A 57,671-nucleotide genomic window follows, 5' to 3' on the forward strand; every position below is an offset into this window, starting at 1 on the left:
GCTCGGCTACCGGGGACGAACCGGTATCCACGAACTGTTTCTGGTGGACGACACAGTACGCAACCTGATTCACGACGGTGCCGGTGAACAGGCGATTGAAGCAGAAATCCGCAAGCATACCCCGAGCATTCAGCAGGACGGTTTCAGCAAGGTGCTGAAAGGCATTACCTCCATGGAAGAAGTGCTCAGGGTTACCAGAGAGGAGTAAGACATGGCTGTTTTTGCCTATGAAGCTCTGGATGCCAAAGGCCGGAAGAAAAAAGGCGTACTGGAAGCGGATTCTCCCAGACAGTTGCGCCAGCAATTGCGTTCCGACGGCCTGGCACCGGTCTCTATCGAGCCAGCAACTGAGAAAACAGACACCGAGCGTCGTTCATTCTCCATCAACCTGTTTGAAAAGAATGCGACACCGGCTGAAGTGGCGCTACTGACACGTCAACTGGCCACCCTGGTCGCCGCAGCCATTCCGCTGGAAGAGTGCCTGCAGGCACTGGCTAAACAGCTGCAGAAAAACCACCTGAAAGCCATGATCACGGCGATCCGCTCCAGAGTTCTGGAGGGTCAGACACTGGCAGACAGCCTTGCCAGCTACCCGAAAGCCTTCGACCGCCTGTACCGGTCCATGGTCGCTGCCGGTGAGAAGTCTGGTCATCTGGATGTGGTGCTGGAACGCCTTGCTGACTACAGCGAACAGCAACAGCAGATCAAAGGCAAACTGATTCAGGCGATGATCTATCCGGTCATTCTGACGATAGTCGCCATTGGTGTCGTTGCTGCCCTGCTGGCAACGGTGGTTCCAACGGTGGTTGATCAGTTCGCCCATATGGGTCAGGAGCTGCCGGATATGACACTGGCCCTGATCGCTATGAGTGATTTTGTGCGGGACTACGGCCTGCATGTTCTTATCACCCTTATGGTTCTGCTGGTTGTACGACAAAGACTTCTCACAAAACCTAAGCTGCGACTGAAACACGACAAATGGTTTCTGAAAGTCCCCGTGGCAGGCGATGTATCAGCAGGCGTGGATACTGCACGTTTTGCCCGAACCCTCAGCATTCTTACCACCAGTTCGGTACCTTTGCTGGACGGCATGAAGGTCGCCAGCGATGTACTGATTAATGCGCATATTCGTCAGGCACTGAAAGAAGCGTCCGAGCGGGTACGGGAAGGTTCCAGCCTGTGGACGGCACTGGATAAGACACAATTGTTCCCACCCATGATGCTGCATATCATCGCCAGTGGTGAAAAATCCGGTGAGCTGGAACAGATGCTGACGCGTGCTGCCGATGCACAGGACAGACAGTTTGAGTCTCAGGTAAACATTGCCCTGGGTGTTTTCGCCCCGCTTCTGATCCTGATTATGGCAGGCATGGTGCTGTTTATCGTGATGGCCATCCTGACACCCATGCTGGATCTTAACTCGCTTGTCAGTGGTTGATAGATTGAATTAAGGAAAAAAGTTATGCGTTCAAAAATCCAACGACCAAGACCGGTCAATAAAAAACAGTCCGGCTTCACCCTACTGGAAATCATGGTGGTAATCGTGATTCTGGGTGTTCTGGCCAGCCTTGTTGCACCTAATGTCATCGGTAACAAGGAAAGAGCGGACATGCAGAAGGCGGTGAGCGATATTGTTGCTCTGGAAAATGCTCTGGATATGTACCGTCTGGACAACAATCACTATCCAACAACCCAGCAGGGACTGGAGTCACTGATTTCTAAACCAACAGGCTCTCCGGAACCGACAGGCTACCGCGCAAATGGCTACATCCGTCGCCTGCCGAAAGACCCTTGGGGTAACGACTACTTCCTGCAGAACCCTGGTCAGTACGGTGAGATTGATATTTTCTCCGCCGGTCCTGACGGCCAGCCTGGCACCGATACTGACATCGGTAACTGGGACCTGCCTTCCTGACACGGTTATTGAGCATGACGCACCACCACAAAGGCTTCACTCTGCTGGAAATCATGCTGGTTCTGCTGTTGCTGGGACTGGCTACCTCGGTGGTGGTGCCAAATATCACATTCAGCAATGGCAGCGCTGAACTGCAAAGAGCGGCAGAGCGTTTTGCCGTTCTGGTTGAAACCGCCCATGAAGAAGCCATTCTCAGTGGCCGCGACCTGGGCGTTGTGATCAACGACAACGACTATGAATTTGTGCAGTTTGGTGAGGACGGCTGGGAATCCATTACCCACGATCGCCTGCTACGTCAGACCACTCTTGAAGAAAACTTCCGAATGCGTTTTACGCCGGGCGAAACCGTCTGGCACACGTCTCTGCAACAGCAGCAACAGGACACTCTGCTGGAAGACTGGTTTACCAAACCTGAAGAGATGAAAGAGCCACATCTTTATATCTGGTCATCAGGCGATATGACTCCGGCAGAGATTGTTTTCAGCATTCAGTCTTCTAATTCTACGAATCGGCTATCCAGTCGCCTTCCGTCGTTTACCATTCAGGTTGAAGAAACCGGCGACGTGCATTTTTCAGAGGATAGCCCATCGTGATGGCCCGATCGAGACAGACACTACTTAAACAGACGCCAGATAAACAGACACTGCGGAATCAGAAAGGCTTCACCCTGCTGGAAGTGATGATGGCACTGTCGATTCTTGCCATTGTCGGCATTGGTATTACCCAGGCCGTTGGTGCAAACGTCAGCAACACGCTTTACATGCGACAGAAAACCATTGCCCGGTGGGTGGCGGATAACGAATTGACGACGATTCGTTTAGAACAACAGTGGCCAAAGGAGAACTGGGAGTCTTACAGCGTCGATATGGCAAACACTGAATGGCATATCCGCAAACGTAGCGTAAAAACCACCAGCGACGATTTCCGCATGGTTCAGGTAGAAGTCAGGGACCAGGAGGATGACAAGGTCTCGCCTCTGGAAACCCTGCAAACGTATATGGTGCGGCAATGACGCTGTCCTTAAAGAAGCAGCCTGTAAAGCGGCAAAAGGGCTTTACCCTGCTGGAGATGCTGGTCGCCATCGCTATTTTCAGCCTGCTGACCCTGAGTGGTCGCCAGTTATTTATGAGCGTCATCGACGCCAGAGAGATTACCGGTTCACAGCTGAATCGACTGAGGGAAGTGGAATACACCATGCTGGTGCTGGAGCAGGACTTCCGTCAGCTGGTTGACCGTGGTGTCCGTACCGATGGACATGTATCGACGCAAAGCCTGTTTTCTGATGGCAATATGCTGAATACCGATGATCAGGCCATTGCCTTCGTTCGCAGTAACTGGCGCAACCCGACCCAACAACTGCCACGTTCTGAACTACAACGCGTTTCCTATCGTCTGAAAAGCAACCGTCTGGAACGCATGCATCACCATGTGCTCGACCCGTTACAAAACGCCGAGCCTGTGAACCGGGAACTGCTGAGCGGTGTGAACAGCCTGAAGTTTCGCTTTTTCTATAACGGTGACTGGAACAACACATTACAAGACAACGGACAACTGCCTGAAGGTCTGTTGATTGAAATGGACCTGCAGGACCTGGGCATGATTGAACGCCGCTTCCTGCTGCCTGATGAGTGGGAGAGTGCCTGATGACTCCAGCTCTGCGTAATATTCGTCACAAACAACAGGGCGTTGCCCTGTTGAGTATCATGCTGATCCTCACCCTGATGACCCTGATTGTTGCGGAAGTAACCTTTTCCTACCGTAATCAGTTGCGTAAAACCACCGGGCGACAACAGCTGGAACAGGCTCGCTGGTATGCACTGTCGGCAGAAGATTTAGCCGTTCGGGTTCTGAAACAGAGTTTTGACGACGATGATGGTGTGATTCATCTTAGCCAGTACTGGGCGACGGAAGGCATGGTGTTCCCGGTTGAAAATGGCAGCATTGCCGGCGAGATTCGTGATGCGCAGGGGTGTTTTAATGTTAATTCCATGAATGTCTCCGACAACACGGATGGTTCTACGCCTCTGGAAGTCGATATCTTTGCTTACCTGCTGGAAGAGCTGGGAATCAGTACCAGTGAAGCCATGAGCATCAGCTGGGCGACCAGAGACTGGGTTTACAACGGCGAAGACTACACCCAGTACGGTGATGACCACTATATGTCCCGCCCGGTGCCTCATCTTGCCGGACAGACCGCTATGCGTGATATCAGCGTCTGGCGCTCGGTAGCCGGGGTTTCCCAGGGCATCGCCCTGCGAGTACTGCCTTATCTCTGTGCCACACCATCCAGTCGGCTGGAAGTTAATGTTAATACCATTCCTGCTGATCAGCCTGAACTGCTGACAGCACTGTATGAAGGTGATCTGCCCATTGATCAGGCGCGCCGCGTGCTGGAGCAACGCCCTGCCAATGGCTGGGATACGGTCGATGAATTCCTGAACAGCTCTCTGCTGGCCAATTACAACGACAGCAATGTACGATCTTTGATTACCGTTAACAGTTCTTATTTTGAATTACGTGCTAACAGCGAATTTGCCGGAACACGTACAGGCTTACACAGTTTGCTAAGACGCAATGACGACGACAGACTATCGGTTGTACGTCGTAAATTCGGTGCCTTTTTATGACAAGCGACCCTTTGAACAGTAATACGATAAAACAACCGTCAACAAGCGGCACCGCCAAAAACCTGCTGGTTATTCGTCTACCTCTGGAAGCAGACGACGCCGTTTACTGGTCCACAGACAGTGATTGCGGTATGACATCGGTTGCAGATCTTGGTGAACTGCAAAAGCTGACCAGCACCCATCGCTGTAAAGTTCTGGTTCCCGGTGAAGCTGTTGGCCTGCATGCTCTGGAGCATCCGGGCAAGCTGAACCGAACCGTTCTTCAAACCCTGCCCTGGCGCCTGGAAGATGATCTGGCCGCCGAAGTGGAGGATATGCACTTTGCCCTGCTGAGCCACAGCAACGGCAAAGCCTGGATGGCGGTTGTTGCCAGATCCTGCATGGAACAGTGGCAGACATGGCTTCATGATGCGGGCATCAATAGTCGTCAATGGTTGCCTGATACCCTGGCTCTGCCATTTACTGACGGTGAATGTACCGTATTGAAATTAAACGACCAGTATCTTGTTCGTACCGGGGAGTGGCAGGCAGGTGCCTGTGATCCGTCATGGCTGCCTCTTTATCTGGAAAGCCTGCACAGCGAATCCAATGATGTAAAGGTTCGGGCTCTCAGCCCGATGCCGGATGGCGCAGGGATTCAACCCGAAGCTCATCTTTACCACGACAACGCTTTGCAACCTCTGTTGGAGCCCGCAGCACAGAGTTCCCTGAACCTGCTGCAAGGAGACTACCAGCCGGAGTCCATGCTTATCCGCCATCTCAAGCCCTGGCGAACCGCAGCAGCCCTGTTGCTGACCACCGGTGCCTTAATGCTGGGGGTCAACATGGCCAGTACCGCCAGACTCGAAAGTCAGGCAGATGCCCTGAGAGCCGAAGCTAACGCAATTTATAATGATCTGTTCCCCGGCGAGCGGGTGGTTCGCCTGGAATATTCCCTTAACCAGAAACTCAGTGCTTTAAAGCAGCCCGGTGACCAGGAAAAATCGGGATTGCCAGCCTTGCTGAATGAACTGGCTCCGACGTTTAAATCCGAATCGGCGTTAAAGCCTGTGCAAATGGACTACGACCACAGTCGTCAGGAGTTGCGCATGAGTGCAGAGTCAGACTCCTTCAATACCTTTAGCCGTTTCCGTGAAAACGCGCCTGCCTCTGTATCCGTAACCGTTCAAACGGTTGAGCAGCAGGAAGACGTTGTGACCGGTGCGCTGGTGATCAGGAGTAACGACCAATGAGTCAACGAGCCATGAATCAACTGAACCAACTGCAACAGCAGGCAAAAGAGTACTGGCACGGTATTTCAGCCCGGGAACGTCAGCTGATTACCATTGCAGCTCCCTTACTGCTGGTGTGGATTGTCTGGATGGGTATTGTTCAGCCAGTGCTGGACAAGCATGAGCAGGCACAGCAGGAAGTATTGAACCACCAGCAAATGCTGAACCGGGTAAAAAGCACTGCTACTGAAATTCTGCGTTTGCAGGCAAAAGGCGCGGTGATCACTGAACGTCCGAATGGTCCGCTGGATCAGTTAATCAATCGTAGCGCCAGTGATCATGGTTTGCGCGTGACGGGTGTGCGCACACAGCAAAACCGCCTGCAGGTGAGTCTGGCTAACGCCCCGTTTGACCAGCTGATGGGCTGGCTGGTTGAACTGGAACAGGGCAGCAGCGTGGTGATTGAGCAACTGCGTATAGAACAGACCCGAACACCGGGTATTGTCAGCATTGAACGTCTGGAGCTTAGTGAAGGATGAAGATTAAAAAAATTCTTGGGTTAAGCCTCACTGGTCTGCTGGCCTGGGCGTTTTTTCTGCTGGTCAACCTGCCTGCAGCTTTTGTTTATCAGGTGGCTCCGGTACCAGGCAATGTCAGTGCCAGTAATATCAGTGGTACAGTCTGGTCCGGACAGGCTGGGGAAGTCACTGTGAACAACGTTACCCTGACGTCCATTAACTGGGATATCAAGCCATCAGCCCTCCTGAGACGGGCTCTTGAAGCGGATATCAAAGTGGGGGACCTGCAATCGCCGGTGTCGGCGGAAGCCACTGTCCGGGCAACCACCTCTGAAGTCAGCCTGACGGATACCACGGTTGATGTCACTGCACAGTGGTTACAGTCCCAGTTCCCAATGCCCGATTTTGTGATTGTGGATGTACTGGGCAACATCAATCTGGATGTTCAGACAATGAACCTTACCCGACAGGGTTGCCAGAGCCTTGATGGTCTGGTTGCTCTGGAACGCAGCAGCCTCAACAGCCCGTTTGGCGATATTCGTCTGGGCGATGCAGGTGCACGTCTGAACTGTGAAGCCGGCACTCTGACGGCTTCGGTTAATCAGTCTTCCAGCGACATCTCCACAGAAGGGCAGTTTACCCTGCGCCCGAATATGAGTTTTAACCTGGCTGCCACCCTGACTCCGGGTGAAGAAATGCCAAACCAGCTGAAACAGGGACTGGATTTTCTGGGCCAGTCTGAAGGCGACGACTCTTACTCTCTCAGCTTTTCTGGCAGACTGTGATTGCGATTCGCCCCAGCCTGCTCTATAAATAAGAGACGGGGGCGATTCGGATTCGACGACGGTATCAAACCCTGAGGTGCATGCCGAGGACGTAGTGGTTCTCGTTAATCAAAACACTACAACCTAACTAGTTGCCAATAGCGACAAGTTTGAAGTTGCAGCTGACGAACGTAAGTTCGCCTTTGCTGCTTAATCGTAACTAAACACTACGATACTTCCAGTCTGTCCGGTTCGTTCGCTGGCCGGTTTTTCAGACTGTCATCGTAAGCGGACTCGCCACGTTCAGCAGTCCTCTGGCTGACGGGCTAAAACCAGTGAGGATCGCTTTGTAGAACCCCGACCACTGGGTCGTTACAGAGTTAAACTTAAAGGTGGATCTAAGCATGTAGAGCCAAAGGCTGCGAATCGGCGGACGCGGGTTCAAATCCCGCCGCCTCCACCACTTTTCCTCTATGAACAAAGCCTCGCAGATCGTTGATCTGCGAGGCTTTTTAGTACTTTCTCATCTGATTTAAAGAATTCTTAATTGAAATATATTTGTCGTATACATCCAATAGAATAAACGACTCTGTATGTATTTCGTCAATCAGCTCAAACTCAGGTACTGTCAATTGAGAGAGTTCTGGGTAAATTATACTCAAGTTATTTTCAAGTTAATTCCACACTAATAACGACCAACAACAATGACATTAACTGCCTTCCTGCTCATACTCGTCTCTTCATTCCTGCATGCTCTCTGGAACTATCGGGGCAAAAAATTCTCGCCTTCCCCGGCAGCCTTTATGGTGACGTCTTTTCTTGTCTTTTCGGTGGCCTCTCCGATACTGGTGTGGCGACACGACATTTTGTCGGTCATCACTCCGGAAACCTGGCTGCTGCTGGCTCTTAGCTCTGTCTGTCAGGGAATCTATTATACCGGCCTGGGCATTGGCTACCAGAAAGGCGACATGTCCATCATGTACCCCCTTTCCCGGGCTATGCCAGTCTTGCTGGTTCCTCCTATGGTAGCAATGGCGGGAACCGGAGCTGCGTTGTCTAATCAGGCAATAGTCGGAATGATGCTGGTTGTCGCTGGCGGTTTATTGCTGCCACTCAGCAGTTTCCAGCGGGATGCAATTAAGCGCTACCAGAAGCATATCGTTTTCTGGGCATTCCTTGCGGCTCTGGGAACCGCAGGCTACTCCGTGATAGACGACCATGCTATGTCACTCATTCGACAGGAGCTGGATATACCTGGGAAACCTTACTGGGTTGCAATCATTTATATTATTCTGCAAATGGGAGGAACCGGGCTAAGCCTGTTCCTGCTGGTCAGTTGCTGGCCAGCACAAAGGCGACAGGTAAAAGGTCTGCTACAAGACAACACCCGGCTACTGTTCAGCCTACTGTTCAAGAATGGCCTGTTTATTGCCCTTACCTATATTCTTGCGCTGTCCGCTATGGCGTTTGTCGATAATGTGAGCTATGTCGTTGCGCTGCGCCAGGCCAGCATACCCATCGGTGTGTTGATGGGAGTTTTCTGGCTTCACGAAAGCGCCCCGGCACCAAAATGCTGTGGCGTCGTATTGTTGGTGCTCGGGTTGGTCATGATCAGTTTTTGATGAACTGAGCCATGCACATACAAAATAGTTTTTGTCAGACGGGCGGCCAGTGGCTTCAAATATCTATTATCCCCATTATCCCCTGGCTGCCTTCTATGCTGACAGGCAAAACACCTATGCGATTTATGCTGATATTTTCCGGAATATCAATGACCCAGGAGGTGTGATGAGTTTGCCCGATAAACTTTTCAGGTTGTGCATTGTGGTCAAGTGTAAACAGTAAATAGTGATCAGCATTACTGTTCTCTTTCCAGCTCACCCTGATCTGCTGCCTGTTGTTGTATGTTTGCTGCTCTGAAATCCAGACGCCAGGAGGCTCTGCCATCAGTGTTGCCTCCTTAAACAGTTTAAGCTGACCAATATCAAGAACTGATGGCGCAAAACCAGCAGGAATTTTCACCGCTACTGACTGCAGCATTTGTCCCAACAGCTCTCCCAGCCCCAGAGATGCGGTACACCAATTCTTATCACATGTGGGCAGATAAAGCTCCTTACTCAGTCCATAGGACAGCTGAAGCTCTATTATTGGATACACGCCATCATTGCTGTGCTTATAAGTCAGAAATATTTCCTCATCTCCCTGCAAGCGGTAGCTTGCCGAAAATAAATCTATCCTGCTTTCTGATGAGGAAGCTGGCGTCAGTCGAATAGCGCCACTGCCTTGAAATCCTGTTATATCTACACTTTTAACATCCAGCCTGGCGTTTCGATTTTTTTGACCACATGTATCAGGTAAGGGGGTTTGCTGCTGAGGCTGAGTCCAGCCATAACCTGAAGCGGTTAACACTTCGAGAGGTTGCCCCCTGTGGTAATAAAACGAGCCACCCTGCCCCCTGTTGAAGTCAGTCGAAAACGGCATGCTGTGAATCATCGGTTTTGAATCAACAAGCGAACAGACACCAGGCCAGTCTCCCCCATCTGTTCCCCGCCAATAGTTCTGAGCAGTCTCGTAGTTTTGGGACGGTAGCGCATCGTTGTTAAAGTGCCAGTTGCTGGCGAATAGTGCCAGGTTTCGATGTCTGGATGCCAGGCTCTTGAAACGAGGCGTTATATATTTTTCCCAATGAGCATCAATGCCATAAAAAAGATAAGAGTCTTCCCACTGGTATGATTCGTGATGATCGCATAACAGTGAATGTTCGTTCCAACGATAGTCAATCATCATCCTGCCCGTTCCGGGAGAGGGGTTAATAGCCCAGAAAAACAGATGATTTAATGTGTTCAATACTCCCTGATGGTTAATCTTTCCATTTTTCGTCATCGCATCGTACCAGATCAGACTGATATGCTTCGGAGAACGCTCCATAAAATACCGCAGGAACTCAGCCATCCTGAGTGCATATTCACTGCTCCCGCCTTCTGTCTCCTGATTGATAAACCACCCGTCGAAGCCGAGTGTCTCGGCTATAGCAATCAACCGGTCAGCAAGAGGAAATGTTCCATTATCTTCATTTTTGATCAGTAATTTCTGCAGGTTCGAATACTCACCTCCATATTTCAAAGGTTGCAAATTGACTACGCCATAAACAGGCACCCCGTTCTTATGCCCCTGCTCAATCCAGTAAACCGGGGGAGGAACAACAATGCCTTCCTGTTTAGAGCCTGCCCAGTACACAAAAATATCTGCCAACTGCCAGTTTGTAAAAACACTGAACTGCGCATACGGCACTCCCTGTGCCAGCTGCCCGCTAGTAGTTTGCGAATGAAAGATCATTGTTTGACGGCCAAAGCGGAGCGGTCGCTTCTTCAGAGGTACGAAAGAGCGGTTATCATTCAGCCAGTAGGGAGTGAGCGGCAACCATTCAGCCAGATCGTCTATCTGCCAGGCAGGAGAAACCGGCATCAGGCTGATCTCAGATGCTTTTATGAAAAACGGGTTTAACAGCAGACAAACCCAAATTGAAGCGATCCTTTGCCTTGTTTTCATTTTATTTTCCACAGGGATTAAGACACTAAAAGTGACCGGAAGGATCAGGAATAGTTCAATGAAGCCCACAGTATTCTGTTATATACCGGGGCAAACAGCAGTGAATTAATTTAAATAATTACTTATTTATCAGTATGTTAATCAGCAAGACGACAGCTCGAAGCATTTTTGCTCATTTTTTGAACAATAAAACGTTAGTACTAGGTGGAGTGGGGTCTGAAGGACTATCCCAAAAATGATCACAAGGTTATCCACAGAAGCTGTGAATAACCTTGTGCAAGGGAAAGTTATGAACAACTTATACCAATCAAACTTTCAAACCCCGTTATGAGCAAGCCATTTGAGTCCAATAGGCAATACCCTGAAGGGCATAAAGGCGGGGTGAGGAGTCATAGGCTTTATGCCCTTCAGGGTAATAGCTATGGCGACGATCCCCAACGCAGAATATTGGACTCAAATGGCTGCGCAATAGGGGATTTTGAAAGTGCGATTGGTATTATCATTTCGCCGAAATCAGATGGTAACGAAGCAATCCCCGATGCTGCATCCAGCGAATAAACCAGACCAGTAGACGGAGGCGAATCCAGACCTTTGAACGAGTTACCGAAGACAGGTGTCCGTAGTGCTGAGAAAACCAGAAGCAGAAGCCCGAAAGGACATCTTCACTGATGTCGGTCATCTGAACATCTTCAAAGCCACAAGTGCTCAGCATCGATTCATAAACCTGTTTCACATACAACCCCGTTACAGGAATACCACAGGTTCTGGCCATCAGGGTCACCAGCCGCTGTTCAAAGCGGTCTTTAAAAGGCCGGGCCAGCATCATATCGGTTAAGGTCACTGAACCACCCTGACGCAGCACCCGTCGAGCCTGTTGAAAAAACGCTTTCTTGTTTTTCATGTGGTAAGCGCAGTCCAGTGCCAGAACCTTATCGAAGCATCCTTCTTCAAGACGCTGCATAATCGGGACACTGCCACGCTCCAGATTTAACTGACTGAAGTGACCACAGTAGTCATGCGCGTCGGCAAGAATTCGTTCAGATTCTGTAGCCGCTGTGAGTGCTTCGACCTGGTAGTAGTCAAGCCAGACCAGTAACTGGTCATAGCTGGTAAAGCCCATATCCAGAACTTTGTCCTGATTCGACAGGCAGGCTTTATCAGCCACTAAACCTGCCAGCTCTGAACAGGCCTGGCGATAACTGGCAGTGTCGTGCCAGTAACCCAGCAGACGCCAGCGGGAAGACGTGGAAACACCACTGTTGAGAAGCCACTGATCAGCAATGACTCCCTTTTCAGAGCGAGAAGAAGGAATCCAGATACGAACCAGTAGCATGATAATCTGGGACAATAAACCGGACATCACCAGCCAGGTGATTCCAATACCCAGAAAAAACGAAAGTATCGCCATAAGATGAAATTATTATTTCCCAGATTTATATACGACAGCGACGCACAAGGCAGTATTCGCCCGACCATTCACGGCTAGATCATAGAGAGATCAACAGGCGAATTCCAGCGCATAATCATGACAGTGACTGCTCCTCCAGCTAAAGCAGGAGGCTTCTGACTTCACAGGCTACAGCCAGTCGATAGTAACTGGACTTACACAGAAGCCTCCATCAGCAGAACCGGACAGCCCTTCCGGCTTTAAAGGTCTTTGTTTGATTTGTTGGGTATCTATACGGTTCCCTCTACGATGCGTTTCAATAACGACTTTCGCGGGTCTTCTAGCCCAACAGGCAGATACTCTGCCTTGATTTTTTTATTCGCAGCGCTTGGTTTTCGTCACCGCTAGTCTCTGGCTTTGAGACAGACCTGTGTAGAATACTAACAGATAAGTGCAAATACTCAACCGGAGTCCTTGCGGACTCCGGCCTTATATCCCCTCACTCAAAGTAAGGGGCTTACGGCGAAAATGCTAAATCCATTTCATCACTTTGCTGGCGCTTTCCGGAGGCTTTAAGAATAAACAGCAGACCTGCTGTCAGAGCAACCAGCACACCGGCAGGCCAGGCAACTGATGAGGACACCGCAAGACCTTCAGGCGCCATCAGAATATAAGTTGAACACACTCCGGTCATAAACACAGCCGGAGCCAGAGGAATCCAGAAGTTTCTGTCCTGAGTGACCATATAAACGGCTGCTGTCCATAAAACAACTGTAGCCAGTGCCTGATTGGAAAAGGCGAAGTAGCGCCAGATAATTGAAAAGTCGACCAGCGTCAGCAGGTAACCCGCCACAAAAACCGGAACTGCCAGAACCAGCCGGTGAAAGATATGAATTTGACGGATGTTCAGCATATCAGCAAAAATCAGCCTCAGGCTTCTGAAAGCCGTGTCGCCTGAGGTAATCGGACAGGCGATGACGCCCAGAATAGCCAGCATGCCACCAAAGCTTCCCATCAATCCGATCGCCACTTCATTGACCACCAGTGACGGACCGCCTTTATCCAACACATCCGACAGTCCTTCAATGCCGTTCGGAAAAAAGGCCATGGCCGCAGCAGCCCATATCAACGTCACGACGCCTTCAGCAACCATTGCACCATAAAATACACGTCGACCAACGGTTTCATTGGGAATACACCGTGCCATTAAAGGTGACTGAGTCGCATGAAAACCACTGATGGCACCGCAGGCTATAGTGATACACAGCATCGGCCATACCGGCAAACCGGCAGGATGGTTGGAAGCCGTTCCGACCTCTGGTACCGGCAGGTCATTGAAGACCAGCATGACAGCAATCCCCACCGCCATAAATAACAACGCCAGTGCAAACAGGGGGTAGATTCTGGCAATCAGCTTATCGACCGGCAAAATAGTGGCAACGAAATAGTAACCAATAATAACCGCCAGCCAGAATGACTTGTCAGCGAACACACCGTCAAAGCCCAGATTACTCAGCAGTGACGCAGGCCCCACCATAAAGACCACTCCGACCAGCAGCAGCAATACAATAGACATAACCCTCATAAACTGCCGGACGTGTGAGCCAAGATAAATGCCTACCACTTCCGGAATGCTTTTGCCTTCATGGCGAAGCGACATCATGCCAGAGAAATAGTCGTGAACCGAACCGGCAAAAATGCAGCCAAAGACAATCCAGATAAACGCTGCCGGACCGTACAACGCCCCCAGAATGGCACCAAATATTGGACCAAGTCCGGCAATATTAAGAAACTGAATCAGAAAGATTTTTGGCCAGCTTAAAGGAACAAAATCAACACCGTCTGTTAGCTCGTAAGCCGGTGTTGTTCGTGTAGAGTCGGCCCCAAACGCTTTTTCCACCACTGAGCCATACAATACATAGCCCGTTATCAATGCCAATAAGGCACAACTAAAACTCACCATAACCAGAACCTCCGGAATACATAAATGAAGGCTCGGCTTCTCTGATTCCGGCACTTCCTCTCGCCGCGGCCTTCAATGATACCAATGACTTCAGCTCTGGGCTCCGGATGAAATGGCTTACAGCAATCTCAGGCTTACAGCAAAAACATGGTCTCGATCAGCACGCATATTAATAATTCTCGAATAAAAATAGTCGCTGAAACGATAAGGACCGATAAAAATTAGGAGCTAGAAATAGACAGTTGATAATTTTTTGCTATTAATTAGCATAGCTTTTCAACTACCGGAACTATCTGAACTATCGGAACTATCGGTCAAATTCTATCTGCTAAGCTTCTCGGGTGTTGAAATATCGGGATACATTTATGAGCGGTATGATTAATGCCATCACATCGGTACTCTGGGGCTACATTCTTATCTATCTGCTACTGGGTGCAGGTGTCTACTTTACACTGCGTAGCCGGTTTGTTCAGATTCGCCATTTCATTCACGCCTGGAAAATCATGTTTGCTTCCAGGCGTACCGCAAAAAACGAAATTTCCTCCTTTCAGGCTTTGTGTACCAGTCTTGCAGCTCATGTGGGTGCCGGTAACCTTGCCGGGGTGGCTATTGCTATTTATATCGGAGGACCGGGTGCTGTTTTCTGGATGTGGGTGGTGGCTCTGCTGGGCATGTCGTCCAGCTATATAGAAAACACGCTTGCTCAGCTTTATAAGACCAACAATAATGATGGCACTTTCCGTGGTGGTCCCGCCTATTACATCCAAAAGGCTCTGGGACTGCGCTGGCTGGGCATGCTGTTTTCATCCCTGCTGCTGATTACTTTTGGCTTTGTCTTTAACATGGTGCATGCAAACTCGGTGGCTGCATCTGTTTCTGTTCACAGCGATATCAGCATCGAATATATCGGGTTGTTTTTTGCACTGATCACCAGTCTCATTATCTTCAGGGGCATTCATACCATCACCCGGTTTGCAGAGATCGTTGTGCCATTTATGGCACTGGCTTATTTCCTGATCGCTATTGTCGTTGTCCTGATGCGTTTGGAAGATATTCCTGCGGTTTTTTCCCTGATTATCAGTCATGCCTTTGGTCTTGAGCAGGCTGTTGGCGGGGGTATCGGTTACTCCGTTGCCCAGGCCATTATGCAGGGGGTAAAACGGGGGCTGTTCTCCAACGAAGCGGGTATGGGCAGTGGCCCAAACGCCGCCGCAACCGCAACACCCTGGCCACACCACCCGGCAGCCCAGGGTATTATCTCCATGACCAGCGTGTTTATCGACACCATTGTTATCTGCACTGCAACAGCCGCCATCGTACTCTTGTCGGGCCAGCTGGAAACCGGTAATACCCTGAATGGTATTCAACTGACCCAGGCTTCGCTGGGCAGTATTGTAGGCCCTTGGGGTCAGTGGTTCATTACCGGTGCCGTTATTCTGTTTGGTTTTACGTCGGTCGTGGCTAATTATTACTACGGTGAATCCAACCTTTTGTTCATGAAGAACAACCGAAAGCTGTTATTTCTATACCGCCTGATCGTGGTGACACTGGTTTATCTGGGTGCTGTCAGCAGTCTTGAGTCCGTATGGATTCTGGCGGACCTTTCCATGGGGCTTATGGCATTAATCAATCTGGTGGTTATTGTTTTACTGTCAGGTCCCGCACTGCAGGTGCTGAAAGATTATGACCGGCAGTTACAGGCAGGAAAAACACCGGTTTTTAATCGCAGGAACTTTCCTTTCCTGCACCAGACAATGGATAACGATGTCTGGGCTTCCGGCTCTGATGAGTCAGATGACTCTGATGAGGGAGGCTTCAGCACTTCACCCGAAACAACTTCATCAGAAGCGGCTTCACCCAAAGATATTCAGAACATTGATCAACTTCCTGACCGTTTCTGAACTGCTAACAGATCAACAAGCAAAAACTATTTCTGCGACACATGTTAACAAGGTGTCACAGAAATAGTTTATATCTGCATTTTTTTTATTCTTACTATTTTCTTGTGGCTTAGCTACCAAATGCAGTTTTTTTAACCAAAAACTTCTTAAAAACCACTCTTTATTGCCCTTTATAGCCAATGCGCAATCTACGCACAACCTACACGCCAATACCTATACGACTAATCACAAATACCAACAAGGGCGACGCGTGACGTACAACCAGCTTTTCCAGTCACACAGTAGTACCCGCAGCATGCCCCGCTTCAATTCCTGAAATCTGCACGACCACCCGATAAGTACATACACCAAGGCATTCACGGTCATTCACTAATGTTTTCAAAAAGTATTTGAAATAAAACTCGGAGGGATACCAACAACTCTGAGAACCTTATGAACGAATTTATTGCACCAATCATTGATTCGCTGAATGACTTGCTTTACGGCAGCGTGCTGATCTACCTCCTGGTCGGTGGCGGTATTTTCTTCACTGTTCGCACCCGTTTTGTTCAGTTCCGTCGCTTTGGCCTTGCCATCAAAACCATGATGGGTAGCCGCATCACGGCTGACAAATCCCAGATCTCTCCTTTCCAGGCTTTCTGTACCAGTCTCGCAGCCCGTATCGGTACCGGTAACATGGCCGGTGTAGCCGTAGCAATCTATCTCGGTGGCGCAGGTGCAGTATTCTGGATGTGGTTCATTGCACTGCTGGGCATGGCAACCAGTCTGGCAGAAAACGTTCTGGCACAGATTTACAAAACCAACAATGGCGACGGCACATATCGTGGCGGTCCGGCTTATTACATTGAAAAAGCCCTGGGCCAGCGCTGGCTGGGTGTCACCTTCTCCATTTCCCTGATCATCGCGTTCGGCTTCGCGTTCAACAGTGTTCAGTCTAACTCTATTGCTGCGGCATTCAGCGGTTACGGTATTGAGCCAAGTCTGATCGGTATTGCTCTGGCCGTTGTCAGCGCGCTGATTATTTTCGGTGGTATCCGTTCTATCTCCAAAGTAGCGGAAATGATCGTTCCTGTGATGGCTCTGGGTTATCTGGCGATTGCACTCATTGTTGTACTGATGAATGTCACTGAACTACCTGCCGTATTCAGCCTGATCTTCCGCAGCGCCTTCGGTTTTGAATCCGCTGCTGGAGGTGCCATTGGTGCAGCGGTTGTGAACGGTATCAAACGTGGCCTGTTCTCTAACGAAGCGGGTATGGGTAGTTCTCCAAACGCTGCCGCTGCTGCGCATTCCACACACCCGGTTAACCAGGGTCTGATGGGGATGCTGGGTGTATTCCTCGATACCATCGTCGTATGTACCGCAACAGCTGCTATCATCCTGATGTCCGGTATGCTGGACAGCGGACTGACCGGTATCGAACTGACTCAGGCAGCCCTGTCTTCTCAGGTGGGTTCCTGGGGTGGTCATCTGGTAGCACTGGCTATTCTGCTGTTTGCCTTCACTTCCATCATTGCTAACTACTACTACGGCGAATCCAACCTGCGTTTCATCATCGACAACAAAGGTGTCCTGATCGCTTACCGTGTTGCGGTACTGGCAATGGTAATCTGGGGTTCTGTGAGCAGTCTGCCAACCGTATGGAACTTTGCTGACGTTTCCATGGGTGTTATGGCACTGATCAACATGGTCGCTATCTGCGTTCTGTCCAGCATCGTGATTCAGGTGCTGAAAGACTACGACGAACAGCTGGACAGCGGTATGACTCCGGTCTTCAACCGCAGCAAGTTCCCGTTCCTGGATAAAACCATGGATAAAGATGTCTGGCAGGAACACAACAACAGCTCTACTGCAGGCGCTGCCCCAATCGACGTAAAGCCGGCTTTTGTCGCTGACTGATCGCTGATTCAGGCAGATCGCTGATTCAGGCAGATCGCTAATCAGACAGCACCGTCCGGTTCGTGCTGTTTGATAGAGAAAAGGGTGCTGTCGCACCCTTTTCTTTTACCTTTTAAAAAACGACTACTTTCGTACAGCTCTGACCGAGAACTTCGCTTTACTGAGGTCCACATCCGCAATCGTCAGCTCTTCATATTCCTGGGTGGCTGAAGCCCGGATGCGCAAATGCTCAAACCTTAACTCGCCCAGTGAACAGGGTATCCTCAGTCGAATGGAGCCATCGGCGCGAATCTCAGCCCTTGCATCATACGGGTCGTACTCCAGCGCCTGAAAACCATCGGCCGTCGTCAGTGAATTAATCAGAGGCGCGATAAGCCGGGTAAGCTGATCTGTTCCCTGTACCGCTTCATCCGAATCATCTTCACCCTGTAGCCCGGCCAGTACCTGCAACGGTTGCAGCAGAGCAATGGCCAGAGAAGACGCAAAACGAATCCGTGTCTGGTTGGAAAGCGCCCTTCGTAACTGAAAAAGGGAAATATCCTTCATCTCAAGCAACACCTCTCCCAATCGCTTCCCGGTCTGTTTCTGCAGCTCGGTGGCCTTTTCCAGCTGCGCTTCCGAAACATAACCCCGTTTCAGCAGAATCCGCCCAAGCCTTGATTTGTGGTATGCTTCTGCCCGATTTACATTATCCATAACTGATGCAAACTCCCGTTTTGCAAGATTACGGAAAAGTTATCGACCAACCGGGTTACAACTGTTGCTTATAACTGTTGTAACCCGGTTGACTGCCGGAACGACGAACAGGCTCTCAGCATGCCAGAAAAAAACCAGGGCTTTGCCTTCGAAAAATCGCTCAGTGAGCTGGAATCTTTGGTTCAACAGATGGAATCCGGAGACCTGACACTGGAACAGTCTCTCAAAGCTTTTGAAAAAGGCGTCAGGCTCACCAGAGAATGCCAGCAGGCTTTAACCGAGGCAGAACAGACGGTACAACAACTGCTGGACAATAATGGTCAACTGGAAACCCGTCCTTTCGAACCTCTTGAAGGAGAGGAAGGAAAATAAGCCATGACCCTTAAGGATTACATAACCAGCTGCCAGCAGCGGGTCGATGACAGGTTGCGACAGGTTATTCCTGCCAGCAGTGATATCAGCCTGCAACTGGTTGAAGCCATGGCCTACTCGGTCTTCAATGGCGGCAAACGGATTCGTCCGGTGTTAGCCTATGCCGCCAACCGGGCAGTGGGGGGCGATCACTCGTCTGCCGACGCGCCCGCCTGTGCGGTTGAACTGATTCATGCTTATTCACTGGTTCACGATGACCTGCCCGCCATGGACGACGATGACCTGCGCCGTGGCAAACCCACCTGCCATAAAGCCTTTGATGAAGCCACCGCGATTCTTGCCGGTGATGCTCTGCAGACCCTGGCGTTTGAAACCCTGTGCAACCCTCTTCTGATACCGGAAGGCGATTATTCGGCCGAATCCAGACTGAAACAGCTGCGCTGTCTGGCAGAAGCCTCAGGTCATGCGGGCATGGCGGGTGGACAGTCGAAAGACCTTCATTCTGTTGGTAAACCCCTGACAGCCGATCAGCTGCAGCACATGCACAACCACAAAACCGGCGCACTGATTCGCGCCAGTGTGCAAATGGGCGCACTGAGCCATCGTTTTACGCCTGTGGATCAGCTGGAACAAATGGATCACTACGCCAAAGCCATTGGCCTGGCCTTTCAGGTACAGGACGACATTCTGGATGTTGTTGCTGATACCAAAACTCTGGGGAAACAGCAGGGCGCAGACCTTGCACTCGACAAGCCGACTTATGTCTCCCTCATGGGGCTTGAAGAAGCTCAGGCTTATGCCCGGTCACTGTGTGACAGCGCCATTGATGCCATCAAAGACTTCGACGAACGGGCTTCTGTGCTTCGTCAGTTGGCGGAGTATATTATTCACCGCTCTCATTAGGCTGTTGATGTTTTAAGCTGCTGCATTCTTACCCAATAAGACTCCAGCAAGGATGTAGCAGATTTCGGCTCCTGATCCGGGAGTGCCTTATCGACAAAGGTTCAGGTACAATCGGCAGTAATGAGCTATAAAAGTTGGATTCAACCGATTTTTTTCAATTTCCTGAGCAGGAAGTTTATTCATATCAGCTCTTCCCCAAACCCTACCTACAGGCGTATGGTGGATACATAGAAGGGGTATCTGAGCCAGAACGAACTCAGGAAAAAACTGACTGATGTTCGACTGGCAGCCGACCCCTGGTAGGCAGAAGAAGCCCGAAGAAGCCCGAATCGCAAGCGACAACATGTTTCACGAAATACCCAAGACCAGGCCCGAAACGCCCTTACTGGACAACATCGACACGCCCGAGCAACTTCGCGCTCTCCATGTGTCCGACCTGCCTGCGCTGACCCGGGAACTGCGTGAGTTCCTGCTCTACTCGGTCGGTCAGACCGGAGGACACTTTGGTGCAGGCCTCGGTGTTGTGGAGCTGACTGTAGCTCTGCATTACCTGTTCAACACACCGGAAGACCGTCTGGTCTGGGATGTAGGTCATCAGACTTATCCCCACAAAATCCTCACCGGTCGTAAAGAGCGCATGAACACCCTGCGCCAGAAAGACGGTCTGGCCGCCTTTCCCAAGCGCTGTGAAAGCCCTTACGATACCTTTGGTGTTGGACATTCCAGTACCTCCATCAGTGCAGCCCTGGGCATGGCGATTGCTGCCAAACTCAAGGGTGATCAACGTCGTACTGTAGCGGTTATTGGTGACGGTTCGATGACAGCCGGTATGGCGTATGAAGCCATGAATCATGCTGCCGACGAGAAAGCCAATGTACTGGTGATACTGAACGACAACGATATGTCCATCTCACACAGCGTGGGTGGGTTGTCCAATTACCTTACCAAGATACTGTCCAGCAAGACCTATCACCATATCCGTGAAGGCAGCAAAAAGGTACTGAACTCCATCCCCCATGCCTGGGAGCTGGCCCGTCGTACCGAAGAACACGTTAAAGGAATGATTATTCCCGGCACGCTGTTCGAGGAAATGGGCTTTAACTATTTTGGCCCTATTGATGGTCATGACCTGCCCATGCTGCTGCATACGCTGGAAAACCTGAGAGATCTGGAAGGTCCGCAATTCCTGCACGTGGTAACACGCAAGGGTAAAGGGTTTGCTCCGGCAGAACAGGACCCCATTGGCTACCATGCCATTACCAAACTGGAACCTCAGAAGCAACAAGCCCCTAAACCTGTTGTTCCGAAAAAGCCTAAGTACGCCAACGTATTCGGACAGTGGCTGTTTGATATGGCAGGACAGGATGACAAACTGGTTGGCATTACGCCTGCCATGTGCGAAGGCTCAGACCTGCTCCGCTTTGCCGAACACTTCCCGGATCGTTACTTTGATGTCGCCATTGCCGAACAGCACGCGGTCACACTGGCAGCGGGCATGGCCTGTGAAGGCATGAAACCGGTGGTGGCCATTTACTCCACCTTCCTGCAACGGGGTTACGACCAGCTGGTACACGATGTTGCAGTCCAGAACCTGGATGTGCTGTTTGCCATAGACCGCGCAGGCATGGTGGGAGAAGACGGCCCGACCCATGGTGGTTGCTACGACATTGCCTATCTGCGCTGCATCCCCAATATGCTGATCATGGCACCCGGTGATGAGGATGAAACCCGCCGGATGCTCACCACGGGTCACCAATTTAATGGTCCGGCGTCGGTTCGATATCCTCGTGGTACAGGACCGGGGGCAGTGATCAGTAAAGCTCTTGAGCCTCTGGAAATCGGTAAGGGTGAAATTCGCCGTCAGGGTAAACGCGTGGCGATTCTCGCGTTTGGTACCGTTCTGACCAATGCGCTTAAAGCCGCTGAGCAGTTAGGCGCCACTGTCGCCAATATGCGCTTTATCAAGCCTATGGACACCGGCCTGATTAATGAACTGGTGAAAAACCATGAGTTGCTGGTCACCGTCGAAGAAGGCTGTATCAGTGGCGGGGCAGGTTCTGCGGTCAATGAATATCTGAATGAGCAGGCGATGAATGTACCGGTGCTGAATCTGGGTATTCCTGATCGTTACATTGAGGCTGCCAGCCATGCACAACAACTGGAAGAGTGTGGCCTTGATCCTCAGGGTATTGTTGATTCGATTAATGATCGCTTAAGCAGAGAAGTCCTCCAAACCTTAGCATTGCCACACGTAGCCAGATCCTGACCAATAACCACCGGCAGCTAACACTGCCGGTGCAGTTACAAATACCTTTAATTTCATTGTCGCCTTGGCAAAACTGTATTCTCTCTTCTATCTTGCTAGGATCGCTTTCTGCAATCCTGACTTTTAGTAATTCCATAAAATGATTTTCGTTTTGGAATTCCATTTGGAAAACCTTTTTACACGACGGTTTGGGAGTAAGTCGACTCATACAAATTAAACCCTGTAAAAGAAAAGAGTATTTAAAATGTCATTTAACAAAGTACTTGCACTATTATTGTCTGCTTACCTTACAGGCTTGCCCATTCATGTTTCTGCAGCAGAATTCCATCAATCAACTAAGCCTGCACCATACACCCATATAACAACAACATCATTAAAAGGACACTATTCTCCGGGGTACCTGAAACTCAATAAAGACAAATTTGCGGTTACAACAACTCAGGCAGAGGGATACACTGTCTATTCTATGCAACCCTACACCAGCACCTCCAAAAACCAGCAAATCAAACTAAAAAAACTGACAATATCACCTTCGGTAAGCGGCAGCACATTTGTCGAATATCTCGCTGTTACTGAATCGGGGCATCATATTGTTACCGTTGAACGAACACCACCACTGTCCCGGCACGCCAATACTGCATACCCACAACAACAAGCTTATTCTATTCCTCTCAATATAAAAAAAAGCATAATGGCTTCAGGCTCAGTCACTTACACAACACCCATGCCGGACCATTCAACCGTTAAAGTTACCTACTCTCCTTCCGGAAGGAGCCATTCCAACTTTAACAACAAGACCGCAAACATTTCCGGAAATAGTACAAATGGTAAAGAGCCAACAAAAAATGTCCATCCAGACAAATATTCAAAAACCACTCTTATTTACTCGGGACTAGGCGTAGTGTCCCTTCTGGCCTTAATCACTTTTTCACTTTACAACCTGAGTCGTCCGGACCCTGACTCAAACAAAGACCCGGAGTCAGCTAAAACCAATCCTAAAAAGCAAGAAAGTAGACAAGAAACCGAAGAAACTGAAAGCTTATTGACCAACATGCAACCCTCAGACCCTGTTGATGGAGGAAGCTGCCAGACGGTTTCTGTGCAACCCAACACGAGAAATAGTCTATTACCTCCTACCGCTGATAGCTCTGCTATTGAAATGGATAAATTCGTAAACAAAATTACAAACCTAATAGACAGCATTACACCGGGAATAGACGCCATTGCAATCGCGACGATATTGAGTGAATTTGAAGAGTATGAAAGAGACTTGGCAGAAACTAAATTATGACCTGTTCACTTAAGGGAAGCAGCGGGTATATCCTGCTTTGCGGCTTCCCTTAACTTTTTTGACAGGCGTCTTTTATCTTTCAGGCTTTAGTCAATGGCACTATAAAAACCTGCGAATTTTACAGGGGAGGTTAACATGATATCGAAAAAGGTACTGGCATTGTCTGGCTGTCTTTTGGTTTCTCAATCAGCTCTTATCGCTTCAGCACCTCATGTGCATGAGTCATTGAAGTCCCATTCTAAGTCTGTGCAGCTGGAAGGGTATTATTCCCCCGGTTATCTGAAACTGCGTGACCAAACGTTTGCGGTTACAAAAAGCTCAGACAGGCAGCAGCTTGTTTATACAGTACAACCTTATGCATACAGTTCCGGGAGCTCACAATTCAGATTAATTAAGCTGGCCGAATCCCCTTCGGTCAGTGGCGGCCTATTTACCGAGTATCTGGCCACATCCCGCTCCGGCAAACATTCTGTGATGATTCAGCAAACGCCTCCGTCATCAACCTTTAGCCACCATTCGTTGCAGCAGTCACCGACATCCCTGAACATTAAAAAAAGTATTACCGCTTCAGGCTCTGTCGTTCTAACCACGATGAGACCCGATGGTTCAGCTGTCAGGATATCCATAAGCCCTTCAACCAGTGGTCATAACAAAACAGTGACAAAAAGTGAGGCTGGAAAGTCAAAAAACAATGTCGTAGTACAGGCTTTAGCGGTGACCGGGACAGTCGTCGTTATCGGTATCATGATACGCATAATGAAAAGCATGAGAGGTTACTCTGCTGATCATAGAAAATCAGCGGCAACCGATAAACTCAGGCGTTATAGAAACACAAGAGATCCCGAAGAAACAGCACTGTTAGAGCACTGGACGCAAAGTATTGAACTTCCAAGAAGTCATTACAGCGAAGAACTGAGTGAGCTTTATCCAATAGAAAGCACAACGGGAGATCATTTATTACCGGCAAACGTCGAGGTACTTTCAGCGACAATACCCGATCAACCAACCGATGAGAATTCAGAAACAGAGACCTCCTTATTGGAAGCCGCATTAATCATTCATGGTGTTGACAATACGTTCAGCCCCGGAAACGTTATCATTAAACAGGCAATAGCACATTAACGGCCGACTGAATCCAACCCGTTAATGTCCCAACAAATACTTTTTTATTCCGCTTTATTCTTTATTCCAAAACAGGCGCAGGCTCCCCCCGTTAAAAGGCATAAGCGACTTAAGCCTTTTAACCCCAAGCCTGTGCAACTCTGTGATCATCTGGGATAACAAGCGAATAAAGTCTGTCAAAAAATGACCTGCATCAAACTCAAGCTAACAAGCTGCAACAGCCTCTTAACTTTTTTGACACAGGTCTTTTATCTTTCAGGCTTTAGTTAATTCGCTAGCGAATTACCACCAGGTTTCCATATTGAAGCCAAAGATCAGCTCATTTTTCTTCTTCTTGTCTATTGCTGTAGCAGTACCATAACGGTAGCTCTCGCCATGGGTATCAAAGCGATCCCATTCATCTGTCTTTTTGGCGTAGGTTACGAAAGCCCGTAATGAAGGTCTTGCCCAGACACCACTACCCGCCTGGAATATCTGGGCAAGGGTGATCTTGGCCATTTCGTTGGTTCCGGCACCATTCTGTGCTTTGACCGATTCATAACCCACTTCCAGTGCAGTAGCCATGGTGTTTGACCACTGGTATTGAGGACGGGCACCAATACTGAACCACTTATCACCGTTCTTGTTGTCCAGTCGCTTATCCTGATAGGCGACGTTGTACATAATCTCAAAGTCTTTTGATACGTTCACTTCACCGTGATTGAACACACGCCAGCTGTGACCGTCATGATCTTCACCAATACTGTATTTACGATCAGAGCCACCTTCTGCGCTCATCAGTCCACCCGCCAGACCATCAACACCATACTGGAAGGCGAATGTGTTGTTACCATGAGCCCAGCCCTGTCGGTACACGGTGGAGAACATGTAGCCTGAGTCCGTTACATTCTCGCCCGGTTCTGTCTTGAATTTTGTATTTTGTGCCAGAACATAGTTCACACCCACCACCAGATCAGCCGAATCACTGAGCTGAATATCACTCACACGCAAGTCTATATTATGAAGGGTTCGTTTATTATTTTTGGACTCATCTTCATGATCTCGTCTTGAGTCAGGGCTTGAATCCGGAGACATCCAGGCGACCTGAGCATTACCAAAGCCAATATTCCAGTTTTCAATACCAATACCGGTGCTGGATGTATCCCAATATTTGATATCCGCCAGATGTACTTCATGACGACGATAAAAACGTTCACCGATCCAGACTGAAGCATCAGGCTGGCTGGCAAACAAACCATGACCGGCTGACCACATCTGGATGGTGCTGACATCACCCCAGTCTTCACCACTGCCCAGCATCAGCGTGGTATCAAAATAGGTGTCACCATCGCGCCAGAGATCCATGGAGACACCGGCCTCCCACCAGTTCAGTTCGTTACCCAGACGATAATTACCATAGCCCTGTCCGGCACGAACGACATCGTTACGCTCGCCTTTCCCGCCATTATGGTCATTATTGTTGGTATAAAGCGTTCCCCATTTTGCGTAACCCATGGTCTGAACATTCTCAATACCAAAATTGGCATGAGCAGCAGTAGCCGAACATAAAACCGCTAAAGAAACTGCATTAGCAATAAGTGTCTTTTTTAACATAGGTACCACTAAAAAATTTGTGTGTATTGGCTTGTTGTAATAAACCGGTCATTCAAACACTCCCCGGGGTTTGAACATCCGACAAATCCATTCATCAACGCATTGAATATTGACTGGCAATATCAAGGTATAAACAAGAGAGACGCCACCCTTCAAAGGAAGAAAAAACATTCAACCGCATGAATTAAATGTGAAACCGTTAATTTAAAACATTGATTAAAGGCAAATGACGTTTAACTTTCACCGATCGCTTGTTTATCGTTAATAACGATGCTTTTAATAATGAGCCATGTATTCATCAGTCAATTCAATGCTTAACCCAATGAAATGCATGACTCATTATCGATCTATACCGTTTAAACCCCGGTAATACGAATCAACAAGGAACTTTCCGGCTGTAAAACAGGCATCATTAATCCAACCTGTTCCAACAGCGCACCACTCATGGTGAATGATTCTTTCATCCAGGGCGGACACTGCTTCATGTAAATATCCGTCGAGCTGTTTTCCAGCACTTCTACCCTGTAAGTCGTGTCAGAATTCAAACCCGGTATTTTCAAAGGCGCAGCCAGCGCATATTCCGACATTTTGAATTGTGAATACATCAGCAGGGCTTCCTGCTGGTTCTCACTCACCACACCCCATGCCTGGGTTTCCTTCACATCGGTGTCACAACGGAAATGCTGTCCCGTATGCAGAAGACCCCGGAAGGATTTATGCAGTTCAATGTATTTGGCAAAAGCCTGCTTCTCTTCTTCCGATGCGCTGGCAGGGTCCAGCTCAACCCCCATATGCCCAAACAGTGCCGTTATGCCGCGGAAATGACCGTTATGCTGACGCCCTGTGGTATGGCAAAGCTTCGCACCAATATGCGCACCGGTGATTTCCAGTGGGAAGAAGTAACTGGCACCACGCTGAATAGCCTGACGCTCCAGGGCATCGTTGCAGTCTGATGCCCAGAAACGATGAGTCCGACGCAGCACTTCATAATCCACACGACCACCGCCGCCTGAACAGGTTTCGATTTCCACCAGCGGGTGTTTTTCCCTGACAAAATCCACCAGACGGTAGTAAGCCTCTACCTGACCATGGAAGCCTGCCTTACCCTGATGGGTAGGCTGAACCAGTTCCCGGTTCATGTCCCATTTGATGTAACGAATGTCGTATTCCGACAACAATGCGTCCAGTCGGCCAGCAATAAACTCAAAGGCTTCCGGAATTTGCAGGTTCAGCACATACTGATTGCGAATCGTCACCTGATCATAACCTTCGGTGTGCAGCATCCATTCAGGGTGCTCACGGTAGAGGTCAGAATCCGGGCTGATCATTTCCGGCTCAAACCACAGGCCAAACTCCATGCCATGCTGTTTGACGCAGTCAATAATCGGCTGCAAACCTTCAGGGTACTTGCCGGTATCCAGATACCAGTCGCCCAGTGCCGCATTGTCACCATGACGTCCACGGAACCAGCCATCATCAATGATAAACCGCTCAACCCCGATTTCAGCGGAAGCACTCACCATTTTCAGGATGTATTCCGGATCGTGATCAAAGTAAATGCCTTCCCAGGTGTTCAGGTGAACAGGGCGGACTTTTTCAGGCTCAGGGAACGAGACAATCTCGGACCGCACATGGCGATGGAAGTTCTGACTGATACCGTTCAGACCTTCACAGCTGAACGTACTGTAGAGGGTAGGTGTTGTATAACGTTCACCGCTGGCCAGAGTCATTTCACCCGGCATTAACAGTTCGCCTGCCTGAAGATAACGACGTCCGTCGCTCATTGCCTCGGCATGGAAACGATGGTTACCACTCCAGCCAAGGTGGAAACCATAGACATTACCCGCTGTTTCACTGAAACCCGCATCACCGATCATCATGCCCGGGAAGTGTTCGTGAGAAGTACGCCCACGACGATTTTCCAGGGTAAAACCACCACGATCCAGCGTCTTTCTTTCAGCCTGGAACTCATGGGTCCAGCGTCCCTGAAAATACTGGATTTCACGGGCTGTTACCGGCAGAGCCAGCGTATTGGTCAGTTTCTGAAGCTGGTAAGGTGTGCTGCCTTCATTGGTCAGTTCCAGATGAGATTCCAGAACGTCTGTTGCCGTATTCAGTGTCAGATGGATAGACAGTTTCAGCTCAGCCCTTGGATCACGACAGGAAAACACGACACTGTTTTTCTGTTGCAGAGCTTCCTCAACCGTAAACTCTGGCGACCAGTTATTGCCCTGCCGACTGCCCTCAAGACCCGGAGAGGTAAACAGGCCACGGGCGTGTTCGGGGCACAGAGACAACACGGTATCCGTATCAATACGAGCCTGAGGCACCGGGCGGTGGTTACCGTGAAAATAACCTTCAAGATCAGTGCCTTCGGGCAGTTTTTTACCCCAGTACAACATCTCGGGCAAACGCTGGTCAGCCTTGATGAGTACGCTGGTCGTATCGGTACTCAGATGGATCAATGGTTTAGTCATAACGGCGGCGTATATAAAAAGTCAGTGAAACGGGTGCTTCCCGACAGAGTGGGAAGCGCCCGTGTTAATCAGGCATAAGAGGCGTTTTTAAGGTCAGCGTCTTCCTCAAAACGCTTATCCAGACGATAGGTTTTCTTGTAAATCAGTGCACTCAGGGCCACCAGAATCGCTGGCACCAGCAGCATCAGAACTTTCAGACCCATAATGGTATCCGGTGTCTGAATTTCATTAGCAACATAGCCAACCAGTGTCAGACCGGAGCCAATCAGGAAGCCCGCCATGGCACCGGCTGCTTTTACCAACATGGTTTGAACCGAGAAAATAACGCTTTCACTGCGCATACCGGTCTTCTCTTCACCGTAGTCCACCACATCAGCCAGCATGACAGTAGACAGACCGTTAAACAGACCATTACCAAACTTCATTGCCGCACCGGCGATACCCACCAGAATGGCATTCTGTGGAGCAATCAGGCTGCCCATGTACAGAACCGCACAGCACAGAATCGGGAAACCGCAAGCCAGAGGCCACATGAAGCGACGGTTAACCACTTTGGAAATCCATGGGAAGAGGAAAATACCGGTAAATTCTGCAGCACCGGCCACCAGCATGAACATCGGGAACAGCGCTGGTTCACCAATAGCGTAAGAGAAGTAGTAGATACCAAAGCCGCCAATCAGCTGCATGGCAATATTAAACGACAGTACAAAACCAATCAGGGACTTCAGCTGATCGTTTTCACCGATAATCTTTTTAACATCACTGATCGTAAACTTCTCTTTGGCTACTTTGCCGCCGTCAGTCTTTTCCTTAACCCGGAAGAAAACCAGCAGGGCACTGGCAATAAACAGAACCGCAATGCAAATGCTCATCAGGAAGAAGCCGTGACCCTGATCACCACCACCCAGAACACCAACGGTATACAGACCATAGCCACCAACCAGCGTCCAGGCGATGCTGGCAAAAATACGGGGCCATACCACCAGATGTTCGCGCTCAGAGCGTTCAGAAGACAGGGAAGGAATAATGGACCAGTAAGGAATATCCATGATGGTGTACGTTACACCCCAGAGGATATAGGTCAGCGTCGCATAAATGTAAACAAAGGTTCCGTCATAACGATGCGCACTGAACAGCATGATCAGCACGACTGCATTAATCAGTGTACCAATCAATACCCAGGGGCGGAACTTGCCAAAACGGGAACGGGTATTATCGACAATCATCCCCATCAGAGGGTCGGTGAATGCATCAACAACCCTGGCGACCAGAAACAATGTACCCACAAACGCCGCCGATAGACCAACGACATCGGTGTAATAAAACATCAAAAAGATATAAATGGGTGCACAACCAAAGTCCTTACCCAGAGCTCCCAGCCCGTAAGAAAATTTGGTGCCCAGCGAGATATGCTGGTTTTCAGCGTGCGTACTCATTACCCGTTTTACCCCCAAAAAAAGTGATAAGTAACCTTCAACTTTCACCACACAACTGGTGAAAAAAGAATTCTTTGATCGCGACTTTAAATAGCGACTTTAAATAGCAACTGTAGATAGCGACCGGGAATCACCAAAAACGGTGACCCCGATCCCACACAACTCAGGACAATTCAAACTGCCATTGATAGAAAGAGTCTTTCAGCTGGTATTCAGGACGAATGCTCGGTGACCAGGAATCATCACCACCAATCCCCATGTGAAAACCATCCAGATAAACAAACAACCCTTCACACTCTTCCAGTTCATTGGTGTGCAGCGCTTTCGCCAGTTGCGCCTGACCATAAGGGCTGACACTGAACTGAAAGTCACCTTTCACCGTTGCACCGCCGAGCGATAAGTGACGTGTATCGCAACGAAGACCATTCTCGCTCGGGAAAATATACGGCGTGTGCATGGCAGCAGGTGTTTCTGACCAGACACCAAAGTCTGCACTCAGCTTACGGTCCGGGTAGTTCTCGTGAGGACCACGCCCCTGCCAGGTCACTGTGTCGGGCTTCTGCTTCAGGCGCAGGCTGGCTCCGACCCGTGGCACAGGCGGTAAAGATGGATCAAGCTGAACGTCAACGGCAATGATGGCTTCGCCATCAACCGTGAACTGATAAGTCCATGACGTTTTGATAATCGGGTGCTTCGCCTGCTCATCGGCAAAGTATTCATGATGGGCAGTCACTGTTCCCCGTTCATGGTCACAGTGAGTCTCAACACACCGATGCACCAGGTTAAACAGGCCGGCTCTCTGCCAGCGTGCCATCCAGGCATTCGGGTCCGGCCGGTCCACTTCACTGACACCAATATCGTTATCCAGTGGTGCTCGGAAGAAGTTATCCTGCACAGGCGCAAGCAGTTGCTCTTCGTGGTTTTTAATCCAGCTGTTCAACTGACCTGTCGTCTTGTTCAACAGCCACTGGCTGTTGCCAGCCGTAATGGAATAATCGGTTTCGGACTCAGCAATCACGGCTGATTCTCTACGGACATCCATACGATTAACAGTCAGTGATTCACGCAGCATGAATTGCTGACGAGCGATTTCATGACCTGCTTCTGACCACGCCGTTGCTTCGGTTTGAGTAATGACTACGTTCAGACGTGGCAGAGCCCCGGTCACATTGTCAGGAGTCTCGATACTGATCTGCTGACGTTGACCCGGCGCAATGTCCAGTACGGTCTCACCGCTGGCTAACCGTTCTTCTCCGGCAATCAGCTCCCAGCTCAACCGATGATTGTCTGTTCCGACAAAGCAGTACTCACTGACGATATCCAGTGTAAGACTGTCGTCTTCTGTTAGTTCAAAAGTGAAAGGCTGCTGCGCCCGTTTCGCTTCATAAAGGGTCGGATGAGGCGTTTTATCCGGGAATACCAGACCATTAATGCAGAACTGCCGATCGTTGATTTCATCGCCAAAGTCACCGCCATAAGCCCAATAGTGCTTGCCATTGTCATCGTATTTATCCAGCCCCTGATCAACCCAGTCCCAGATAAATCCACCCTGCAACCGATCATGTTTGCGGAACGCTTCCCAGTATTCGGCAAAGCCACCCAGACTGTTACCCATGGCATGAGCGTATTCGCACAAAATTATCGGACGGTTTTCGTTGGCTAACCCGACCCACTTGTTCAACGCCCACTTCGGTTCGTCATAGCACGGCTGGGGGAGATCCTGATCAGTACGGGCATACATTGGGCAGATGATGTCTGTTGCTGCGGTATTGGAACCGCCACCTTCATACTGCACCGGACGGGAAGGGTCAGTCCGTTTGATCCACTGGTACATAGCATCATGGGCTGCACCGTAACCGGACTCATTGCCCAGTGACCAGATAATAATGGACGGATGGTTGAAGTCCCGCGCCACCATTCGGGTTGTGCGCTCCATAAATGCACTCAACCAGCGAGGATCATCGGCCAGCTTACCCATTGGGTTCATGCCGTGGGTTTCAATGTTGGCTTCATCGACTACATATAAACCCAACTCGTCGCATAATTCATAAAATGCTGGCTGGTGAGGGTAGTGAGAACAGCGCACGGCATTGAAGTTACTCTGCTTGATCAGCAGCAGATGCTCCCTGACATCGTCAACGGTTTCAAAGTGGCCGGTGGCAGGGTTGTGTTCGTGCTTGTTAACACCACGGATCATCAGTGGTGAGCCGTTCAGGGTTAACAAGCCATTTTTAATTTCAACTTTACGGAAACCGACATTGTAAGCTTCTGTTTCAAACGCTTTACCGCTGGCATCGACCAGGGTAACGGTCAGACGATACAGGTTAGGCTCTTCAGCGCTCCATAATGTTGGAGAAGCAATATCAACGTCGATAATGCAGCGATCATCGTACCCGCCTTTTTCATCAACCGGGCCGGTTCCTACTGGCTGGGTCTTTGTGCAAACGACGGTTTGCCCCGAATAGAGCGTGGTTCGAACAGACAGGTCTTCACTCTGACAGGTATCAACGACAATGTTCAGAGAACCGTGTTCATAGCCGTGATCCAGATCCGGTGTGATACGCACATCGGTGATATGGCTGGCAGGCTTGTTCAGCAGGGTCACAGAGCGATAAATACCACTGAGCCACCACATATCCTGGTCTTCCAGATAGCTGCCATCGGACCAGCGAATCACCATAACGCACAGGCGGTTTTCTCCGGGCTGCAGATAAGACGACAGATCAAATGCAGCAGGCAGACGGCTGTCCTGCGAGTAACCCACCATCGCACCATTGCACCAGAGATAAAAGGCACTGTTTACCCCGTCAAAAATAATGCGGGTCTGGCTATTGGCTTCCCAGTTTTCTGGTAACTGGAAAGTCGTTGAGTAACAACCGGTTGGGTTTTCCTCAGGAACAAAGGGAGGCTTGCACGGGAATGGGTATTTAACGTTGGTGTAAATGGGTTTGTCATGACCCTGGGTCTGCCAGTTGCCGGGAACCTTTATGGTGCCTGACTCTGCAATACCCTTTTCAGGAAAACTGGCAGGCACGGCTTCCGGTGAAGGAAATAAGCCAAAGCTCCAGTCACCATCCAAAGAGATTTTTCTGTCACTGGACACACCATTTAATGCAGAAGTTTCTGATGACCAGCTTTGCAATGGTGAATGCGCTTTCAAGCGATTCCAAGAGGTTATTTCTGGATTTTCCCAATCCCGGCGAATCAACAAACTCATTATTTACTCTGTAATCAGTCGCTTTATGTAACGTTACACTCAACCTAACGGGAGCAATTTGACGAAAATTACTTCAGCCCAATGCAACCGCACTGCGCAGACCCGACCACTTCAGTGCCGCTCATACGTTTTCAAAAGCGATCATAAGCACAACCGCAAACGAACATACTGACACAGATCAATCCCATGTAACGATTACATTGAAAAAGTAAAGAAACCTCAAAAGTCTTAATTTCATTGACAATAGGGATGTAACGATTACATACAGACTCTAAGATGGGCTACACAGGCTGAACCAGCCTGACCTGGAGGATTAACATTCTTTCTCAAACCGGATGACCTGCGGTCATGTTGAAAAAGCTGTCGTTTTAATAACGAGCACTGGTTTGCAACCGAATACTTCAGAGGGTATAAAACACCGGCTCGGGAAAAGCACGGGCCTTTCTATCGGATTGGCTGATAAGTGCTGGCCGAAAAACGAATAGTTAATGGAAAAGTATGGTTTCGATAAAGGATGTTGCCAGAGAGGCGAATGTGTCTACGGCAACCGTATCAAGGGTTATCAATCGCCAGTCGAATACAAGCAGTGCAGTGACCACTGCCGTTCATCAGGCTATCGCCAAACTGGGTTACAAAACCAGTAGCAATAAACATTCAGCAGGCCTGATTGGTGTCATGGTTTCTGATGTATCGGAACCTTTTTTTGGCCAGATAATCAAGGGGGTAGAAAATGTTGCCCGCCAAAACGACAAACGTCTTCTCGTTCTGAGTAGTCAGTACAGTGCCGACACTGAGCGCCAGACCATAAAGCAGTTACTGAATCACTGTGATCATGCCATTGTCCACACTAAATGGCTGACGGATGACGAGCTAATTGAATACGCCCGCCAGATGCCGGGGCTTATCTTGATTAACCGTTACATAAAATCCATCCGTCATCGCTGTATTGCACTGGATAATGTTCACGGTGGTTATATTGCAACCCGACACCTGTTGAACAAAGGCCATAGAAATATCGGCTACTTATGCTCTGAACAGAATATAGACGACGCCACTCATCGATTAATGGGTTATAAACAGGCATTGATGGAATTCGGCCTTGATATTGATGAGCAGTTTATTTCCCTCTGCTATCCTTCCGAGGAAGGTGGAAGACTGGGTACTTATAATCTGCTCGCCAAAAAGTTGCCCCTGACAGCCATTGTTACCTACAACGATATTATGGCGGCGGGTGCCCTGGCTGCTCTTGCAGAAAACGGAATCAAATGTCCGGACGATATATCCGTTGTCGGATTTGATGACCTGATTATTGCTGGCTATCTGAATCCAAAGCTATCGACTGTTCGCTATCCTGCTGCCGCCATGGCTGAACAGGCTGCCAGACTGTCGCTTAAGCTGACGGATCAGGGCGAATCTGGTCAATCTTCATTCATCAGTGAACATATTCTGATCCCCTCCTTTGTTGAGCGTAACAGTACTTCTGTGTGCACATCCCAAACGCCTGTTGTTTTCTGAAGGGCATTGTCTGACGGGAGATGTCTGACGGGAGATGTCTGACGCTACCATTTTTTGCTCTACCTGACTGGCTATACACAGATCGTCACAGCTAATCAATTTTCTGAAAATATTGAAAACATTTTCAATATTGATATAAATCAAATTACTGAACACCTCGCTCCGCTACGATAATCACAATATTAAACAGGTACGGACAATAATGAGATGAGTATTCTGGTCACAGGTGGAGCCGGTTATATTGGCAGCCATACATGCCTTGAGCTGTTGAAGGCTGGCTATGATGTTGTTGTCGTTGATAATTTATGTAACGCCAAGGAAGAGTCCCTGAAACGGGTGTCACATATTGCCGGTCGCGAAATTGTTTTCAAGAATGTTGATATTCGGGATGTTTCAGGACTGAGAAAAGTCTTTTCAGCGTTTTCCATTGATGCTGTCGTCCATTTTGCCGGCTTAAAAGCGGTAGGCGAATCGACAAAAATTCCAATGAAATATTACGACAACAATGTCAATGGTACCCGCTGTCTGCTGGAAGTCATGGATGAATTCGATGTGCGCCATCTGGTCTTCAGCTCATCAGCCACCGTGTACGGAGACCCTGAAACCGTTCCTGTCCGTGAAGATTCCCCTACCGGCACACCGACGAATCCTTATGGTCGCACCAAACTGGTGGTTGAGGAGATGCTGAGAGACCTGGCCGCTTCTGATGACCGCTGGAATTTCAGTCTGCTGCGCTACTTCAATCCGGTCGGTGCTCATGAAAGCGGCAGGATTGGTGAAGACCCTAACGGCATTCCCAACAACCTGATGCCTTTCATTGCCCAGGTCGCCGTTGGCAAGCGGGAAAAACTGAGTGTATACGGCGGTGATTATCCAACCGAAGACGGCACTGGCATTCGTGACTACATCCATGTTGTCGATCTGGCCGAGGGACATCTGGCAGCTCTGAAAACCCACTGGAACGATACCGGCGTTCATACCTACAACCTGGGAACCGGAAACGGTAGCAGTGTTCTGGAAATGCTAAGTGCTTTTGAGATCGCCTGTGGTCACAACATCCCTCACGAAATCGTTGCACGTCGACCAGGCGATATAGCGGAGTGTTTCGCAGACCCGGCGTATGCCAACGAAAAGCTGGGCTGGACTGCCACCCGGACGATTGCCGAAATGACCGCCGATACCTGGAAATGGCAAACCTCAAACCCGGAAGGCTACAGCGAATAAAGGAAGTTAATAATGTCTAAGGAATTTAACCCGATCGATCATCCACATCGCCGTTACAATCCGCTGACCGGTGACTGGATTCTGGTTTCCCCCCATCGTGCTAAACGACCATGGCAGGGACAGGTAGAAAAGACAGCTACCGACAATCGCCCGACCCACGACCCGGATTGTTATCTCTGTCCGGGTAATGAGCGAATTACCGGCGACAGTAATCCGGACTATACCCGGCCTTATGTGTTTGCCAATGATTTCCCGGCACTGCTGACCGATACGCCAGACGCTGACGGTGACTCTGACCTGTTCAGGTCTTCCGGAGCCCGTGGCGAGGCAAGAGTAATCTGCTTTTCTCCGGATCACAGTAAAACCCTGCCGCAGTTAAGTGTCGAAGAAATTCGACAGGTGGTGGATGTATGGTCTGAACAGGTGACAGAGCTGGGCAACCAGTACCCATGGGTGCAGCTGTTCGAAAACAAGGGTGCGGTAATGGGCTGTTCCAATCCACACCCCCATGGGCAGGTATGGGCCAGCAGTTTTCTGCCCAATGAAGCCCGCAAAGAAGACGACAACCAGAGACAGTGGCTGACGGACAAGCGCAGCAATATGCTGGTTGAATATGCCCTTAAAGAATCTGAATCCGGTGAACGGACGGTGGTTGAAAATGATGACTGGATTGCTGTTGTTCCGTACTGGGCAGCCTGGCCGTTTGAAACCCTGTTACTGCCTAAACGTCATATTCTGAGAATGCCGGATCTGAAAGACAGCGAACGTACGACACTGGCAGATATTCTCAAACGACTGACGACCAGATACGACAACCTGTTTCAGACTTCTTTCCCATACTCCATGGGCTGGCATGGTGCGCCGACAGAACAGGGCGACTGTGCGCAGGAGAACCATGAACACTGGCAACTGCATGCGCATTTTTATCCGCCACTGCTGCGTTCAGCCACTGTGCGCAAGTTTATGGTGGGCTTTGAAATGCTGGCAGAGTCCCAACGAGACCTGACGGCTGAACAGGCCGCTGAACGACTGCGTAATTTATCCGAAACCCATTACCTGAACGTCTGACAGAAACTCTTAATATAAATTCGGGATAGAAATAAAAGCCATGGAAATGAAACAACAACTGATTGCCCTGTTTGAAAAAACCTTTGGAGAACAGCCTGAGTTATTCTATCAAGCACCCGGCCGGGTCAACCTGATTGGCGAACATACCGACTACAATGACGGTTTTGTATTACCCTGCGCCATTGATTATCAGGCTATCATTGCCGCAACACCAAGAGATGATCAGAAGCTTGTTGTAACCGCAGCGGCATTTGACGGGCAGACCACTGAGTTTGAACTGTCTCTGCCTGTTGAGCCCAGTGAAGATGCTACCTGGAGCAACTATGTCAGAGGTGTGGCAACGGCCCTGCTGGAGCGTGGCCTGGCGCTGGAAGGTGCCAATATGGCTATCATCGGCAATGTGCCACAGGGTGCCGGACTCTCGTCGTCAGCCTGTCTGGAGGTTTGCACTGGCCTGGCACTGACCCGCATGTCCGGTCATGACGTCAGCCTGAAAGACCTGGCGTTAATTGGTCAGGAAGCTGAAAACAAATACGTTGGTGTTAACTGCGGCATTATGGACCAGATGGTTTCAGCCCGTGGTGAGGAAGGCCATGCCATGCTGCTGGACTGCCGCAGCCTGGATACCCGCTCTGTTGCCATACCGGAAGGCGCTGCGGTGGTGATTATCAACTCCAACAAAAAGCGTGGACTGGTTGATTCAGAATACAACACTCGTCGTCAGCAATGTGAGGCAGTGGCTAAACACTTTGAGGTGAAGGCGCTGAGGGATATCACCGTAGAGATGCTGGAAGCCCGCAAAGGTGAACTTGATGAAGTGGCTTACCGCCGGGCTCGCCATGTCGTCACTGAAGATGTACGAACCCTGGAAGCGGCTGAAGCCATGCCCAGAGGTGACCTGAAGCGTATGGGTGAACTGATGGCAGCCTCCCATATTTCCATGCGCGATGACTTTGAAATTACCGTACCGGAAATTGATGCCATTGTTGATATCGTCAAAGAAGTCATTGGTGAAGAAGGCGGCGTTCGTATGACGGGCGGTGGTTTTGGAGGTTGTGTCGTTGCTCTTGCTCCTGAGAGCAAAGTGGAAGCGATCAGGCAGGCAATTGACAGCCAGTATGAAACCGCTACCGGACTGGTTGCTGATATTTATGTGTGCAAAGCCAGCCAGGGTGCTTCTGCTCTTTAAAGAGTGAACGTGATCAATAAAAAGGCGTCTGCAATCCTTTTTATTCAATTGACAGCTTCCCACAATTTACGCCGGTTCTGACCGGCGTTTTTTTCCGCTTACTTTTTATGCCAGCTTTCTGCTTTTAACTATGACAACGACAATCAAACAAGAGCACTTCGGTCAAACCTCACAAGGTGAGGTCGTCACCCGTTACACACTGACAAACGCTCAGGGTACTGAAGTATCGATCCTGAATCTGGGTGGCATTATTCAGAGCCTGAAAACCGTGGACAAAAACGGTCATTTTGCTGATATTGTGCTGGGCTGCGATAACGTAGCAGACTACGAAAATCAGTCGGCTTACCTGGGCGCCCTGTGTGGTCGTTACGCTAACCGTATCAGGGAAGGTCAGTTAGTGATCGACGGCAGCCATTATCAGCTGGCCTGCAATAACGGGCCAAACCATTTGCATGGTGGTGATCAGGGATACAATCAGCGCATCTGGTCAGTCCGCGCAGAGCATGACAACTCTGAAGCCCGGCTGACTCTGCGTTATCAATCGCGGGACGGTGAGGAAGGTTATCCGGGCAACCTTGATATACAGGTGACCTACTGCCTGAATAGCCAGAATGAGCTGACTGTTAACTATCACGCGGTTACCGATAAGACAACTGTCGTTAACCTCACGAATCACTCTTATTTTAACCTTAAAGGCTCAGGGAACTGTCTCGAACATGAGTTGCAGTTATTTGCCGATTCTTTCGTGCCAACCAATGCATCGGCAATACCTTTTGGCGATATAAAGTCTGTCGCAGGGACACCCATGGATTTCAGAGAGCCTAAAGTGATCGGGCAGGATATTGATGCCGATGATCAACAGCTGCTACAGGCTCGTGGATACGACCATAGCTGGGTAGTCAATCAGGGGGATTCGCTGCTGAAGCCTTCTCCTCTAAAACAGTGCGCAGTGGTCATCGAGCCGGAAACTGGCCGAAGAATGACGGTAAAAACGACCCAGCCCGGCGTGCAGTTTTATACGGGCAACTTTCTGGATGGCCTGTCCGGAAAAGAAGGAAACCGCTATAACAAGCGAGATGGTTTCTGTCTGGAAACCCAGCATTTCCCGGACTCCCCCAACCAGGCCGACTTCCCCTCAACCGAACTGAAGCCCGGCGAGGTATACAACCACACAACGGTATTTGCTTTTGGTTTATCCAGCTAATTGAACAGCGCAAGGCACTGCAAACTCAGTGCCTTTTTTCAAACTGAACGCACGGATTCCCGGTCAATAATTTCGGGAGCAAACTCCAGCAAAGCGTTGTGTGACTCTTCCCCGTCACACAACGACAGCGCCAGCTCTGCTGACTGAGCAGCCATCTCTTCAATGGGATAGCGTACCGTTGACAGGCCCGGGTTCAGATACTTTGCCAGCAGAACATCATCAAAACCTAAAACAGAGACATCTCCGGGTACCTTAATTTTCTTCTCCCGAAGTGCCATCATGCAACCCGCTGCCATGGCGTCGTTATAAGCGAAGATGGCTGTAAAATCGACCTTGCGTTCCAGAAGCTCTACGGTCGCAAGATAGCCGCCTTTTTCATCGGGCAGATTATTAGCCACCAGCCTTCGGTCAGGCATGATTCCGTGACTGATCAGTGCTTCCTGATACCCTTGCAGACGCTGTCTGGCATCTTCCAGCTCAAGGTGTCTGGATTCGGCACCACGGGATAGAAAAGCGATTCGCCGGTGTCCATGTTCAATCAGGTAATTCGTTGCCATTTCACCCGCCTTAAGGTTGTCCAGGTGAATACAACGTCCTTCAAAACCGTGAATAAAACGATTAATTAATACGGCTGCAGGCTGGGAGTGCAACAGCTCCATCACATGATAATCAGCCAGGGATTTAGTATGAACAATCAGGGCATCGCAGCGTCGTTCAATCAGCGAGAGAATGGCTTTATGTTCCTGTTCAGGATTATGGTGTCCGGCACTGATTAACAACTGTTTGTCGTGGGCATTGGTAAGCTTTTCAACACCTTTCATTAACAGGCTGAAAAACGGGTCGCCCAGATCGCCGACGACCAGACCGATGGTATCGGATTTCTGGTTAACCAGTGCCTTGGCGAAGCTGTTGGGCTTATAATCCAGCTCAGACATTGCCCGCATGACGGCCTCTTTTTTCCTGTGAGCCACGCCAGCACTGTTATTGACAACCCGTGAAACCGTGGAGATAGATACTCCTGCCAGTCTGGCTACATCTTTTATATTTGCCACTTTGAACCTCTGAAACCACCGCTTTTATGATGGTATTCTGCCATAACAGGGCGTTAATACGCTGCCATCAATCAATAATTTGAAAATGTTTGCAAAAATGATCAGGGAGAGGTTCAGGAACCGGATGGAGGGGGTTGGGAGAAGGCTTTCCTTTTCCCAACGTTTCTTTTCTCAGCCAGATAGAAAGCTCAGGCGGTTTCCAGCAGATGTCCCAGCTTCCACACCTTGGTCGTTAAATACTTTTCATTATGAGGATTCTGACCCGTCTGGTGCTGCTGGCGTTCCACCACAGTAATACCCTGTTTAGTCAGGGCATCCACTTTGCGGGGGTTATTGGTCATCAGTATCAGCTGGCTGACTCCCAGGTGATCCAGCATGGCTTTGCACATATCGTACTTGCGCATATCCGCCGCAAAGCCTAACTCTTCGTTGGCCTCAACGGTATCACGCCCTTCATCCTGCAGATGATAAGCCCGAACCTTGTTCATCAGGCCAATACCGCGCCCCTCCTGACGCAAATACAGAATAACCCCGCGACCTTCCGCAGCAATTTTGCGCATGGCTGCCTCAAGCTGGGGGCCACAATCACAACGCATGCTGAACAGGGCATCGCCAGTCAAACATTCCGAATGAACCCGCGCGAGAACGGGACCGCCCTGACTCACATCACCCATGGTGAGAGCCAGATGCTCCTTGCCAGTGCCACTCTCTTCAAATCCATGCATCATGAATTCGCCAAAGGGGGTGGGCAGGCGAGACTCTGCGACAAACCTTACAGACACTCACTACTCCTCAAAACAGTCGTGCTGGCAGATTGTACCAGCCCCTGACGATACAGGCGAGCAGCAGACAATCTACCGCCAAAGAATCAACAAGCTGCCCTGACGCTCAGAACTTTGCCTCAAGTACCATTACGCCCCGATCTTCACTGAAACGGACGTACCTGAGAAAACTCATACCTAGCAGAACTTTATCAGGGTAGCTCCCTTCAAGGATGGTTGCTTCAACATTATTCACCCGAATGCCACCCAGTGACACACTGGAAAGCGTTATCCGGTAAGCTGAAACCGTATCACTGGCCGTATCAACCAGCACCTTTTCACCGTCCCTGAAACGGATGCCCAGCCGGTCGGCATCCCGTGAATTCAGGGCCACCACGTTTGCCCCGGTATCCAGCAGCATATCTATCCTTCGACCATTGATACTGCCCTGATAAATATACTGGCCATTATTGCTGCGGGTAATACGCAGGCTTTTTACTTCGGGATCACTGATACCACCGCTGGTATCACGGCTAAGGGAAAATTTCTGTTTCCTGCCATCAATTTCCAGCACAGCCATCCTGCTGTGTGCATCGATCAGCCTTACACCACTGACAGCACGACCACCCACACGGAGAAGGTGTCGCTGACCATTGATATTCACCATTGCCCTGTCGGGAAACAATGCCACAACCCGAACGACTGTTGCCGTTGAATAAGCAGCGCCCGCCAACAAAAAAGCCGACAGTAAAAAAGAGAATAAGGTTCTCATTGTTATTATGCTGACCGAATTCCTTTCGGTTGCCATCCTCCCTGTGAATTAACTGGTTAACCCCAGATCGCTGCCAGAACCTGCATACAGACCAGTGCAAACAACCCGGCAATCACATCATCAATCATAATACCAAAGCCGCCTTTTACCTTTTTATCCAGCACACGGATAGGCCAGGGCTTGATGATGTCGAAAATACGGAACAGAACAAAACCAATAACCACCCACAGCCATCCTGCAGGCGCGGCAATCATGGTAATCCAGTACCCCACAAATTCATCCCAGACAATCCCCGGGTGGTCGTGTACTCCCAGGTCTCTGGAAGTACGGTCACAAATCCAGATACCCAGAATCATACTGACGACCAGCACCAGCAGGTAGTTCCACATGGGTAAATACTGCATCAGCAAATAAAAGGGTACCGCTGCCAGTGTGCCAAAGGTACCCGGTGCTTTTGGAGCCAGACCACTGCCAAGCCCGAAAGCCAGAAAATGCACAGGGTTAGACCAGACGGAAGGAGATCGGCTCATAACTTATCAATGTCGTATTCATTAAGCGTTTAGAAATGCCGGTAAGCGGCAGCGGATAAGGGTTGTCCTGTTGCACTATCACAGATGCCGTCAGCATCCGTAATACGACCAATACAGGTTACAGAACATTCTGCCCGAATCGCTTCAGGTAATTCCAGCGTTTTATGGGCAGGCCAGGTAAAACAGAGTTCGTAGTCATCGCCGCCGCTGAGGGCATAGCTCTGTGCTTTTTGTTTTCCGGCAACGTTTAGCAGTTGTGGCGACAGCGGCAATTGTTCAAGGTTCAGCTCTGCCCCGGCCTGACTGGCTTTAAGTGTATGCCCCAGATCGCCCAGCAGACCGTCAGAAACATCCAGCGCAGACGTAGCACCGTTTGCCGCCAGCCATTGCCCAAGCTTCACTCTTGGGGACGGCTGATAGTAACGCTGAAGCAAGTATTGAACAGAGGTATCTTCACAGTTTTGTGGATACAGTCCTTCCAGCACAGCCGGTAAAGCCCCCGCTGCATCTCCAAGACTTCCACTGACGTATATCAGGTCGCCCACCTTCGCGCCATTTCGTCGAAGCGCCTGACCTGAGGGAATCAGTCCCTGAACCTGAATGGAAATGGTCAGAGGCCCACGGGTCGTATCGCCACCAATCAGGGCCAGCCCCGAAGGTTGCGCCAGTGCCACCAGCCCGTCAGAAAACGCCTGTAACCAGTCAGTGTCAGACTCAGGCAGTGTCAGACCCAGGGTAAAACTGTGCGGCTCGGCACCCATCGCAGCAATGTCGCTGATATTCGTTGCCAGTGCGCGGTAGCCAAGCAGAAAAGGATCGCAGTGTTCAGGGAAGTGAACACCAGAAACCAGCGTGTCCAGCGATTGTGCCAGCTGCATGCCCTGAGGCACCGACAGCAGGGCGCAGTCGTCACCAATGCCAAGCACATCAGGCCGGGAAGATTGCAGTTCCGGACGATCAAAGAAATGTCGGATTAAATCAAACTCTCCAAGTGACATTTCTGTACTCCCTGTCAGGCAGGCTGGAAAAAGCGAAGTCCTCTCCAGCCTGCATACGAAAATAATCGGTTAACCTGAAGGATTAATCGATCACAGTCATTAAATAATTATTATGATTACGTCTTATCGCTTGCGGTGACTGCGCACTTCGTCTGCTCTTACACGCGGAGCCAGCTTATCCAGAATGCCGTTGATGTAGCGGTGGGAGTCCTGGGCGCCAAAGCGCTTGACCAGTTCAATGGCTTCGTTGATCACAACACGGTAAGGAACATCGGAGCGATGCATCAGTTCATAGCAACCGATACGCAAAGCAGCCACTTCCACCGGGTCCAGCTGGCTGATCGGGCGATCCAGCAGCGGGTTCATCGTGTCGTCCAGCGTGCTCATTTCACGAGGAATACCGTGCAACAGGGTGTGGAAGTAACCGTCGTCCACCTTGCTGAAATCATTGTCTGCACGGAACTGCATCTCAATGTCAGTCAGGGAAGACTTGGACATCTGCCACTGGTACAAAGCCTGCAGCGCCAGCTGACGGGCGCGACGACGCTCGGAAGGCTTTGGACGCTGGGCGTCCTTACGCCCGGCTTCCTGATTCAAAGAAGTCAATTCAGACCTCCAGCTTTTTCAGCAGAGACACCATTTCAAAAGCGGCCATGGCAGCCTCTTCACCTTTGTTGCCAGCCTTGGTGCCAGAGCGTTCAATCGCCTGCTCAATGGTGTCAACCGTCAGTACGCCAAAGCTCACCGGAATTTCGTATTCCAGGTTGACATGGGACAAACCTTTCACACATTCGTTGGCAACAAACTCAAAGTGTGGCGTACCACCACGGATAACAGCGCCCAGGGCAACGATGGCGTCGTACTGGCCGGTTTTAGCGACTTTCTTGACGGCCAGCGGGATTTCAACAGCACCCGGACAACGTACAACAGTGATATTCTCTTCCGGAATACCGTGACGGGTCAGGCTGTCCACCGCACCACTCAGCAGGCTTTCTACAACAAAAGCGTTCCAGCGGCCAACCACGATGGCGTATTTGCCACCATTAGGTTCCAGAGTGCCTTCAATGGTTTTTAAAGACATTTATTTTCCTCTCAATAATCCTGTGAAGGACTTAACCTTCGCAGGGAATATATTCGACAATTTCCAGATCAAAACCGGACAGCGCACCAAACTTCACCGGAGAACTCAGCAGGCGCATCTTGCCAACGCCCAGCTCACGCAAAATCTGGGAACCGGTGCCAATGGTCCGGTAAGCACCCGACATACCAACACCTGTGCGCCCTTCACTGAAGCGGTTAAGGGCAGTACCCAGATCCAGCTTGTGTTCATTATCCAGCAGAACAATAACGCCCTGGGATTCCTTAGCGATTTCCGCCATCGCCTTGTTCAGGGACCAGCTGCTGGCACCTTCACCGGAATGAGCAGACAGCAGGTCACGGAAGGGTTCCATGGCATGCACACGAACCATAACCGGCGTATCGGGAGTAATATAGCCCTTGCTCAACGCCAGGTGGGTATTTCCGCTGATGGTATCTTTGTAGACCGTCATATCAAACTGACCGAAATCGGTATCCAGTTTGCGTTTCTCAACCTGCTCCACGGTCTTTTCGTTCATGATCCGGTAATGGATCAGGTCCGCGATGGTACCAATCTTCAGATCGTGCTTTTCAGCAAAAAGCTCCAGGTCCGGACGACGGGACATGGAGCCATCTTCGTTCATGATCTCAATGATCGCTGCTGCCGGGGTCACTCCCGCCAGACGCGCCAGGTCACAACCGGCTTCAGTATGGCCAGCACGGCTCAACACGCCACCCGGACGAGCACGCAGTGGGAAGATATGCCCTGGCTGAACAATATCTTCCGGACGGGACAGGGAATCCACTGCCACGCAGATGGTTCGCGCCCGGTCATGGGCAGAAATGCCGGTGGTGACACCTTCAGCCGCCTCAATGGAGACAGTAAATGGCGTACCATAACCCGACTGGTTGTCGTCTGAGCTGACCATAGGTGGCAGACCCAGAAAATCGCAGCGTTCACCGGTCAGCGTCAGACACAGCAGTCCACGCGCCTCACGGGTCATGAAGTTAACGATCTCAGGAGTGATTTTTTCCGCGGCAATAATCAGATCGCCTTCATTTTCACGGTCTTCGTCATCCATCAGGATTACAGGCTTACCGAGACGAATGTCTTCGATAATTTCTTCGATGGAATTCAGCTGCATAACACCCCCGGAAAAAGATTCAGCCAGAAGGATTGTCCGGCTTGCAAAAACGCGTTCATTCTAACGGTTTACAAGCGTTAACAGAAGTCAGTCACAGAGCTTCAGCCATAAATAAGCCTCAGCGCATAAATCCGTGTTCTGCCAGAAAACCTGCTGTCAGGTTGGAAGCGGGTTCGGCCTGCTCGTCTTTCAGAGACGGGTCTAACAAGCGCTCCAGATAACGTGCCAGCAGATCAACCTCCAGATTCACCCGGGTTCCGGATCGGTAATGCGAGATAATGGTTTCTTGCTGGGTATGCGGCACAATATTCAGGGCAAAGCGACAACCATCTACCTTATTGACCGTCAGGCTGACACCATCAACCGTCACTGAGCCTTTGTGCGCAATATAACGAGCCAGCGCTTTCGGCGCTTCCAGCCAGTACACGCTGGAACGGGCAGCGGATTCTACAGAAACCACGCGCCCAACGCCATCCACATGACCACTGACCAGATGCCCCCCCAGTCTTGTGGTGGGTGTCAGCGCTTTTTCCAGGTTCAGGGGACTGCCAGCAGACAGTTTATCCAGGGTTGTGTATTCCAGGGTTTCCAGTGACACATCGGCCACATAACCGGAGCCTGTCAGTTCAACAACCGTCAGGCAGACTCCGTTGGTGGCAATACTGTCGCCCAGCTGTACATCAGACAAATCCAGCTTGCCAGAGTCAACCGTCATACGCAGGTCGCCCTGACGTTTTTCTGCCGACTGCAAACGCCCTACTGCTTCAATAATTCCGGTAAACATTACTTACTCCTTAAATAGCTACTTTTTAAATAACTACTTTGATAGCTATCTTGATAGCTCCTTAATCGTTTTTTGGAAAGGCGGTGATTTTCCAGTCATTACCCACCGCCCGGATATCGGTAATGTTCAGGTTCAGTTTTTCCGACATGCTGGTGAAAGGCATTTCCATAAGCGGGCGGGCATCAGACCCCATCAGTGTCGGTGCCATAAAGACAATCAGTTCATCCACCAGCCCCTGCTGCATCATGGCACCCGCCAGCGTAGCACCGGTTTCCAGCAATACATCATTGATATCTTTTGTGACCAGAATTTCCAGCATCTGCTCAAGGTTGATTCGCCCATCGTGAGAGTCGAGCATCAACACTTCGGCACCCGCTTCCTCCAGCGCCCGCTTACGGGCTTTCTCTGCCTGCACCGAGCAGAAGATCATCACATCTCCCGGACCTGTCACCACCCTGGCATCGACCGGTGTCTGCAGACGGGAATCCAGTACCACTCGAAGGGGTTGTGTCTGCACCAGCTCAGCGGCTTCCGGTAATTTCAACTCGCCTTCTCTCAGGGTGAGTGCTGAATCATCATGAAGAATTGATCCAACCCCAGTCACTACAGCGCCACTGAGCGCACGCAGACGCTGCACTTCACTGCGAGCCTGAGGCCCTGTAACCCACTTGGACTCACCACTGGCCATAGCTGTGCGGCCATCCAGGCTCATGGCCAGTTTGGCACGCACATAAGGACGACCGGTTTGCATACGTTTGATAAAGCCTGAATTCAAGGTTCTGGCTTCATCCTCCATGACCCCCAGCCGGGTTTTTATGCCTTTTTCTTTAAGCATGTTGATCCCACGACCAGCCACCTGCGGATTCGGATCCTGCATGGCAATCACCACCTCAGCCACTCCGGCTTTAATCAGTGCTTCGGCGCAGGGCGGTGTACGACCGTAATGACTGCAGGGTTCAAGGGTTACGTAAGCCGTTGCCCCTTTGGCCTGCGTACCTGCCATTGCCAGTGCATGAACCTCAGCATGGGGTTCTCCTGCACGCTGGTGATACCCTTCACCCACCACCTGATCCCCCTGCACAATAACGCAGCCAACACAGGGATTGGGTCGGGCGGTATAAAGCCCTTTACGTGCCAGCTCTATAGCCCGGGACATAAACAGGTGATCGGAAGCAGAGGCCATGGGTAACTCCGGCATACAGGTTTAAAAGTGGGTCATCATAACGTCTGACGAGGACGATCTCGATAGTTTGCTCTTAAAGATGACATGAACTTTCTGCTGAACAGGCAGTCAGATGATACAAATTTATAAAAAATAAGAGGGATTTTGTATGAAGTACTCAACCAATAAATTTTGCTTACTCATCCTGTCTTTTATTCTGGCGGCACTATCTACCACTCCAGCTGTCACTTATGCTGATGTTGCTGATAATGACAAGGTGCTTGATCTTACCGATTACGAAGCTCTTTTTCAGGCAAGGCAGGCGGCTGAGGATAATAAAGAGATTCAGGAGTATTCGTTTGCCGGTCAATTTCGTCAATTAAAGCAATTAGGTTTAATTCGGAATGAGAACCTGCAAGTCAATTCACTGCTTATAAAAGCTTATGTGCAAATGGAAGACCGCACTCCACAGAATCTCATTCAGGCTGCCAAAGCCCTTCGGTATGGAATACCCGTTCATGAGGGAATTGCCAGCGCCATTAAGCAGCAAAGTAATTTTGCTTACTACTCTTTATACACAGCCATGTACCTTGGAACATGGGGTTTATTCGGAGACCACAGAACACCGCTCTTTCAGACTGTTTATGACTGTAACGCATCTCCGGTTCTGCTCAACGGAGGCGGCATGTTAGAGTATGTTTCATCCTCATACACATCGGATGAACTAAAACTACAAACGCATTTTATGGAAGAGTGCAAAATGTCTGAACAAATGCAAATGCAGATAGATCAGACTGGTGTCCTGAAAGATGAGCTCAAGCGACTGGCAAGTGATTTTGACAATGTCACCCTGCGGGATATAAGTCTGGGAAAAACAGAGCTATACCCCTTTCTACTTATATATGATGATGAACCCTCAAAATCAATGGCCGCTATAAAAAGCACCATTGTTAACGCTCGCCAGAACGAAGGGATGATGTTTCTTTTAATGTTCAAAGGGAAAAGAAAGTATCAGTTTTTTCTTTTAGGTGCCTATAAGGAAAAGCTTAATCTCTTTTATGTAGCTGATGACAAGCGCCCGACACCAGTCACTGCTTTCAGTATGCCAAAAGATGTTAATGAGTATACGATTGCCCAAGCCGTTCATTTGATGATGAATGGCAAAAAAGAAAGAGATCGCGTTCCAACTTTGGACAGTTCAGTCATGATGCTGAACAGTAAAACTGCTTCCCACTATATATCCTGGCCAGACGGTAACCTACAGGCTGAACCCTAGCGAGCCGACAACTCTGGCTTATTGGCACCTCCAGCAGGTGTGATCTCAAAATCTACGAGGTCACACCATACTTGCGGAGCCACACTATGGATTTTCGCTATAGCATCCATTACTATCCGCCTCCGCTCCGGGGGAGTAGTCAGCTTTTAATCGCATAGACATCATTACCGAATACGATTAAAAGTGGTTGCGTCAACATCATCAGCCCACAGGCTGTGGCGTAACCGGCACAGAATCGGTTTCTGCTGCCTGATGAGACCTGGACAATGACACTGGTCACGAGGGCCTGGTGTGGTTGTCCTTGTCTGTAAGCCCTCTGAGTTCGTCTAAATGCTATCTACCGTCACCCACCTTCTGGCTATCGCACTTGGGTTTGTTGCCCTGAGTCGAAGTGCCGACCGCCTTGTGGAAGTGTCCTCCACCCTGGCTTTCAGGCTGGGTATGTCGATGCTGACTATTGGTATGACCATTGTCGCCTTTGGTACATCGGCACCTGAGCTGGCTGTTTCTGCGGTGGCTGCGCTGGAAGGTTCAGGCTCTATCGCCATTGGCAATGCACTGGGTTCCAATATCATCAATACTGGTCTGGTGTTGTCTGTTTGTGGTCTGGTGACACCACTGGTATTCAGTCATCGTATTTTATCCCACGAAATGCCATTGCTGATGATTGTCAGTGGTGTGACGTTTCTGTTGATGGCTGACCAAATGCTGTCGCGCTTCGATGGTTATGTACTCTCAATGGGTCTTATTGCCTATGTCATCTACCTGACAAAACGAAACGACAATCAAAATAACGAGCAAAATAACGAGCAGAATAACAACGATTCAGACTCTGATGTGGTCATCCTGCCTCTCAGCACCTCACGCTCTATTGTCGAAGTGATCGCCATGCTGGTCATTCTTATTGGTAGCTCCAAACTGCTGGTCTGGGGTGCTACTGAACTGGCGCGCTCTTTTGGGGTCAGCGAAATGGTGATCGGTTTAACCGTGATTGCCTTTGGCACCAGCCTGCCAGAACTGGCAGCGGCACTGGCCTGTGTAAAGAAAGGGCTGTTTGATATGCTGCTGGCAATGATTATTGGTTCCAATATTTTTAATCTGCTGGGTGTATTAGCTATACCCAGCCTTCTGTCAGGAGACTTACCGCTGGAGGCTCTGGCAATAACCCGGGACAGCATGGCGATGCTGGGACTGACATCACTCCTGCTCATTATTGCTATTTCGGCACTGATCTCATCAAGGCGCAGCTATCTGACCGACACTGGCGTGGGAGTAAACTTTGAATGCACAGTCTCAAGGTTTAAGAGCGGGCTTATTCTAGCAGGTTTTGTCGTCTATATGGTCGTTCTGGCAATGACCTTCTGAAAACAGATTCTCTGGAAAAGACGACTTCAGGGGTTTAATGGAATAAACCCCTCAATGATCCAAAGCCAGGCTAGCTTTTGGATCGTTCAACGGTTTCCAGTCTTTCAATTTCTTCCCGGAACTCATTGAGGTCTTTGAAATGACGATAAACTGAGGCAAATCGAATGTAAGCAATTTCATCCAGCTGCTGCAGTTCACGCATCACCTCTTCGCCCAATACCAGGGACTTCACTTCACGCTCGCCTGTTGCCCGCAATCGGTGCTTAATACGACTGATGGCTTCTTCCAGCTGCTCAACACTGACGGGGCGTTTTTCCAGAGCCCGGGCCATTCCCGCCCGTAATTTATCTTCATGGAAAGGTTCCCGGGAACCGTCTCGTTTCACCAAACGAGGAATCAGTAACTCCGCCGTTTCATACGTTGTAAAACGCTCGGAGCAAGTCAGACATTCACGACGACGACGAATCTGGTTTCCATCAGCGACCAGTCTCGAATCGATAACTTTAGTGTCTTGCGCACTACAATAAGGACAATGCATTGTCAGAACTGACTCGATAATTATTGGTTCGGTCATCATAAACCGATGCTGGCTAAATACAAGCATCGGTAATAAGACGTAAAAAAACGCCGGAGATTAACCCGGCGTTTTTTACACAATTAAAAGCAGTTGCAGCAATCAGCTATAAACCGGCAGGCGTTGGCAAATATCCAGCACCTTAGCTTTCACTTCATTTTCAACCTGCTCATTACCTATATTTTCCAGCACATCACAAATCCAGCCAGCCAGATCAGCCGCATCGTTTTCATTGAAGCCGCGTCGTGTAATAGCCGGCGTGCCAATGCGCAAACCGCTGGTAATAAATGGAGAGCGCGGGTCGTTTGGTACGGCGTTCTTGTTAACCGTAATGTTGGCACGACCCAAGGCTTCTTCAGCGTCTTTACCGGTGTACTCTTTACCAATCAGATCCATCAGGAACAGGTGGTCGTCTGTACCGCCGGAAACGATGCTGATACCACGTTTCTGCATAACGGTCGTCATCGTCTGTGCATTTTTGACGACCTGCTGCTGATAGGTTTTAAACTCATCAGCCATAGCTTCTTTAAAGCAGATAGCCTTAGCCGCAATCACATGACACAGTGGACCACCCTGTGATTCAGGGAATACCGCAAAGTTCAGCTTTTTGTTCAGCTCTTCATCATCATTAGCCAGAATCAGACCGCCACGAGGGCCACCCAGGGTTTTGTGGGTGGTCGTGGTAACCACGTCGGCAATACCGATAGGAGACGGATACACACCGGCCGCAATCAGACCTGCAACGTGTGCCATATCCACAAACAGGTAAGCACCTACCTTATCGGCAATATCGCGGAAACGCTGCCAGTCAACCACCCGGGAGTAGGCAGAGAAACCGGCAACAATCATTTTGGGTTTGTGCTCTTCAGCCAGGCGCTCAACTTCTTCGTAATCGATTTCACCGGTTTCGGCGTTCAGGCCGTACTGTACTGCATCGTAAATACGACCAGAGAAGCTTACCTTGGCACCATGGGTCAGATGACCGCCATGGGCCAGACTCATACCCAGCACTTTATCACCTGGCTTGACCAGTGCCATATAAACGGCTGCGTTTGCCTGAGAGCCGGAATGTGGCTGTACGTTAGCGTAGGCTGCTCCAAACAGGGCTTTGGCACGATCAATGGCCAGCTGCTCAGTAACATCTACATGCTCACACCCACCGTAGTAGCGTTTGCCTGGATAACCTTCAGCGTACTTATTGGTTAGGGCGGACCCCTGAGCTTCCATCACCATAGGGCTGGTGTAGTTTTCAGAGGCAATCAGTTCGATATGCTCTTCCTGACGGAGGGTTTCAGCATCAATGGCGGCTTTGAGTTCCGGGTCGAACTCAGCTATGGACATGTCCTTTTTGAACATCTAAGACCTCTGTGTTGCCTGTCTTCATAGAAGATCGCCTATTCTAATACAGAATGAAAGGGATCTGCATGGAAATACTGAGCAAAACCTCGCAATGTCATTGAGTAATTATTCGTATTCAAGGTGCTTTTTCTTTAACGAGTTGCTTAACAGAATCCGGGCAACATCAAATCATGTCATTAATGTTGCCTGTTTTTCCTTCGCTATGGGCATTTGCTTCAAAACGCCTGACGATAACTGAATATCAATGCGTCACTGCCACTTTTCTTACCTGAGGTCCCGGCGTATTCCAGGCCAATCATTTTATCCAGATCAGCTCCGAACTGCCGGTTAACGGCAAGGCTGTAATACATAGCCGTATCACGGCTTTCTGCTTTAGGTGTCTTGGCCCACATGCTGGAACTGCTCTTTTCCTTGTCTTCCCAGCCATGGGTTTTCTGGACGCCCAGCTTAACCATAATGTCGGTCGGCTGGCTCAAATCAGGAAACATATAACCTATGCCGGTCCCCAGACGGGTGGTTAATCCCTTGTGCTTCGATTCGGTGACCGGGTTCCTGAGATTTTCACTTTTCTCTGTGTATTTCTCTATGGTTCCGACACGGTAGCCCACATAAGCTTCCGGAACCAGGCTTAACCCCATGGTCCAGTTATCGAGGGGAATCCGGTAACTTGTCTGCAGGTGAGCAGCCCACTCAGAACCTGTCGGAGAGGCTTTCCAGCGATTACTTAACAGATCCCGTCGATCGGTATCGAGAGACACCCAGCCGTAGGTCAGCATGGAATCAACGGTCCAGCGGTCATTATTCCAGGACACGAAAGGACCAAGCCGGTAGATCTGGGCATCAGACTCCATATTGCCGGAAATTCCAGCGTTTGCTTCCATACGCACCTTCTGCAGACCAAACATGCCGCCCAATAAAAAGCCGTTCCCCATGTAACGGAAAGTACCGAATTCAGCACCTTCCCCTTTGTATTCCTGTTTCAACCCGGCTTCTGGCTCCCAGTGTCCACGGAAGACATACGCCTGCCCGTACACATACCAGTGATCGTCTTCCAGACCACTAAACAAGCCCTGAGAATTGTTGATGTCTGCCACCATCGGTGCGTCGTCACCGACCTCAACGCCCTGTTGCAGAAGGTTATTCATACGCCAGATCTGGCTGATGGACTTGGTATGGGTTTTCCAGTGTTGATCAGCTGTTCTCGTCAGATAGGACTGGTTTTTAATGAAGTTAGGATCCCCCAGCACACTGCCGACCTGCCCCTTCCGGCATAAATCAGCCACTTCATCAATTGCCCTAACCATAACCATGTAATTGTTGTCATCCAGGCTTACTTTCGACTCTTTGGGGAGAGCTGTATAGTTTTGCAGATTTAAAAAACGTGCTGCAATAAGGTCGCGCAATCTGGGCGAATCTGTTGCCGCATGGTTTTTATAAGCCTTGATTGCACGGTCATAAGCTGAGTTCAGCATGCCCTTTTTTATTTTACTCAGCTTACTGTCGTTGTAGGGCTTTACAGAGGCCAGCAAAGAATCGGGTGCGCTTGAAGGTTTCATGTTGCTGTACATCGATTGATGCTCTTTGCTTGCATGAGACTCTTTGTGTTCAACACTAAGCCCCAGAGGTGGTGAAAACCTCACTTTGGTACTCCCTCCACCACCGCCTCCTCCGGACCCACAGCCCTGAATCAACGTAATCACTAAAACAGCGACCAAGCCATGTATTTTTCCTGGAATCATCACCCTACTACCTTTTGCATATCTTGAAACAGTCCCTCCCGTGCCATGCAACAGAGGAAAATAAGGGATGAAATATAGACAATATTTTACAGATGTGTATTTGGTTGCCCGGATCAGGGGGCATTTCTCTCAAATCCGCTTCCCAAAGCATTGCCAAGGTAATACCGTTTCAGTATCTTCCCGCGGTTAAATCAACTGGATACAGAGACACCGCTCCATAGCACAGTTCGTTAATCTATCTTATTATTTTTAGTTATGTTTTTAGGCTGAGTGGATAAAAATCAGGTAAATCAAGACTTAAAGACATAAATACCTCTTCATAAAACCTTGTCATTCACACCATAAATCGATATTTAGTTATCTTTTTGCAAAAAATAGCGTCAAAACATAACTTTTCCCCATCTCGGAACGTTTTTTAGGAAAGGCTACCCGCTGGTTATCTCTCGCTACTGTTGATAGCGTAGAACACATACTTTCAGCCATTTATGTGGCTCTGCCCACCCCGAAAAGCGAGAGCATTTCTACCCATTGGCGAAAGCAGCTTGCAGTTTACACCCATATTGATCTTTGCCAGTTATAAGTATCGTTACGGTATAACTGTTCTGCCTAAAGTGAAGTATCGAAAGGATCTCTTTGAGCAATGAAAAGAATTAAAACCCAAGTTTTATGGAATGAGTGGCTAAATGGAGTGGAATAACCATTCCAGGGAGGAGACTCAGCAGACAATTTTTGAGTACATTGGAGTGTTTTACAGCCGTCAGTGAAAACACCCAACCAATGGCTACCTGTCACCGTTCAAGTATGAAGAAAAGCTTGCCAAGGTAGCGTAAAAAAGTAACCGGAGAACTCTTGCTATATCACTTCGCTTTCGTAAGACATTAGCGGTTGCAGACTATAAGTGATCAAGTCTGCAACCGGGTTAAAAAGTATTACGTCAGTCTTTGTCCTGACTGTGTATCAAATAAGTGGCACGAGTCAACATTCAGCTTAAAATTAATTCGTCGTCCAATATCTGAAGTGGTAATGGCTTGGTTGGCCGTGCGTGAGATGATTTCATGCTCCCCCACCTTAAAATACAGGTACTTTTCATTCCCCATATTTTCAACAACTGTCAATAGGCCCTCGCAGGTGTTTTCAGTGCTGTCCTGCTCGGTTACCAAATCAATATGTTCAGGTCGTATACCAAAGCAAATCTTTTGCCTGGCGTAGCCACTGATTTTCTCCTGCATTTCCTGTGGCAGTAGCAGCGTAACGCCTTCTGCAAGAGTAATGCGGGCTTCTTTCTGATTTCTGAGCAAGGAAACATCCATCAGATTCATTGCTGGAGAACCAATAAAACCGGCAACAAATTTGTTGGCAGGATGGTTGTAAAGATTTTCCGGGGTATCAACCTGCATGATTTCCCCTTTATTCAACACGCAAATACGATCACCAAGGGTCAATGCTTCAGTCTGGTCGTGGGTGACGTAGACCATTGTGGCAGGGTTACCGGTTTCTTTCAGTTTTTGATGCAGCTGTGCAATTTTGACGCGCATGGACACCCTGAGCTTTGCATCCAGATTAGATAACGGCTCGTCAAACAGGAAAACATCTGGCTTACGGACAATGGCCCGCCCAACAGCTACCCGCTGTCGTTGCCCGCCCGACATCTCTTTCGGCTTACGATCAAGCAGATCGGTTATTTCCAGCATTTCTGCGGCTTCTTCAACCCGTTGCCTGATCTCCTGTTTGGGGCGTTTCTGCATTTTCAGGCCAAAGGCCATGTTATCAAATACGGTTTTATGGGGATAAAGCGCGTAGTTCTGAAACACCATGGCAATGCCCCTGTCTTTCGCAGCGACATCATTTACCACTTTGCCACTGATACTGATTTCACCGGCAGTGATTTTCTCAAGCCCGGCAATCATACGAAGCGTGGTTGATTTGGCACAGCCGGAAGGTCCAACGAACACCATAAATTCGCCATCTTGAATATCAAGGTCTATGCCGTGTACTGCCTTGAATCCATTGTCATACTCTTTCTCAACACTTCTAAGGCTTACATTCGCCATCCGGTATTCACTCTTTCAAGATGCCGTTAAAGGATGCCACTGCATAAAGCGGTGGCTGTCGTTCAGTTAGTTGTCAGTTACAACGCTTATTCGGCACACTGCGAAATCATTGCACGGATTGGTTCGCGGTTTTCATCGACCTGAAAACTCCAGGCATAACGGCCCTCAGTAGGAATGATGACGCGGGTATCTTTCATGAAGCCACCTCTGCCCAAACGGGTATCAGCCCCGACGGTCATATTGCCACCCACCGCACTGAACTGTGGTTTCCAGCCCATACTGGCAAACTGAAAACTGACAGGGCCTTCTTCGGTATCCATAACTATCTGATAGATACCGTCGCCTTTATAAGACATACGACGATGTTCGTCATGCATCCAGTTACTGTCCGAGAACGTTCCTGTCACATACATCGGAGGTCTGATTGGCCCACTTTCATCCAGGGATGGCAGGTTGCAGTCAGCCAGAGGACCTGTACCAACCGGGTTTACATTGGTATCAACCGCCGTACCTCCGGCACAACCGACCAGTACAGAAGATAATACTACGGGTAATAAAGCCTTAACTTTCATTGTTTCTACCTTTTTAGTTCTGACAACCGACTAAAGTTATTAAAAATGAGTCCCGACCCGAACACCGCGTCAGGAAGAAAACACCACATCCAGAATTTTGCGAACTTTACTTCGACCCGAAACTCCACGAGGTGCATCACCCCTCTGACTGTTTTTATGATGTTCCCTGGAGCTAAGAGAATGCAGCGTTGCCAGCGACTTCATATATTCTCTCGAATCTCTGGCTGGATACCCGAACAATTTGCTGCCGGGCGGGCAGGATCGACTGACACCGGACTTGCCCTGTATCACACTGTTATCACCTATGGTGAGATGTCCGGCAATGGCTACCTGACCATGGACGACAACTCGATTGCCCAGTCGACTATGACCAGCAATGCCTGATTGGGAGATCATCAGGCAATGCTGGCCAACCCGGCAGTCGTGTCCAATCTGCACAAGGTTGTCGATTTTAGTACCCCGACCTATCACGGTGTCGCCCAGAGTTCCGCGATCAATGGTATTGTTAGAGCCAATTTCAACATGGTCTTCAATGATGACCCGGCCAACACTTTCAATCCTTTCGTACTGCTGCTGTTCGCCAAGCATGTACTCGAAACTGAAATTTCCGATTGAATTATTGGAATCAATGGTGACATTGTTGCCAATAATCGTCCCTTCCTTAATCACCGTGTTGGCATGGATAGCAACATTGTCACCAATTTCAACTCCATTCATGATTTTCACCCCCGGCATAAAATGACAACCTCTGCCGATCCGGGTGTGTTTACCAATATAAACGTTGGGAAATTTCGAAATATTGCCCTGATCATTCAGCTGGTATTTTTCTATTTTGTAAGCACGTAATAACTGGTTAATCAGGGATACGTCCAGCTGATCAACGATTACTTTTGAACGGGCTTTTGAAGACAGTATGTCTTGTGGGCCTACGATAATATCAGCCTGACAGTCAGAGACGTATTTCAAATCTGGTTTGGACAAAACAATCGTTAAATTTCCCGCCACACTGTCTGCAACAGATTGAATGGTATCAAACCCGGTGTCTTTATCACCGTGCAGCTGACCATGCAGAAAACTGGCTATTTCACAGGCTTTAAACATACTTCAATCTTCTTTTAGAACCGGTACAGGGCATGGGCGTAAACAG

The 57,671-nt window shown here is 49.5% G+C and carries 50 protein-coding genes, 1 other RNA gene and 1 riboswitch (2 of these 52 cut by a window edge); of the genes, 26 read left to right on the forward strand and 25 right to left on the reverse strand.

What is annotated here, in order from left to right; all coding sequences use genetic code 11:
* The 12 genes from gspE to V5J35_RS08875 form a co-directional block, all read left to right on the forward strand.
* Positions 1-208, forward strand: the 3' end of a protein-coding gene (gene gspE / locus V5J35_RS08820) for a type II secretion system ATPase GspE (RefSeq protein ID WP_354010896.1). 1,313 nt of this gene lie to the left of the window's left edge; the window shows 208 of its 1,521 coding nt (coding positions 1,314-1,521); its start codon lies off the left edge, out of view; it ends in the stop codon at positions 206-208.
* A 3-nt stretch (positions 209-211) separates the two neighbouring features.
* Positions 212-1,438, forward strand: a complete 1,227-nt coding sequence (gene gspF, locus V5J35_RS08825; RefSeq protein WP_354010897.1) for a type II secretion system inner membrane protein GspF — start codon at positions 212-214, stop codon at positions 1,436-1,438.
* A gap of 24 nt (positions 1,439-1,462) precedes the next feature.
* On the forward strand, positions 1,463-1,915 hold the full coding sequence (gspG, locus tag V5J35_RS08830; protein WP_354010898.1) for a type II secretion system major pseudopilin GspG: 453 nt from the start codon (positions 1,463-1,465) through the stop codon (positions 1,913-1,915).
* A gap of 14 nt (positions 1,916-1,929) precedes the next feature.
* On the forward strand, positions 1,930-2,508 hold the full coding sequence (gspH, locus tag V5J35_RS08835) for a type II secretion system minor pseudopilin GspH (RefSeq protein WP_354010899.1): 579 nt from the start codon (positions 1,930-1,932) through the stop codon (positions 2,506-2,508).
* Positions 2,508-2,927 carry a type II secretion system minor pseudopilin GspI gene (gene gspI, locus V5J35_RS08840; protein ID WP_354011381.1) on the forward strand — a complete coding sequence of 140 codons (420 nt, stop codon included), beginning with the start codon at positions 2,508-2,510 and terminating at the stop codon, positions 2,925-2,927. The genes gspH and gspI overlap by 1 nt, the downstream gene beginning before the upstream one ends.
* Entirely contained in the window at positions 2,924-3,559 is a 636-nt protein-coding gene (gene gspJ, locus V5J35_RS08845) for a type II secretion system minor pseudopilin GspJ (protein ID WP_354010900.1), read from the forward strand. The genes gspI and gspJ overlap by 4 nt, the downstream gene beginning before the upstream one ends.
* Positions 3,559-4,542 (forward strand): type II secretion system minor pseudopilin GspK, encoded by a 984-nt coding sequence (gene gspK, locus V5J35_RS08850; protein WP_354010901.1) that lies wholly within the window; start codon positions 3,559-3,561, stop codon positions 4,540-4,542. The genes gspJ and gspK overlap by 1 nt, the downstream gene beginning before the upstream one ends.
* A complete protein-coding gene (gene gspL, locus V5J35_RS08855) occupies positions 4,539-5,774 on the forward strand; it encodes a type II secretion system protein GspL (protein ID WP_354010902.1) in 1,236 nt (411 codons plus the stop codon). The genes gspK and gspL overlap by 4 nt, the downstream gene beginning before the upstream one ends.
* Positions 5,771-6,292 carry a type II secretion system protein M gene (locus V5J35_RS08860; RefSeq protein WP_354010903.1) on the forward strand — a complete coding sequence of 174 codons (522 nt, stop codon included), beginning with the start codon at positions 5,771-5,773 and terminating at the stop codon, positions 6,290-6,292. The genes gspL and V5J35_RS08860 overlap by 4 nt, the downstream gene beginning before the upstream one ends.
* Positions 6,289-7,056, forward strand: coding sequence for a type II secretion system protein N (locus V5J35_RS08865; protein ID WP_354010904.1), 768 nt, complete (start codon positions 6,289-6,291; stop codon positions 7,054-7,056). The genes V5J35_RS08860 and V5J35_RS08865 overlap by 4 nt, the downstream gene beginning before the upstream one ends.
* Positions 7,057-7,093: 37 nt before the next feature.
* Positions 7,094-7,498, forward strand: a transfer-messenger RNA (tmRNA) gene (ssrA, locus tag V5J35_RS08870).
* Positions 7,499-7,739: 241 nt separating this feature from the next.
* Positions 7,740-8,657, forward strand: a complete 918-nt coding sequence (locus V5J35_RS08875; RefSeq protein ID WP_354010905.1) for a drug/metabolite transporter — start codon at positions 7,740-7,742, stop codon at positions 8,655-8,657.
* A gap of 55 nt (positions 8,658-8,712) precedes the next feature.
* On the opposite strand, the gene V5J35_RS08880 is transcribed toward V5J35_RS08875, so the two are convergent.
* The 3 genes from V5J35_RS08880 to V5J35_RS08890 form a co-directional block, all read right to left on the reverse strand.
* Positions 8,713-10,584, reverse strand: coding sequence for an endo-beta-N-acetylglucosaminidase (locus V5J35_RS08880; protein WP_354010906.1), 1,872 nt, complete (start codon positions 10,582-10,584; stop codon positions 8,713-8,715).
* A 499-nt stretch (positions 10,585-11,083) separates the two neighbouring features.
* The gene (locus V5J35_RS08885) at positions 11,084-11,992 is read right to left on the reverse strand and encodes a methyltransferase domain-containing protein (RefSeq protein ID WP_354010907.1); all 909 of its coding nucleotides are present in this window, start codon (positions 11,990-11,992) and stop codon (positions 11,084-11,086) included.
* Between the two features lie 496 nt (positions 11,993-12,488).
* On the reverse strand, positions 12,489-13,934 hold the full coding sequence (locus V5J35_RS08890; protein WP_354016317.1) for a carbon starvation CstA family protein: 1,446 nt from the start codon (positions 13,932-13,934) through the stop codon (positions 12,489-12,491).
* Between the two features lie 365 nt (positions 13,935-14,299).
* Here V5J35_RS08890 and V5J35_RS08895 point away from each other — a divergent pair, with 365 nt between their 5' ends.
* Complete coding sequence (locus tag V5J35_RS08895) at positions 14,300-15,835, forward strand: alanine/glycine:cation symporter family protein (RefSeq protein ID WP_354016318.1); 1,536 nt, start codon at positions 14,300-14,302, stop codon at positions 15,833-15,835.
* A gap of 432 nt (positions 15,836-16,267) precedes the next feature.
* Positions 16,268-17,734 carry an alanine/glycine:cation symporter family protein gene (locus V5J35_RS08900; protein ID WP_354010911.1) on the forward strand — a complete coding sequence of 489 codons (1,467 nt, stop codon included), beginning with the start codon at positions 16,268-16,270 and terminating at the stop codon, positions 17,732-17,734.
* A 123-nt stretch (positions 17,735-17,857) separates the two neighbouring features.
* On the opposite strand, the gene V5J35_RS08905 is transcribed toward V5J35_RS08900, so the two are convergent.
* Positions 17,858-18,430 (reverse strand): cyclic di-GMP-binding domain-containing protein, MshE-related, encoded by a 573-nt coding sequence (locus V5J35_RS08905; RefSeq protein WP_354010912.1) that lies wholly within the window; start codon positions 18,428-18,430, stop codon positions 17,858-17,860.
* Between the two features lie 120 nt (positions 18,431-18,550).
* Between V5J35_RS08905 and V5J35_RS08910 the strand changes: the two genes are divergently transcribed.
* The 5 genes from V5J35_RS08910 to V5J35_RS08930 all read left to right on the forward strand — a co-directional run bounded on the left by V5J35_RS08910 (position 18,551) and on the right by V5J35_RS08930 (position 24,384).
* The gene (locus V5J35_RS08910; RefSeq protein WP_354010913.1) at positions 18,551-18,802 is read left to right on the forward strand and encodes an exodeoxyribonuclease VII small subunit; all 252 of its coding nucleotides are present in this window, start codon (positions 18,551-18,553) and stop codon (positions 18,800-18,802) included.
* Between the two features lie 3 nt (positions 18,803-18,805).
* On the forward strand, positions 18,806-19,705 hold the full coding sequence (ispA, locus tag V5J35_RS08915) for a (2E,6E)-farnesyl diphosphate synthase (RefSeq protein ID WP_354010914.1): 900 nt from the start codon (positions 18,806-18,808) through the stop codon (positions 19,703-19,705).
* A gap of 343 nt (positions 19,706-20,048) precedes the next feature.
* On the forward strand, positions 20,049-21,971 hold the full coding sequence (gene dxs, locus V5J35_RS08920; RefSeq protein ID WP_354011382.1) for a 1-deoxy-D-xylulose-5-phosphate synthase: 1,923 nt from the start codon (positions 20,049-20,051) through the stop codon (positions 21,969-21,971).
* Between the two features lie 244 nt (positions 21,972-22,215).
* On the forward strand, positions 22,216-23,262 hold the full coding sequence (locus tag V5J35_RS08925) for a hypothetical protein (protein WP_354010915.1): 1,047 nt from the start codon (positions 22,216-22,218) through the stop codon (positions 23,260-23,262).
* Between the two features lie 474 nt (positions 23,263-23,736).
* Positions 23,737-24,384 (forward strand): hypothetical protein, encoded by a 648-nt coding sequence (locus V5J35_RS08930; protein ID WP_354016319.1) that lies wholly within the window; start codon positions 23,737-23,739, stop codon positions 24,382-24,384.
* 282 nt (positions 24,385-24,666) lie between these two features.
* Here the strand turns inward: V5J35_RS08930 and V5J35_RS08935 are convergent, their stop codons facing one another.
* From V5J35_RS08935 to V5J35_RS08950, 4 genes are all read right to left on the reverse strand, one after another.
* Positions 24,667-25,977: a carbohydrate porin gene (locus V5J35_RS08935; RefSeq protein ID WP_354010917.1), complete on the reverse strand. Its 1,311-nt coding sequence runs from the start codon at positions 25,975-25,977 to the stop codon at positions 24,667-24,669.
* Positions 25,978-26,333: 356 nt separating this feature from the next.
* The gene (locus V5J35_RS08940) at positions 26,334-28,454 is read right to left on the reverse strand and encodes an alpha-galactosidase (RefSeq protein ID WP_354010918.1); all 2,121 of its coding nucleotides are present in this window, start codon (positions 28,452-28,454) and stop codon (positions 26,334-26,336) included.
* A 68-nt stretch (positions 28,455-28,522) separates the two neighbouring features.
* Entirely contained in the window at positions 28,523-29,890 is a 1,368-nt protein-coding gene (gene melB / locus V5J35_RS08945; RefSeq protein ID WP_354010919.1) for a melibiose:sodium transporter MelB, read from the reverse strand.
* A 163-nt stretch (positions 29,891-30,053) separates the two neighbouring features.
* Positions 30,054-33,107, reverse strand: coding sequence for a beta-galactosidase (locus tag V5J35_RS08950; protein WP_354010920.1), 3,054 nt, complete (start codon positions 33,105-33,107; stop codon positions 30,054-30,056).
* A gap of 498 nt (positions 33,108-33,605) precedes the next feature.
* Here V5J35_RS08950 and V5J35_RS08955 point away from each other — a divergent pair, with 498 nt between their 5' ends.
* The 5 genes from V5J35_RS08955 to V5J35_RS08975 all read left to right on the forward strand — a co-directional run bounded on the left by V5J35_RS08955 (position 33,606) and on the right by V5J35_RS08975 (position 39,307).
* A complete protein-coding gene (locus tag V5J35_RS08955) occupies positions 33,606-34,622 on the forward strand; it encodes a LacI family DNA-binding transcriptional regulator (protein ID WP_354010921.1) in 1,017 nt (338 codons plus the stop codon).
* A gap of 207 nt (positions 34,623-34,829) precedes the next feature.
* Positions 34,830-35,846, forward strand: coding sequence for a UDP-glucose 4-epimerase GalE (gene galE, locus V5J35_RS08960; RefSeq protein ID WP_354010922.1), 1,017 nt, complete (start codon positions 34,830-34,832; stop codon positions 35,844-35,846).
* 12 nt (positions 35,847-35,858) lie between these two features.
* The gene (locus V5J35_RS08965; protein ID WP_354010923.1) at positions 35,859-36,914 is read left to right on the forward strand and encodes a UDP-glucose--hexose-1-phosphate uridylyltransferase; all 1,056 of its coding nucleotides are present in this window, start codon (positions 35,859-35,861) and stop codon (positions 36,912-36,914) included.
* Positions 36,915-36,954: 40 nt separating this feature from the next.
* Complete coding sequence (galK, locus tag V5J35_RS08970; RefSeq protein ID WP_354010924.1) at positions 36,955-38,103, forward strand: galactokinase; 1,149 nt, start codon at positions 36,955-36,957, stop codon at positions 38,101-38,103.
* A gap of 130 nt (positions 38,104-38,233) precedes the next feature.
* Complete coding sequence (locus tag V5J35_RS08975) at positions 38,234-39,307, forward strand: aldose epimerase family protein (RefSeq protein ID WP_354010925.1); 1,074 nt, start codon at positions 38,234-38,236, stop codon at positions 39,305-39,307.
* Positions 39,308-39,345: 38 nt separating this feature from the next.
* Here V5J35_RS08975 and V5J35_RS08980 read toward each other — a convergent pair whose 3' ends face one another.
* From V5J35_RS08980 to ribD, 10 genes are all read right to left on the reverse strand, one after another.
* Positions 39,346-40,359 carry a LacI family DNA-binding transcriptional regulator gene (locus tag V5J35_RS08980; protein ID WP_354010926.1) on the reverse strand — a complete coding sequence of 338 codons (1,014 nt, stop codon included), beginning with the start codon at positions 40,357-40,359 and terminating at the stop codon, positions 39,346-39,348.
* A gap of 188 nt (positions 40,360-40,547) precedes the next feature.
* Complete coding sequence (gene ribA, locus V5J35_RS08985; RefSeq protein ID WP_354010927.1) at positions 40,548-41,141, reverse strand: GTP cyclohydrolase II; 594 nt, start codon at positions 41,139-41,141, stop codon at positions 40,548-40,550.
* A 106-nt stretch (positions 41,142-41,247) separates the two neighbouring features.
* The gene (locus V5J35_RS08990) at positions 41,248-41,892 is read right to left on the reverse strand and encodes a TIGR02281 family clan AA aspartic protease (RefSeq protein WP_354010928.1); all 645 of its coding nucleotides are present in this window, start codon (positions 41,890-41,892) and stop codon (positions 41,248-41,250) included.
* Between the two features lie 56 nt (positions 41,893-41,948).
* A complete protein-coding gene (locus V5J35_RS08995) occupies positions 41,949-42,422 on the reverse strand; it encodes a phosphatidylglycerophosphatase A family protein (RefSeq protein ID WP_354010929.1) in 474 nt (157 codons plus the stop codon).
* A gap of 29 nt (positions 42,423-42,451) precedes the next feature.
* Positions 42,452-43,420: a thiamine-phosphate kinase gene (gene thiL / locus V5J35_RS09000; protein WP_354016320.1), complete on the reverse strand. Its 969-nt coding sequence runs from the start codon at positions 43,418-43,420 to the stop codon at positions 42,452-42,454.
* A 123-nt stretch (positions 43,421-43,543) separates the two neighbouring features.
* Positions 43,544-44,017 (reverse strand): transcription antitermination factor NusB, encoded by a 474-nt coding sequence (nusB, locus tag V5J35_RS09005; protein ID WP_354011384.1) that lies wholly within the window; start codon positions 44,015-44,017, stop codon positions 43,544-43,546.
* A 10-nt stretch (positions 44,018-44,027) separates the two neighbouring features.
* Complete coding sequence (ribH, locus tag V5J35_RS09010) at positions 44,028-44,501, reverse strand: 6,7-dimethyl-8-ribityllumazine synthase (protein ID WP_354010930.1); 474 nt, start codon at positions 44,499-44,501, stop codon at positions 44,028-44,030.
* Positions 44,502-44,532: 31 nt separating this feature from the next.
* Complete coding sequence (ribBA, locus tag V5J35_RS09015) at positions 44,533-45,642, reverse strand: bifunctional 3,4-dihydroxy-2-butanone-4-phosphate synthase/GTP cyclohydrolase II (protein ID WP_354010931.1); 1,110 nt, start codon at positions 45,640-45,642, stop codon at positions 44,533-44,535.
* Between the two features lie 118 nt (positions 45,643-45,760).
* Complete coding sequence (locus V5J35_RS09020; protein ID WP_354010932.1) at positions 45,761-46,426, reverse strand: riboflavin synthase; 666 nt, start codon at positions 46,424-46,426, stop codon at positions 45,761-45,763.
* Positions 46,427-46,487: 61 nt separating this feature from the next.
* Positions 46,488-47,609, reverse strand: coding sequence for a bifunctional diaminohydroxyphosphoribosylaminopyrimidine deaminase/5-amino-6-(5-phosphoribosylamino)uracil reductase RibD (gene ribD / locus V5J35_RS09025; protein WP_354010933.1), 1,122 nt, complete (start codon positions 47,607-47,609; stop codon positions 46,488-46,490).
* Positions 47,610-47,757: 148 nt separating this feature from the next.
* Between ribD and V5J35_RS09030 the strand changes: the two genes are divergently transcribed.
* Positions 47,758-48,864, forward strand: a complete 1,107-nt coding sequence (locus tag V5J35_RS09030) for a hypothetical protein (RefSeq protein ID WP_354010934.1) — start codon at positions 47,758-47,760, stop codon at positions 48,862-48,864.
* A 125-nt stretch (positions 48,865-48,989) separates the two neighbouring features.
* Positions 48,990-49,188: riboswitch (yybP-ykoY riboswitch) on the forward strand.
* Between the two features lie 6 nt (positions 49,189-49,194).
* Positions 49,195-50,229 carry a calcium/sodium antiporter gene (locus V5J35_RS09035; RefSeq protein ID WP_354016321.1) on the forward strand — a complete coding sequence of 345 codons (1,035 nt, stop codon included), beginning with the start codon at positions 49,195-49,197 and terminating at the stop codon, positions 50,227-50,229.
* Between the two features lie 70 nt (positions 50,230-50,299).
* Here the strand turns inward: V5J35_RS09035 and nrdR are convergent, their stop codons facing one another.
* The 7 genes from nrdR to V5J35_RS09070 all read right to left on the reverse strand — a co-directional run.
* Entirely contained in the window at positions 50,300-50,767 is a 468-nt protein-coding gene (gene nrdR, locus V5J35_RS09040; protein ID WP_262565733.1) for a transcriptional regulator NrdR, read from the reverse strand.
* Between the two features lie 138 nt (positions 50,768-50,905).
* Entirely contained in the window at positions 50,906-52,159 is a 1,254-nt protein-coding gene (gene glyA, locus V5J35_RS09045; protein WP_354010937.1) for a serine hydroxymethyltransferase, read from the reverse strand.
* Positions 52,160-52,377: 218 nt separating this feature from the next.
* Positions 52,378-53,901 (reverse strand): autotransporter outer membrane beta-barrel domain-containing protein, encoded by a 1,524-nt coding sequence (locus V5J35_RS09050; protein ID WP_354010938.1) that lies wholly within the window; start codon positions 53,899-53,901, stop codon positions 52,378-52,380.
* Between the two features lie 929 nt (positions 53,902-54,830).
* Positions 54,831-55,952 carry an ABC transporter ATP-binding protein gene (locus tag V5J35_RS09055; protein ID WP_354010939.1) on the reverse strand — a complete coding sequence of 374 codons (1,122 nt, stop codon included), beginning with the start codon at positions 55,950-55,952 and terminating at the stop codon, positions 54,831-54,833.
* A gap of 86 nt (positions 55,953-56,038) precedes the next feature.
* Positions 56,039-56,524: an early set domain-containing protein gene (locus V5J35_RS09060; protein ID WP_354010940.1), complete on the reverse strand. Its 486-nt coding sequence runs from the start codon at positions 56,522-56,524 to the stop codon at positions 56,039-56,041.
* 69 nt (positions 56,525-56,593) lie between these two features.
* A complete protein-coding gene (gene lpxD / locus V5J35_RS09065; protein ID WP_354010941.1) occupies positions 56,594-57,625 on the reverse strand; it encodes a UDP-3-O-(3-hydroxymyristoyl)glucosamine N-acyltransferase in 1,032 nt (343 codons plus the stop codon).
* A gap of 14 nt (positions 57,626-57,639) precedes the next feature.
* Positions 57,640-57,671, reverse strand: partial view of a hypothetical protein gene (locus tag V5J35_RS09070; protein ID WP_354010942.1) — the 3' end only. The gene runs 1,117 nt beyond the window's last position; only the last 32 of its 1,149 coding nucleotides appear in the window; its start codon lies beyond the right edge, outside the window — the gene reads right to left on this strand; the stop codon is at positions 57,640-57,642.

It is taken from the genome of Endozoicomonas sp. NE40 (assembly GCF_040549045.1).
GTDB lineage: Bacteria > Pseudomonadota > Gammaproteobacteria > Pseudomonadales > Endozoicomonadaceae > Endozoicomonas_A > Endozoicomonas_A lisbonensis.

Excerpts from the sequence above, each read along its gene's own strand:
- V5J35_RS08895 (WP_354016318.1), top strand. The coding sequence starts at position 14,300 with ATGAGCGGTATGATTAATGCCATCACATCGGTACTCTGGGGCTACATT.
- V5J35_RS08925 (WP_354010915.1), top strand. The coding sequence starts at position 22,216 with ATGTCATTTAACAAAGTACTTGCACTATTATTGTCTGCTTACCTTACA.
- V5J35_RS09050 (WP_354010938.1), bottom strand. The coding sequence starts at position 53,901 with ATGATTCCAGGAAAAATACATGGCTTGGTCGCTGTTTTAGTGATTACG.
- V5J35_RS08880 (WP_354010906.1), bottom strand. The coding sequence starts at position 10,584 with ATGAAAACAAGGCAAAGGATCGCTTCAATTTGGGTTTGTCTGCTGTTA.
- V5J35_RS09035 (WP_354016321.1), top strand. The coding sequence starts at position 49,195 with ATGCTATCTACCGTCACCCACCTTCTGGCTATCGCACTTGGGTTTGTT.
- V5J35_RS08935 (WP_354010917.1), bottom strand. The coding sequence starts at position 25,977 with ATGTTAAAAAAGACACTTATTGCTAATGCAGTTTCTTTAGCGGTTTTA.
- galE (WP_354010922.1), top strand. The coding sequence starts at position 34,830 with ATGAGTATTCTGGTCACAGGTGGAGCCGGTTATATTGGCAGCCATACA.
- V5J35_RS08885 (WP_354010907.1), bottom strand. The coding sequence starts at position 11,992 with ATGGCGATACTTTCGTTTTTTCTGGGTATTGGAATCACCTGGCTGGTG.
- V5J35_RS08890 (WP_354016317.1), bottom strand. The coding sequence starts at position 13,934 with ATGGTGAGTTTTAGTTGTGCCTTATTGGCATTGATAACGGGCTATGTA.
- thiL (WP_354016320.1), bottom strand. The coding sequence starts at position 43,420 with ATGTCACTTGGAGAGTTTGATTTAATCCGACATTTCTTTGATCGTCCG.
- V5J35_RS09030 (WP_354010934.1), top strand. The coding sequence starts at position 47,758 with ATGAAGTACTCAACCAATAAATTTTGCTTACTCATCCTGTCTTTTATT.
- dxs (WP_354011382.1), top strand. The coding sequence starts at position 20,049 with ATGTTTCACGAAATACCCAAGACCAGGCCCGAAACGCCCTTACTGGAC.
- V5J35_RS09020 (WP_354010932.1), bottom strand. The coding sequence starts at position 46,426 with ATGTTTACCGGAATTATTGAAGCAGTAGGGCGTTTGCAGTCGGCAGAA.
- V5J35_RS08990 (WP_354010928.1), bottom strand. The coding sequence starts at position 41,892 with ATGAGAACCTTATTCTCTTTTTTACTGTCGGCTTTTTTGTTGGCGGGC.
- V5J35_RS08875 (WP_354010905.1), top strand. The coding sequence starts at position 7,740 with ATGACATTAACTGCCTTCCTGCTCATACTCGTCTCTTCATTCCTGCAT.
- V5J35_RS08905 (WP_354010912.1), bottom strand. The coding sequence starts at position 18,430 with ATGGATAATGTAAATCGGGCAGAAGCATACCACAAATCAAGGCTTGGG.
- gspG (WP_354010898.1), top strand. The coding sequence starts at position 1,463 with ATGCGTTCAAAAATCCAACGACCAAGACCGGTCAATAAAAAACAGTCC.
- V5J35_RS09060 (WP_354010940.1), bottom strand. The coding sequence starts at position 56,524 with ATGAAAGTTAAGGCTTTATTACCCGTAGTATTATCTTCTGTACTGGTC.
- V5J35_RS08860 (WP_354010903.1), top strand. The coding sequence starts at position 5,771 with ATGAGTCAACGAGCCATGAATCAACTGAACCAACTGCAACAGCAGGCA.
- lpxD (WP_354010941.1), bottom strand. The coding sequence starts at position 57,625 with ATGTTTAAAGCCTGTGAAATAGCCAGTTTTCTGCATGGTCAGCTGCAC.
- V5J35_RS08900 (WP_354010911.1), top strand. The coding sequence starts at position 16,268 with ATGAACGAATTTATTGCACCAATCATTGATTCGCTGAATGACTTGCTT.
- ribBA (WP_354010931.1), bottom strand. The coding sequence starts at position 45,642 with ATGCAGCTGAATTCCATCGAAGAAATTATCGAAGACATTCGTCTCGGT.
- ribD (WP_354010933.1), bottom strand. The coding sequence starts at position 47,609 with ATGGCCTCTGCTTCCGATCACCTGTTTATGTCCCGGGCTATAGAGCTG.
- ribH (WP_354010930.1), bottom strand. The coding sequence starts at position 44,501 with ATGTCTTTAAAAACCATTGAAGGCACTCTGGAACCTAATGGTGGCAAA.
- gspJ (WP_354010900.1), top strand. The coding sequence starts at position 2,924 with ATGACGCTGTCCTTAAAGAAGCAGCCTGTAAAGCGGCAAAAGGGCTTT.
- V5J35_RS08930 (WP_354016319.1), top strand. The coding sequence starts at position 23,737 with ATGATTCAGCAAACGCCTCCGTCATCAACCTTTAGCCACCATTCGTTG.
- melB (WP_354010919.1), bottom strand. The coding sequence starts at position 29,890 with ATGAGTACGCACGCTGAAAACCAGCATATCTCGCTGGGCACCAAATTT.
- gspL (WP_354010902.1), top strand. The coding sequence starts at position 4,539 with ATGACAAGCGACCCTTTGAACAGTAATACGATAAAACAACCGTCAACA.
- nrdR (WP_262565733.1), bottom strand. The coding sequence starts at position 50,767 with ATGCATTGTCCTTATTGTAGTGCGCAAGACACTAAAGTTATCGATTCG.
- ispA (WP_354010914.1), top strand. The coding sequence starts at position 18,806 with ATGACCCTTAAGGATTACATAACCAGCTGCCAGCAGCGGGTCGATGAC.
- V5J35_RS08910 (WP_354010913.1), top strand. The coding sequence starts at position 18,551 with ATGCCAGAAAAAAACCAGGGCTTTGCCTTCGAAAAATCGCTCAGTGAG.
- V5J35_RS08950 (WP_354010920.1), bottom strand. The coding sequence starts at position 33,107 with ATGAGTTTGTTGATTCGCCGGGATTGGGAAAATCCAGAAATAACCTCT.
- galK (WP_354010924.1), top strand. The coding sequence starts at position 36,955 with ATGGAAATGAAACAACAACTGATTGCCCTGTTTGAAAAAACCTTTGGA.
- V5J35_RS08955 (WP_354010921.1), top strand. The coding sequence starts at position 33,606 with ATGGTTTCGATAAAGGATGTTGCCAGAGAGGCGAATGTGTCTACGGCA.
- gspK (WP_354010901.1), top strand. The coding sequence starts at position 3,559 with ATGACTCCAGCTCTGCGTAATATTCGTCACAAACAACAGGGCGTTGCC.
- V5J35_RS08995 (WP_354010929.1), bottom strand. The coding sequence starts at position 42,422 with ATGAGCCGATCTCCTTCCGTCTGGTCTAACCCTGTGCATTTTCTGGCT.
- gspH (WP_354010899.1), top strand. The coding sequence starts at position 1,930 with ATGACGCACCACCACAAAGGCTTCACTCTGCTGGAAATCATGCTGGTT.
- gspI (WP_354011381.1), top strand. The coding sequence starts at position 2,508 with ATGGCCCGATCGAGACAGACACTACTTAAACAGACGCCAGATAAACAG.
- gspF (WP_354010897.1), top strand. The coding sequence starts at position 212 with ATGGCTGTTTTTGCCTATGAAGCTCTGGATGCCAAAGGCCGGAAGAAA.
- V5J35_RS08865 (WP_354010904.1), top strand. The coding sequence starts at position 6,289 with ATGAAGATTAAAAAAATTCTTGGGTTAAGCCTCACTGGTCTGCTGGCC.
- V5J35_RS09055 (WP_354010939.1), bottom strand. The coding sequence starts at position 55,952 with ATGGCGAATGTAAGCCTTAGAAGTGTTGAGAAAGAGTATGACAATGGA.
- V5J35_RS08940 (WP_354010918.1), bottom strand. The coding sequence starts at position 28,454 with ATGACTAAACCATTGATCCATCTGAGTACCGATACGACCAGCGTACTC.
- V5J35_RS08975 (WP_354010925.1), top strand. The coding sequence starts at position 38,234 with ATGACAACGACAATCAAACAAGAGCACTTCGGTCAAACCTCACAAGGT.
- V5J35_RS08965 (WP_354010923.1), top strand. The coding sequence starts at position 35,859 with ATGTCTAAGGAATTTAACCCGATCGATCATCCACATCGCCGTTACAAT.
- glyA (WP_354010937.1), bottom strand. The coding sequence starts at position 52,159 with ATGTTCAAAAAGGACATGTCCATAGCTGAGTTCGACCCGGAACTCAAA.